Here is a 57,202-nt window from a genome sequence, read left to right on the forward strand (position 1 = left end):
CCAAGGAAAGTCAAAGGCAAGGTCAATGAAGGGTAATGGCGCAGGTGGGGCCGGGCTGTGAAGAGTTTTTGAACTGGGGGTGTTTCCGACTGAAAACAGCTAGAAGTCGGCGGAAAACCGCCCCGGGGCCAAAGGGGCGCCAGGCGTCGGCGGAGTGCGCGGCGGCCGGGGTGGGGCATGGTGTCGCCCGGGCTCACCGCCGTGCCGCGGTCCCCGAGCCCGGTACGCGCCGCACGGCGGGGTTCGGACGGACCGGGGCGGCCCGGTACGGAGGGTCACAGCCGGCCGAACACGGCTCCGACGAGGGCCGGGGCGACGGTGGTCGCGGCCGCCTTCCAGGCGACGCCGGGGCTCACCCCGCAGATGCCGGACCTCCGTCCGGCGCGAAGGGCAGGTCCATGACGGCCACCGCCGGACCGAGGGTCCCGGCGGCGCGGCAGGCCAGGTCCTCCGCCCGCGGGCACCGCTCGGGGCAGGCCGTGGAGGTCCCACCCCGGGGAGGCCGGCCCGCCGCCGTCGGCAGGGGCGGTGCGCACCTGGGACCAGACGACGCGGCCGTCACCGGAGCCGCACCGGGGGCCGTCGCGGCCAGGCACCCGTGGCGCGGGGCACCGCCGCAGTCACCAGGCGCGTCTTCGTGGCTGCGCCGATCTGCGCCACGTCCGGCCGCCGGTCGCGGCTGATCCACCGCGTCCACCTCGGCCGCGGCCCCGCCGAAGGACGGCGCAAAGGCTTCACCGGGCCCGGCCGGACCCGCCTGCTCGACGCCGCACACCAGCCCGGCGGACCGGCCGCCCTGGTCCAGGACAATCCGGACACGGACGTCAGCCGCACCATGCGGTGGCTGCTCGACGCCCGGTCAAGGAAGCGCGAGCTGTCGGGGCAGGATCATCAGCGGCCGATGTAGCAGCGGATGGCCGTACCTTCGGGGCCGGTGTGGATGCGTACGAGGTCGGCCAGACAGTGGACCAGCAGCAGGCCCCGGCCGCCCTCCTGGGCTCGCGCGGCCGGGCGGCGTCCGGCGAGCGGATCGCTCAGGTGCCCGTGGTCGCGGACCTCGAACACCACTTGGCCGTCCTCGGTCCATACCCGTATGGTGCCCGACCCCCCGCCGTGCACGACGCTGTTGGTGGTCAACTCCGCCACGATCAGAGCCACGTCCTCCAGGCGGATCCCGGACAGGCCGAACCGTGCGGCCCGCTCGACCGCGAAGTGCCGGGCGCCCGGCAGCCCTTCGGCGTCATAGACGAGCTCCTCCGTCACCGCTGGATGCGCCAGGGGCCGGTTGTAGTCCGTGACCACCTGCTCGGGTGCGTAGGCGGTACTGAGCCGCTCTTCGCCCCCGGAGATGACGACGGGGTGGGTCGCATACGCGTCGGTGAGTACCTGCTCGTCGAGGCGTTCGGCATCGTAGGGGCAGAGAATGGTGACTTCCCGGCCTTCGAACGCCGGATTGATCAGCGCCTCGTGCTGAACGCACGCGGGATACTCCACGCTGCTGCGGCCGGCCCAGATCGGCTCACCGATGATCCGCACGCGCGTCTCCCGATGGGCGTCCGCGAAAGCGCGCAGCACCCTCGGGATGATCCGTCCGGGGTTGCGCCCCACCTCGGTCATGTCGAGGAACCGTACATCCGAGGCATCCGCGCCCAGGGCCGCCCTGAGGATCGCCAGATTGGGCCCGGGCACGGCAACCGCCACCGGTTCCCCGGCCTTCAGCCCGTCGCGGATGAAGGGCACCGTGCCGTGCAGGTACTCCGTCTCGCCTCGGTAGAACAAGGCGGGATGAACGAAGGGTTCGGTGGTCTGGACAGTCATCACACCATCACCTCGACGGCGGGCAGATCCGGCCAGAACATGTCCATGACCCGCCGCAACGCGGCAGGCGGCCCTTCCAGCACGATGCGTCGTCCCTCCGGAAGGGTCTGGGCGGCCACCGCCAGAGCGGAGACACCAGCGACGTCGACGAAGGTGATCGCGGAAAGCTCCAAGTGGCACGCCTCTTCGTCGCTCAGGGCAAGCTGGTGCAGCGTCTGCTCCCAGGTGGGGCGCGTGGTCAGACTGATCTCACCGACGGCTTGCCAGCCCGGCCGGTCCGGCAACGGGCGCACGCTCAAAGCGCCCGTAGGCTGGGCCGGCGATGCTGTCGACGCGCCCGCCTCCCCTGAACTGTCCACGCCGCCACCCCTGGGTTGCCTGCTGTTTGATTTCCCAGTATCCCCTACCGGTGAAGTGGACGCGTCACAGGGCTGAGGCGGCCTCTGCGGGCCGCTCCGGCATCAGCGTCGGACCGCCGCGGGCCGCGTCCGGAGGCAGCTGTGGGACAGTGCAGGCAGTTCACAGCGGAGGATGCTTCCAGGGCGTACGGGTTCCCGCGGACCCAGGGCTACGTCCTGATCCGTCACGCAGGCCCGTGCCGGGCGCTGCGCGTCGGCCGCGGCACACGCGTTGTCACCGCGCCCTCGCTGCGCGTGCCCGAAACCGGTGAACCGGAACGCGGCAGCGCCCCCGCGCCGGCCACTGCACGCCGTCGCACAAGCCCGACCACGCCCCCCACCACGAGGCCGGCGCCGACGTCGGTGTGCCCCTCACGGCGCAAGGAGGTGGTCCTGTGCGTCGCGACCCGGGTCTCCCCCGGCGCCCCGCACGCCGAGGTCGTCCTGCCCGGCCGGGTCGCTGCCCCCTCCCCGTACGACGGCCTCGTCCCGCCCCTCGCCGCCCTGGAGACCGTCGCCGCCGGGGTCGTCGACGCTCCGGGGTCGTCGACGCTCCGGGGGCGTCGCGCGCCGCTACCTCCCCGTCCGCTGCGGCACTCGCCACGGGTTGGCCGTCCGCAGCGGCGCCGGCAACAATGCCTCGGGCATGTTCTGGTACGCGACCGGGCGCAGCCAGCGGGCGACGGCCGTGCTTCCCACACTGGTGTGGAGCGGACTGGTCGTGGCGGGCCAGGGACCGCCGTGGTGCATGGCGCGGGTGACCGCGACGCCTGTGGGCCAGTCGTTCCAGATCAGCCGGCCCGCGCGGAGGCTGGACCAGATCCGGCGGGACAGCTCACCGTCCCCCTCCTGGCCGTGCACGGAGGCCGTGAGGCTGCCCGGCAGCTCCCGGAGGGTGGCGAGCAGGTCTTCGGTGGAGATGTAGGTGACAACGACGGAGGCCGGCCCGAAGCACTCCCGTAGGAGTTCGGGGTGGGTGCGCAGGTCGTGGGCCGTGACGGTGAGGAGTGTCGCCGAGGGGCTGTCGGCCGGCGTCGCGGCGCGGCCGGTGTCGGCCGGTGCCGGTGCCAGCCGGTGGACGGTGGGGTGCGCGGCCAGTTCGTCGAGAGTCGCGCGGTAGGTGTCGCCGATCCACGGTCCCAGCAGGGGCGCGGGAACGGCCGCCCCGACGGCCAGGCCGAGGAGTTCGCCGAGGCCGTGGCCGTCGGGCAGGAAGAGCAGGCCCGGCTTGGTGCAGAGCTGCCCCTGGCTGCGGGTGACAGACGCGACGTACTCGTTCACCAGGGCCGGCCCGCGGGCCGCGAGGGCGGCTGGGGTGACCACCACGGGGTTCAGGGATCCGAGTTCTCCGTAGAAGGGAATCGGGTCCGGTCGCCCGCAGGCGAGATCGAACAGAGCACGGCCGCCGGTGGTGGAGCCGGTGAAACCGACGGCCTGCACGGCGGGGTCGGTGACCAGGGCACGGCCCGCGTCACGTCCGTGGACCACGCGGAGGGCACCCGGAGGCAGCACTTCGGCGGCGAGCGCGGCGGTCAGGTCGGTGAGGCGGGGGTGGCCCTCGTGGGCCTTCACCACGACAGGGCAGCCTGCGGCGAGCGCGCTGGCGGTGTCACCGCCCAGGACGGAGAAGGCGAAGGGGAAGTTGGAAGCGGTGAAGACGGCGACTGGGCCCAGGGGGACGAGCATGCGTCGTACGTCCGGGCGCGGGGCGGGCACGGCCGCGGCGTCCGCGCGGTCGATCATCACGTCGAAGTGGGCGCCCTCTTCGGCGATCTCGGCGAACATCTCCAACTGCGCACGGGTACGCAGCACTTCGCCGCGCAGCCTGGGGTCGCCGAGATGGGTCTCCTCGTCCGCGAGGGCGACCAGGTCGTCGGTGTTCTCGCGTAGGACATCGGAAAGGGCGCGAAGGAGTGTGCCGCGTTCGGCCGGGGTGAGTGCGGCGAGGCCGGGAGCCGCGGAGCGGGCGGCGTCAGTGGCCCTGGTGACGAGCGGGGTGTGGGAAGGCATGTCTTCTCTCGGTGTCGCGGCGGAGGCTGAGGTGGTGCGTCGTGCGGGGAGGGGCGGTTCGTCCCTCAGGCGGCCGGAGGGACGTTCCGCTCGGCCATCAGCAGGAGCTCGGCGAGGTGAACAGCTCTGACGGGTGAGCGCTTGCGGCGCAGACCGGTGCGGAGCTGGCGCAGGCAGCCGGGGTTGACCGCCACGACGATGTCGACGCCCGCCGCTTCGATCTCGTCGAGCTTCGCCGCGAGGATGCGGCGTGACTCGCGCGGCCGCAGCAGGGAATAGGTTCCGGCCGCACCGCAGCACGTGCCGGCGGAGGGCAGTTCGACGTGGTCGGCGATCCGGCCGATCAGCTCGCGAGGCGGTGCCGACACACCGAGACCGTTGCGCAGGTGGCAGGAGTCCTGGAGGGCGACCCGAGCCCTGCGTCCGTCGATCCGCAGCTCGCCGGGGGTGCCGTCCGGGTGTTTCCGGGCGGCGAGGTGGTCCGACAGCTCGCGGACACGATCCGGACCGAGTACGGAGGCGAGGTGGGCGGCGCACCCTCCCGAGGTGGTGACAATCGTGCCGGGAAGATCCTCGCCCAGGCGGAGGGCGAGCTGTTCGCCCTTGGCCGTGCCCCCGTTGTGGGCGTGCAGTGCACCGCAACAGCCCTGGTCGGCGGTGAGACGGAGTTCGGGGACGAGGGCGGCGGCGGCCCGGCTGACACGCGGGAAGAGCACCCGCTCGAAGCAGCCGAGCATGAGCGAGCCGGTGGCATCCGGCGGTACGGCGGGAGCGGCCCCCGAGGGGCGGCTCCCGCTCGCCGCCCCCCTCAGTCCGCCCAGGAGGACGAAGAGGGGGCGCAGGCCGGCGAGCCACATGAGCGCGCGGGCCACCGTGGGCATGTGGCGTCCACGCCACTGGTGGTCGCGCCACTGTTCGAGGAGTTGTCCGTACTCGACGCCGGCCGGGCAGACGGGTTCGCAGGCGCGGCAGCCCAGGCATTGGGAGGCCTGCTCCTGGAGGGTGGGATCGTCGGGCTGGAGATCACCCTCCTGAAGGGCCCGCATGAGGTTGATCCGGCCGCGCGGCGAGGACGCCTCGTCGCCGGTCTCGGCGTAGGTGGGGCACGCGGGCAGACAGAATCCGCAGGAGATGCAGCGCGAGAGCTGGTCCGGGTCGAAGACGGGGCCGGGGACCGGTCGGCGACCGGAGCGGTCGGTCATGAGCCGAGCTTTCCGGGGTTGAGGATGCCGGCCGGGTCGAAGGCCGTCTTGAGGCGGCGCAGCAGGGCGAGTTGGTCCTCCCCGAGCTGGGCGGAGAGGTGGGAGAGTTTCGCCGCGCCGACGCCGTGCTCACCGGTGATGGTCCCGCCCAGTTCGATCGCGGCGGCGAAGATGTCGGCGAAGGCCCTCTCCGCGCGGGCGATGCCGTCGTGGTCGTCGCGGGACTTCACCACACAGGTGGGATGGAGATTGCCGTCACCGGCGTGCCCGAAGGTGGCGATCTCCACCCCGTGCCGAACGGCGATCGCGCCGATGCGGTCGACCATCTCCGCGATGCGGGGGCGGGGCACGGTGGCGTCCTCCAGAATGGTCAGGTCGCCCAGTCGCGACAGCGCGGGCAGGGCGCAGCGGCGGGCGGCGAGCAGGGCTTCGGCCTGGGCGATGTGGGCGGCGGTGGTGACGTCGAGGGCGTGGTGGGCGGTGCAGATCTCGCCCATGCGGGTCAAGGCGCGGGCGACTGCGCCGGGTTCGCCGTCGTCCCCGAAGAGGAGGAGTGCTCCGGCGTCGGTGCGCAGTCCGAGGCGGGCGAAGTCCTCCACGGCCCGGACGCAGGAGCGGTCCAGGAATTCCAGGGTGGCGGGCAGGATGCCCGCGGCGATGATCGCGGTGACGGCTCGTCCGGCGGCGGCGAGGTCGGGGAAGTAGGCGACCCCGGTCCCGGCGCTCGCGGGAGCGGGCCGCAGCGCGAGGGTGGCCTCGGTGATGACGGCCAGCGTGCCCTCGGAGCCGGTCAGCAGGCGGGAGAGGTCGTATCCGGCGACGTCCTTGTTCAGGCGGCCGCCGGTGCGGATCACCTCGCCGGTGGGCAGGACCGCTTCGAGTCCCAGCACGTAGTCGCGGGTGACGCCGTATTTCAGGCCGCGCAGTCCGCCCGCGTTGGTGGCGATCGTACCGCCGATGGTGGCGACCGTACGGCTGCCCGGATCGGGCGCCCACAACAGGTTCTCGTGGGAGGCGGCGGTGGCCAGCGCGGCGCTGGTGAGACCCGGCTGGACACGGGCCAGGAGTTCCTCTGGGGCGATTTCGATGAGCCGGTTCAGACGGGTGAGGACCAGGATGACGCCGCCTTGGGAGGCAACGGTGGCCGCGCAGAGGTTGGAGCCGGCGCCCCGGGGGACGACGGGGACGGCGTGGCGGGTGGCGAGTTCCAGGACGGCGGCGACCTCGGATGTGTCCGCGGGAAAGACCACGGCGTCGGGTCTGGCGCTGAAGAGCGGGGTGGCGTCCCTGCTGTAGGGGACGAGTTCGCCGTCCGTCTCCCGGTAGTGGCCGGGGCCGACGATCGACCGCAGGGCCGCTCGTACGGTGGCGTGCATGGGGTTCTCCTCGGGTGGGCCCCGCCCCGGGAGGGGCGGGGCCACCGGATGCTAGAGCCTGATGGCCGAACGGTCGGCGATGAGGACGGGCGAGTCGTAGACCGGGACGTTGCGGAAGGTGTGGGTGCCACCCGACACCGACCAGTCGGCGGCGGGGATGTCGAAGACCGCGCCGGTGCGGACATCGACGTAGACGGGGTCGGCGAAGTTTCCCGAGGGGAGCGTGAGCCGGACGGGAGTGCGGGTCGTGCTGTCACCGGGGGTGGTGGTGCCGTTCCAGACGCCGACGATCTGGCGGCCGGTGTCTCGCTTGGCGAAGCCCTGCACGGTCAGGGGGGTGGTGGAGTCGGTGGTGAAGGAGTGGCCGGGCAGTGCCTTGACCGTGCCGTCGATGACGGAGGCGAGTGTCTGGACGCCGTAGTAGGAGGGCTTGGCGTAGCGGATGCTCTTGTCGGTGTTGGTCTGCAGCAGCCCCTTGCTGTTGATCTTCGAGGGGTAGTGCAGGTCGGAGATACTGAAGGCGGTGGTGCTGATGCCCTGGCCGAGGTCGTGCGTCAGGCGGCGCAGGAACCACTTGGCCTGGCTGAGTTCGGTCCAGTCCAGGTCGCCGAGGGCGCCGAAGCTGCCGGGTCGGCTGGGGGCGCCGTTCTCACCCTGCCGCAGGGTCGCGCCGGGTGCGTACCGGTCGATCAGCGCGCGGATCTTGTCGACCTGCTGGTAGGTCCACACGTCGTCGGGGTTGGGGTTGTAGGGGTGGTAGCTGATGCCGTCGAGGAGATGGGCCTTGCCCTGACCGGAGAGCCGGACGAGGAAGTCCTGGGTGTAGGGGACGTCGATGCCCGCCTCGCCGGGACCGTAGATGACCGAGCCGGGCTGCTCGGCGCGCACGCGGGCCGCGGTGCGGGCGAAGAAGTCCGCGTAGGTGGCGGCGGGGACGCCGGCGAGATTGGGCTCGTTCCAGATCTCCCATTCGGTGATCCGGTCCCCGTAGCGGCGGACCATGGCGGTCACCCAGGCGTCCCAGGCCGCCAGGGCCTCCGCGGAGGTGGGGATCTGTCCGCCCAGACCGGAGCCCCCACCGCCGGCGTAGACGCCGTTGCCGTAGGACAGCTGCATCCAGGGTTCGACGCCGCGGCTGGTGGCGTCGTTCACGATCCGGTCGAGCCAGGTCCAGTCGTAGACGCCCTTGGTCTTCTCGGTCTTGGCCCAGCCGCCCTGCAGGCGCACGCCGGTGGCTCCGAGGCGGCCCAGGTAGGGAGCGTAGGCGGAGTGGTCGGTGTAGTCCCGGTCGAGGGTCTCCGCTCCCACGAGGAGGTTCGAGGTACCGATCTGCGCCGCGGTGCGCGGGGCGACCGTGCCGAGCTGCGGCCAGCCGGCCGGGGTGGTCTCGACGGTGGTGCGGACGTCGTCGAGGTAGGCGGTGCCGGTGTCGGCGACCGCCACGCCGGCCTGCAGGCGGCCGAGGGCGGTGGCGGAGGTACGGAAGCCGAGGCGGGCCGCCCGGCGTTCCCCGTCGATGTGGACGTCCGCCGTGGCGGTGCCGGGGCGGGCGACGACGCGGATGTCGTACCAGCGGTGGGGGCTGTAGGCGCCGAGATCGACGCGGGTGGCGCCGTCGTAGGAGTAGAGGCGCCCGGCGGCGCTCATGGCGACGGTGACGCTGTGGCCGCTCGCGCCGTCGAGATGGACGCCGACGGTCGCGGTGGTCTGGGAGGCGCGCAGCCGGAACCCGGCGACGACAGTCGAGGAAGTGGTGCCGAAGGAGGCGGTCGCGGTGACGGGAGCGGTGGTGGAGGTGTCGCGCAGACGCAGGCTGCGGTCCGCGGTCCCGGCGATGTCCTGCACGGTGGCGTCGCCGGCGGCGGTCCATCCCGGGGCGGGGAAGCCGGGGGTGACGGCGTCGAAAGTGGTGGAGAGGTCGGCCGCGACGGCCGGACCGGCTGTCGCCACGGAGAGCAGCGCGCCGATCAGGCCGCCGGAGAGGACCAGCGGCAGGGTCCGTGCGGTGCGTCGGGTACGCCCGGAAGCGGGTAGTAGTGAAAGGTGCATGACAGATACGGACATGATTCCTGCCTTCTGCGGGGGAGGGCGGATCCATCGGTGGGTGTGCGGTGCGTCCGGAGCGCCGGGAACCCCCGGCGCTCCGGGGAACGGGGCCGGCCGGTGGTCAGTCGGCGAGCGGGAGCGCGGCGCGCGTCTCGTCGTAGGCGCGCCGGGTCCGCTCGTCGGGCGGGTAGGTGCCGCGCAGTGGCGCGCCGTCGGCGATCCGCGCGGTGATGAACGCCTCCTGGCGTTCCTGCTCGCGGGCGGCGGCGGCGATGACAGATACGAGGTGGCGGGGCACGCAGACCACGCCGTCGCCGTCGCCGACCATGACGTCACCGGGATAGACGGCGACGCCGGCACAGCCGATGGGGACCTGGACGTCGACCGCGTGGTGCTGGGCGAGGTTGGTCATGGCGGCGGCCCCGGTGGCGTAGACCGGCAGGGGCAGCCGGCTGATCTCCTCGATGTCGCGCAGGGTGCCGTCGGTGACCAGGCCGGCGGCGCCGTTGACCGCCATGCGGGTGAGCAGGATGTTGCCGGCAGAGGCGGCGCGGCCCTGGCCGCGGCAGTCCACGACCAGGACCTTCCCTGGGCCGGCCTGCTCGACCGCCAGGCGCTGCGGGTGGTCGTAGTCGTCGTAGACGTCGAGGGTGTCGATGTCCTCGCGGGCCGGGATGTAGCGCAGGGTGAACGCCTCGCCGACCATGCGCCGGGCGCCGGTGACGCCCGACAGACCCGCCAGGAAGGTGTTGCGCAGGCCGTGCTTGAAGAGCTGGGTGGTGATGGTGGCGGTACTGGCCTCGCCCAGGGCTGCCAGATCGTCGGGGTCGAGCGGCGGCCGGGAGGTCTCGGTCATCTCGTGCTTCCTTCGGTGTGCTGACGCGGTACGGAGTCTGAGAACGGCGGTGCGGTCAGGGGGCGGGGCGGCCGGGGACGGGGTTGTCGAGGGCGGGGTCGGTGCCCGGCGGCCGGAGCTGGGCGCTCAGGCCCCCGTCGACGGTCAGGATCTGTCCGGTGATGAAGGACGCGTCCGTCGAGGCGAGGAAAGCGACGGCGGCGGCGACATCGGAGCCGTCACCGACCCGGCCGAGCGGTACCGGCCGGGCGCGGGCGCGCTGCTGGGCGAGGTCGAGGAGGGCGAAGCGGTCGTTGACGACCGGACCGGGGGCGACGGCGTTGACGCGGATGCCCCGGGGGGCCAGCTCCAGGGCCATCGCGCGGGTCGCCGCGTCGACGGCCCCCTTGCTGGCGTCGTAGGCGACGGCGGACCGATGGGCGCGGACCGCCCCGACCGAGGAGATGTTCACGACCGAGGACCCGGGCGGCATCACCCGCGCGGCGGCCACCGTGCAGAGGAACATCCCGCGCGCGTTCACGGCGAAGCTGCGGTCCCAGTCGGCCACGTCGAGATCGAGCAGCGGTCCGCGTCCGAGCATGGGGGCGGCCGCGTTGTTGACCAGCAGGTCGAGTCCGCCGAGGACGTCGACCGTACGGGCCACGCAGGCGTCCACTTGCCGTGAGTCGGAGACGTCGCCGGGGCAGGCGACGGCGTGGAAGCCCTTCTCCCGCAATGCGGCCGCCGCCGCCTCGGCCTCGGTGGGATCGGGCCCGTTGAGGGCCACCGCCGCACCTTCCTGCGCCAGCCGGAGCGCGATGGCGAGACCGATGTTGCGGGCTCCGCCGGTGACGAGAGCGGCCTGCCCGGCGAACCGGCCGTCGGCGGGTGAGCTTTCCCCGGGTTCCGGCACGTCCCTCACGATGCGGCCGCCTGACGGTCGATCACGGCCGCCGCGCTGGTGGCGGCCCAGGTCAGCGGACCGGCCGAAGCCGCCACCAGCCGCGGGTCGAGAGACATGCCCAGGCCGGGTCCCTGCGGCACGGTCAGCAGGCCGTCGGTGTAGCGGACGGGGTCGGTGACGACGTCGCGGGTGTAGAGGAGGGGCCCGACGGGGTCGCTGGGCACGGTGACGGCGGACATCGCCATAGCCACATGGGCGGCGGCGGCCGTACCGATGGACAGCTCTTGCGTGGTGCCGACCAGACACGCCTTCCCGGCGGCGTCGGCTATCGCGAAGATCCGCCGTGCCGGAGTGATCCCGCCGATCGCGATGACACTGACGTTGAACACGTCCACCGCGTCGGCGGCGACGAGGTCCAGGGCCCACCGGAAGCCGTAGACGTGCTCGCTGACCGGGACGGCGAGCCGGTCGCGTGCCTGGACCAGGCCGCGGATGTCGTGGTGCGGGGCGGGCGACTCGATCAGCTCGTAGCCGACGTCGGCCACCCGCTCGGCGAACGCGCAAGCCGCTTTGGCGTCCAGCAGGTTGGAGAAGTCGAGGGACTTGATGGTGATGCGGTCGCCGAACCGTTCGCGCGCGGTGCGCAGGAACAGCTCGTCGAGGTCGAGACGGCGGCCCACGTACACCCGGAAGAAGGTGAAGCCCTCGGCGAGCCGGCGCTCGACCATGGCGAGGTTGCGCTCGACGTCCTGCTCGTGCTGCTGGCGGAAGACCGGGTAGGCGATGGGGACGGACTCGCGGACCGCGCCGCCGAGCAGGTCGCAGACCCGCACCCCGAGCTGTTTGGCGGCCAGGTCCCAGAACGCGATGTCGACGCCGCACTTGATGGCGCGGCTCTTGTCGTAGATGTATCCGGCCTGCGGGAAGTTGGCCTCCAGGCGGCGTTCCATCTCGGTTGTCTGGAGGGCGTCGAGGCCGACGAGGATCTCGTTGAGCGTGGCTTCGAGTTCCGGCACGTCGAGGTGGTAGCGCGGGAGGTGCTGGAGGTCGGACATCTCGCCGACTCCGGTCAGCGCCTCGTCGTCGGTGAGGAGTTCGACCAGGATGTGCCCACAGGTGATGCTGTTGTGCCGGGGGGTGTTGATCGAGGTCAGGCGGACCTGCGTCACCTTGGCCATGTGATGCTCCGTTCCTTGTCGGTGCGGGGGGGTGGTGCCGGCGGCGCTGTCGACGCGCCGCGGCGCCGGTGAGGTGCGCCCGGGAGCCATCGACAGCAACTCGCGGGTGTACGGGTGGGACGGGGCCTCGTAGATGCGGTCCGCCGGGCCTTCCTCGACGATCCGGCCTTTTCGCATGACCGCGATGTGGTGGGCGACGGACCGGACCACGGCCAGGTCGTGGGTGATGAAGAGGTAGGCCATGCCGTGCTCGGCCTGGAGGTCGGCGAGCAGGTTGAGGATCTGCGCCTGGACGGAGACGTCCAGAGCGCTGACCGCCTCGTCGCACACGATCAGCCGTGGCCGCAACGACAGGGCCCGGGCGATCGCGATGCGCTGGCGCTGCCCGCCGGAGAAGGCCGAGGGGAAGCGGCCGAGGGCGTGGGCGTCGAGGCCGACGTCCTGGAGGAGTCGTACGAGTTCGGGTTCGCCGGCGTCGAGCTGGTGGACCCGCATCGGCTCCGCCAGGATGTCGCGGACCGTCATGCGCGGGTCGAGACTGGCGTAGGGGTTCTGGAAGACGACCTGGATCTCCCGCTGGAGGCGGCGCAGCTCCGCGGGTCCGGGCCGCAGGACGTCGATGCCGTCGTAGCGCACGGATCCCCCGGACGGGGTTTCCAGGCGCAGCAGCATCTTGGTCAGGCTGGTCTTGCCCGACCCCGACTCCCCCACCAGGGCGAGCGTGCGGCCCGGCGCGACCTTCAGGCTCACCTGGCGTACGGCCTCGACGTGCCCGGTGACCCGGCGCAGCGCCCCGGTGCGGACCGGATAGCGCAGGTCGGTGGCGGTGAACTCGACCAGCGGCGTGCCTTCCGCCTGTTCCCCCTCGCCGGACCTGGTGCGGGCGGCTTCCGGCGGCGGGGCCACGGGCAGTTCCCGTGGTGCGTCGGCGAACAGGCAGGCCGCCGCATGGCTTCCGCCGATGGTGAGGAGCGGGGGCACGACGCTCTCGCAGCCGTCCGCTCGGACGGGACAGCGCGGTGCGAAGGAGCACCCCGGGGGCCGGTCGCTCAGTCGCGGTGGCCGGCCGTCGATGGAGGCCAGTCGGGTACGGGCCGGGGCGTCCAGACGGGGAGTCGCGGCCAGCAGGGCTTGGGTGTACGGCATCCTCGGGTCGGCCAGGACCTGCGCGGTGGGGCCGCTCTCGACGATCCGGCCGGCGTACATGACCGCGACCCGGTCGGCTTGTTCGGCGACCACGCCGAGGTCATGGGTGATGAGGACCAGGCCCATGCCGAGGTCGTCGCAGAGCGACCGGAGCATGGTCATGATCTCGGCCTGGACGGCGGCGTCGAGGGCGGTGGTCGGTTCGTCGGCGATGAGGAGCTGCGGGCGTGCGGCGATCGCCAGGGCGATGGCCGCACGCTGGCGCATGCCGCCGGACAGTTCGTGGACGTACTGCCCCAGACGCTTTTCCGGCTCGGGCATCCGGGCCTGTGTCAGGGCTTCGACGGCGCGCCTGCGGGCCTGCTCCCGGCTCATGCGTTCGTGGGCGCGGACGGCGTCGGCGATCTGCGTTCCGATGGTCAGCAGGGGGTTGAGGGCGGTGCCGGGGTCCTGGAAGACCATGGCGACCCGGCTGCCGCGTACCTCGCGCCAGGAGCGCCGGTCCAGGCCGCGCAGGTCGGTGTCGCCCAGCAGGATCGTCCCGGTGGTCTCGCACAGGGGCGGGGGCGGGTTGAGGCCGAGGAGGCTCAGGGCGGTGACGGTTTTGCCGGAACCCGATTCGCCCACGACGGCGAGGGTCTCACCGGCGTCGAGGTGCAGGCTGACGTCGTCCACGGCACGCACGGGCGGCTCGCCGGAGGTGTGGTGGAAGGTGACGCCGAGACGGTTGATGTCGAGGAGGGGCATGGCGGCCGCCTTACGCGTCGAGGTGGGCGCGCTCGAGGCGCCACTGGCCGTCGACGTCGAGGCCGACGCCCTGGAGTGCGGTGCTGCGGATCAGCGGCGACTTGGCCTGGTGCAGGAAGACCCAGTAGTTGTTCTCCAGGATGCGGCGCTGGACGTCGGCGTACGCCTGCTTGCGCACGGCGCGGTCGTCCGTACTCAGGCCCTTGTCGAGCAGAGCGTCGAGGGCGGAGTCGTCCAGGCCCGACCAGTTGCTCGGCCCGTCACTGGCGAAGTACGGGCCGAACGAGAGCGACGGGTCCAGGCGGGGGATGTCGACGACCAGGACCGCCGCGTCGAAGTCGTGCTTCTGCATGCGTTCGAGCTGGGTCTGGAACTCCAGCACCTCGACCTCGGGTGCGAACCCCGCAGCCGTGAGCTGGCTCTGGAGCAGCTCGGCGACGGTGGGGTCGGGGGCGCGGCGGCGGGCGAGGAGGGTGATGGGCACCTTCCCGCGCAGCCCGGCTCTGTCCAGGGTGGCGCGGGCCTTCTCGGGATCGTACGGCAGCGGGGCGAGCGAGTCGTCGTAGAACCAGTCGCGGGAGGTGGCGAACGAGGGGGCGATGTCGAAGTCGCCGCCGGCGGCCGCCTTGCCGACCGCCCCGCGCTCGACGGCCATCGCGAAGGCGGCGCGCACCTTCGGGTCGCGGAAGGGGCCCCTGGTGACGTTGAGCGAGGCGTAGTAGTTGCGTCGTACGCCCTCGTCCTTGATGTCGATGCGGGAGTCGCCGGCCAGCTGCTTGTACTCCTCCGGGGGCAGGGCACGCACCAACTGGACTCCTCCGGTGGACAGTTCGGCGCGCAGCACCTTCGCCTCGGTGACGAAGCGCAGGACCACCTTGCCCAGGAGCGGAAGGGCCTCGCCGTCCTTGGTCTCGGCCCAGTAGGCCGGGTTGCGCTCGGCGGTCAGCTGCACCTTGGAACGCCACTGGCGGAAGGTGAAGGGGCCGGTGCCGACCGGCCTGCGGCCGAACTCCTCGGCGCCCTTGGCCAGGGCTGCGGGCGAGGCGATCATCCCGGGCTCGTGGGCGAGCTGGGTGAGCAGCAGCGGGTCCGCGGCCTTGAGGGTGAGGGTGACGGTCTGCGCGTCGACGGCCACCACGCCGGTGACGGAGGCCAGGGCCGCGGTTTTGGTGGATCGGGTGGCGGGGTCGGAGATCCGCTTCAGGTTGAGGACGACGGCGTCCGCGTCGAAGGGGGTGCCGTCGTGGAACTTCACGCCCTTGCGGAGCTCGAAGGTGATCTCGGTGTCCTTGACCGTCCACCTGGTCGCGAGCGCCGGCTCGAAGGTCCCGTCGCGGCGCTGGCGCAGCAGGGAGTCGAAGAACAGGTTGAGAACGTTGCGGTCGGAGGAGATCGCGGAACTGAGCGCCGGATCGAGGGTGACGGGCTCGTTGTCGAAGCCGGCGGTGAGAGTGCCCCCGGACGCGCCCCCGGAGGACTTCTCGGAGGAGCCGCATCCGGAGAGGGCGACGGCGGCCGCCGTGGCGGCGGTACCGGCCAGGACGGTGCGGCGTGGTACGAGGCGGGCGGAGATGGGCATGGCGGAGCACTTCCTCTGTACGGGAGGTCGGCGGAAGAGGCGAAGGGCGGAGGAAGGAAGGGGAGGAGGGGGAAAGTCTCAGCGCGGGGGCGCGAGGTCCGGGCGGTGCGCGTCCAGCGCGTCGCGCAGCGCGTCGGCGAGCAGGTTGAACGCGGCGACGGTGAGGAGGATCGCGAGACCGGGGAAGACGCTGAGCGACCAGCTCGCGTCCAGGTGGTCGGTGCCGCTGGCAACGATCGCGCCCCAGCTGGGCTGCGGGGGTTGCACGCTGAGCCCCAGGAAGCTGAGGGCGGCCTCGGCCATGATCGCGGTGGAGACCTGGAGCGCGGCGAAGACGAGCAGGGTGCCCGCGAGGTGCGGCAGCAGGTGGCGGCGCATGATCGTGGTCCGCGTGACGCCCACGATACGGGCGGCCGACACCCATTCGCGGGTGCGCAGCGAGAGCACCTCCCCCCGTACGACGCGGGCGAAGCGCGGGGTGGTGACCACGGCGATCGCGATGAGGGCGTTGCGCAGCCCCGGACCGAGGGCCGCGACCACGGTGAGCGCGAGGACGAGCAGCGGGAAGGCGAGCAGGCCGTCGGAGATCCGCATGACCAGGGCGTCCACCCAGCCGCCGCGGTACCCGGCGACAAGGCCGAGCACCGTACCGAGGACCAGGGCGGCGCCCACGGTGATCGTGGCCACTTCGACGGTGACGAGCGCGCCGGCGACGATCCGGGCCAGGACGTCCCGGCCGATCTCGTCGGTACCGAGCAGGTGTGCGGAGCTGGGGCCGGCCAGGAGCCGGTCGGTGTCGGCGGCGCCGACCGTGCCGGACAGGAACGGTGCGGTGGCTGCGGCCAGGAACAGGAGGGACAGCAGGGGTACGGCGATGTGTGCGCGGCGGTCGCGGCGCAGCCGGTCCAGGACCGGTCTGCGGGAGACCTTCGGCGCGAGGTCGGTGGCCATCGGCGCTCCAGAGAGTGCGTGCGGGGTGCGCGCGGGGTGGGGGTGCGGGGTGTGCGGGACGTGCCGCTCGGCACGGTGCACGCGGACGGGTGAGTACGCCGGCGTACCGGCGAGGTCAGTACGTGATGCGCGGGTCGAGCCACGCGTAGACCAGGTCGGCGAGGAGGTTCACCAGGAGGACGAAGACCACGACCATCAGCACCGCGCCCTGGACGACGGGCAGGTCGCGGCTGAAGATGCCGTTGACGATCAGGGTCCCCATGCCGGGGACGGTGAAGACGGTCTCGGTGACGACGGTGGCGCTCATCAGCGCCCCGATCTGGAGCGCCACGACCGTCACCACGGGCACGATCGCGTTGCGCAGGGCGTAGACCCCCACGATCCGGCGGCGTGTGAGGCCCGATGCCTCGGCCGTACGGATGTAGTCCTCGTTGAACGCGGCCAGGAGGGCCGCGCGGGTCTGGCGCATGGTGACCGCGGCGATGGTGGAGCCGATGGTGACGGCCGGCAGGACCATGTGCCGCAGGTTTTCGAGGGGGTCCTCGGTGAAGGGGACGTATCCCGAGGGCGGGAGGATCCTCAGCCACAGGGCGAAGACCAGGATGAGCAGCGCGGCGAGGTAGAAGTGCGGGGTGGAGAGGGCCAGCAGACCGCCGGAATTGAGCACGGTGTCGGTGCGGGTGCGGGCGCGGACCGCGGCGAGGATGCCGGCGGGGATGCCGATGAGGACGGCGAACAGCAGCGCGATGAGGCCGAGTTCGACGGTGGCGGCGAGCCGGTCGGAGATGACCGCGTCCACGTGTTCGTCGGTCAGCCACGAGCGGCCCAGATCACCGCGGACGAGGCCGGCGAGCCACTGGGTGAACTGCTGCCAGAGCGGGACGTCGAGGCCGAGGTCCGCGCGGAGCACCGCCCGGTCCTCTTCGGTGGCCTCCTGGCCGAGGATGGAGAGGGTCGGGTCGCCGGGCATCAGCCGCAGCAGCAGGAAGAGCACCAGGGAGACGACCAGGACGACCGGGACCAGTTGGGCGAGTCTGCGTACGAGGTATCCGGTCATTTCACCGGCTCCGGTATCGGGACGACGGGTGCGGGTACGGCGGTGCCGTGGGGGACGGGGCGGTGGGCGAGGCCGCGCAGCCAGGCCAGGCGCGGTGCGGGGGCCAGGTCGTACGCGTACAGGACGAGTGAGCGGGCACCGGCCGCGCGGGCGTCCCGGGACACGTCCGCGAGGTGTTGTTCGCCGGTGGTGCGGTCCGCGGCCAGGCTCCAGCCGGCCGACACGCGGGCGCCGGTCCGTGCCGCCGCGGCGAGGTCGCGGCGAAGGGCCTCGGGGTTCCCCGACAGATCGGTGACGGTGAGGGCGCCCGACACGGTCGCGAGGGCGTCCAGGTCCGCGGCGGACTTGCCGTCGCAGGCGTACGGGTCGCCGGTGGTGCGGACGGAGACGGGCAGTCCCCCGGCCGCTGCGACGGCGTCCCGCACGAGTTCGACGGTGATCTGTGAGCGGACGGCGAGGAGGGTGTCGTGCAGGGCGGAGCCCAGGGCGGTGCGGGCGTCGGTGGCCGGGTCGCCGGCCTCGCGCGGATCCGCGAGCTGGGCCCGCAGTACCGCACGGACCGTTTCGGTCAGGCCGGGAACGTCGATGCCCGCCTCGGCGAAGCGGTCGGTGCAGGCGGAGCAGAAGCAGAGGGAGAGCAGCCAGCGGTCGACCGGGCGCAGGGCGGCGCCGAGCTTGTCGTGGGCGCTCTGGTGCTGCCAGCCGAGGTAACCGAAGGCTTCGAGTTCGATGCCGGTGACACCGGGGCGGCGGGCGCTGCGGGCGACCAGGTCGGCGGCGTAGGCGCGGACTTCGGCCCTGGCCGGGCACAGGGCGTGCAGGTAGTGGTGCCCGAAGACGTTGCGCAGTGCGGAGCCGGGTTGCCGGGTGGCCGGGGCGGACTGGTGGAGCCCGACGAGCCAGGCGGTGACGCCGAGGCCGGCGCGCAGCAGGGCGGTCGTGGCCGCTGTCGCCTCGTCGCCGAGGACCGGTAGCGCGAGTTCCCTGCCGTCGGTGGGGGCCGGTTCGTCGCGGAACCACTGTCCGGCCCGGAAGTCGGCCACGGCGCACGGGTCGCTGGTCGTCAGCAGCCACCGGCCGCTGTGATACGCGAAAGCCAGGCGTACACCGTCGACGCCGTGGGCGGCCAGCCGGTCCGCCTGGGCCTGCGGCTGCTCACGGAAGGAAAGAGGGTGGGCGAAGACCTCGACGTTCACCGGCCGGCTCCGGGAGCGTCACCGAGTGCGCGCGAGATGGTCTGCTTGGCCTTCTCGATGTGCTCGCGGGTCAGCCGTTCGGCGAGCGGGCCGTCGCCCTGTTCCATGGCCGTGAGGATCGCCGCGTGCTCGGCGGCCTCTTCCTCCCAGGTGGCGCGCAGCCGCCAGCCGAGGCCGGCCACGAAGGCCGTGAGGTCTTGGAGCTGGTCCAGGAATCCGCAGAGGAAGCCGTTGTCGCAGGCGGTGTAGAGCGCGCGGTGGAAGCGCCGGTTCGCCACGCCCAGGCCCCGGGTCTCGCCCGAGCCGATCAGCGCGGTCGCCTCCTGCAACGCCTGGCGGGCGGCGGCATGGGGCGTGGCTCCCAGGCGGACGGCGGCCAGGCGTACGGCTTCGGGTTCGGCAGCGCAACGGGCCGTGTAGAGCTCCTGCACCAGCCGGTTGTCGGGGCGGCGGACGCTGACGCCTTGATAGGCGTTGGGTTCCACCAGGCCGGTGGACTGGAGTTGCTTCAGCGCCTCGCGCACCGGCGTCTTGGAGACCCCGTACATCTCTGCGAGTTCCCGCTCGACCAGCGCCTTGCCGGGCGGGAGGGCGCCTTCGAGGATCGCCTGCCGCAACGCGTCCCGCACCCGGTCGGTGCGGGACGCCGGCTGTCGCAATGGCGGCAGCGTGGCGGCGGGCGGGACTTCCGCGCTGTTCGCTTGATAGTCGGTTTGTGGCATGGCGGCATGCTGGTATACCAGCATGCCAACCCGCAACCCCTGTGCGGAAATTCTTTGGAACGCCCTTCCCGGGACCGCCGGAACCACTCTTCAGAACTGATGCATCGTCAGAACGTTTACACCGCATCCGGGGTTGCATTCGTTTTTCGGGTCTGCAACTGTCACTCACGCAACTCGCCCCCCACACAAGGGATTCCGGGGGCACCATCGCGGCCGCGGCGCCCCGGCCCAGCGCCCCGACCCGGCGCTGCACCGGCGCGATGCCGCTGCCGTGCCCGTCCCGCGCGCCGCAGTCCGCGCCTTCTCCCTGCGCGCAGTGCTCATCCGCCGCCGCGGGACACCGACCGCTTCCGCCAGGACAACCTCGGAGACCAGGCAACAATGAAACGCACGCGCAGCTTCGCCGTGACCGCGGCACTGCTCACGTCATCCGTCCCGCTCGGCCTCCTCACCGTGGGAGCGGGTACGGCACAAGCCGCGGCCCGCACCTACTTCGTGAGCCCCGGCGGCAACGACGGCAATCCGGGAACCTCGGCCCGATCCCCCTTCCGTACCCTCCAGAAGGCCGCGGACAGTGCGGCCCCCGGCGATACCGTCTCGATCATGAACGGCACGTACTCCGAGCGCTCGGCGGGCTCGAACGTGCTGACCGTGAAACGCTCGGGCCGCCCCGGAGCGCCCATCACCTTCACCGCGCACCCCGGCCACCGCCCGGTGATCCACCCGGTGAAGGCGTGGAACGGCATCAGCGTTCTCGGCGCGTCCCACATCGTCATCAAGGGCCTGGAGATCAAGGGCAACAACAGCGCCCTGAACCTGGTCGGGGCCGAACGCGCCGCGAAGAAGGGCGACCCCACCTACAACACCAACTGCGTCTCCATCGAGCGGAACAGATCCACGGGAGACCTGTCACACCACGTCGAGGTGGTGGGGAACAAGGTGCACGACTGCGCCGGCGGCGGCATATCCGCGATCGACGCCGACCACGTGACGATCTCCGGCAACCACGTGTACTCCACCTCCTGGTACACGGTCTACGCGACGAGCGGGATCTCCGTCCTCACCCCACGCGACGTCGGCGGCGGCGATGCGAAGACGTACAAGATCCGCATCACGGGCAACCGCGTCCACGACAACGAAACCAAGATCAAGTGGGAGCGGTGCCGCTGCTACTCCGACGGCAACGGCATCATCATCGATACCCTCAAGGGCGACGGCGACCACCCCGCCTACCGCGGCCGCGTACTGGTCTCCGACAACATCTCGTACGACAACGGCGGCTCGGGCATCCACTCCTTCAAGAGCCAGCACGTCGACATCGTGCACAACACGGCGTACCTGAACGGCCGCAGCACCCGCATGAAGAGCTACGCCAACATCTTCGCGCACGACAGCACCGACGTGCGGCTGCTCAACAACGTCGCGTACGGCCGCCCCGGCCAGGCGACCAACAGCAGGTCCCGCAACGTCGACGTCACATACGACTACAACGTCTACTTCGGCGGCAAGGCTCCCGAGGTCAAGGGCGCGCACGACGTCGTCGCCGACCCGAAGTTCGCGAACGCCGGAACCGGGGCGAACGCGGACTTCCGACTGGAGAAGGGCTCTCCCGCCATCGGCACGGGCACCCCGTTCGCCGCGGTGACCAGGGACATCACCGGTGCCGGCCGGTCCGGCGGTGCGCCCGACCGCGGCGCGTACGCCTTCGCACCGGACACAGGTGAGGGTGCGCAGGGCGGATCCGGCGACGCAACGGCTTCCCCCGCCCAGGAAGGCACCGCACCCACCACGGGCGAGCAGTCCGGCGCCCCGGACTCCGCCCCCACGACCGGCACGGAACCCCCGGCCGGAACGGAGAACGGCACCGGCTCCGACTCCGGCCTGAGCGCGGACGGCGGGAGCGGTCCCCTCGCCGAAACCGGCGGCTCCGATCCCGTACTGCCCCTCGGCATCGGCGCAGTGGTTCTCGCCCTCGGCGCGGGTCTTCTCCTCCTCGTCCGGCGTAAGCGTTCCTGACGCCCCGGCCCCCTGCCGGGCCACCCCGTGACGTGGTGCCGGCCCCGCCCCCGTGCCTGCGGGACCGGCACCACCCGCCCCAACACCCCGGACCGCGCCCGGACGCCGGTCCCCGGCGCTTCCCGAGCACCGGGCCCCTGACAGACTTGCCGCCATGGCGGCACAGCGGAGCAGAACGGAGTCCCCCACCGGTGATCCGGTACCAGACCCTCCACGTGTCGCCTGGCGCAAGCGGATGAGGGTGCGCGTTCTGGACGCCGCCCGCGACCTGACGTGCGACGCGGGCTGGGACCAGGTCAGCCTCTCCGCCGTCGCCACCCGTGCCGGAGTCTCCCGCCCGTCCGTGTACAAGGAGTTCGGGAGCCGCGCCGGCCTGGGACGCGCCCTGGTGATCCGCGAGACACAGGAATTCTTCGCCGGTCTCGGTGACATCCTGCACCCCGGCCTTCCCGACACACACGCCTCCCTCGAAGCCGCCATTTTCTACGTCCTCACGCAGGCAGACGAGCGCCCCTTCGTGCGAGCGGTCGTCGCGGCCGCCCGCGAAGGCTCGGACAGCCTGCTTCCCTACCTCACCGCCCGGGCGGACCCCGTCTTCGACACGGGACAGGCTCTGCTGCGGGACTGGCTGGGCGAGCGGCATCCCGCGCGGGGAGAACAGACCGTCGAGGACGCGGCAGACATTGCGGTTCGCATGACCATCAGTCATCTGATCCTGCCGGATCGAGCGCCGCGCCCCACCGCTCGCCGGCTGGCCGCAGCGGTGCTGAAACTGCTGGAAGACAGCCCCTGAACCGCTCCCGCCGGGCGCCGGCGACCAGGCAGGACACCGCCTCGCACCGGCGGAGCCCGCCGGGAGCCTCCGGCGGGCTCCGCCGTCTCGCGCGCTCTCGCACAGGTCTCACGTATCCCTTGCGGATCTTCCGGCCGACCTACCATTGTGGAACGCCTGCACTCGTCTCCGTTGTATGAATGGATCAGCATGCCGCAGCAGACATCGGACGGCCACGGGCCCACGTTGGTGTACGCGAACTTCGTTTCCGATCTGGCCCTCGGCCTCGAGGCATCCGAGGTGCTGGACCGATGGGCCGAGCAGGCACCGCGCAAGATGTGGCTGCTCGGCCCGGGCGACGTACTGCTGACCCCTGTGCCGCTCAGCGCCGCTTTTCATCGGTACGCGGCACAGCTGCTGGCGGTGTGCCCGGAGGAGATGACCGCCGTTGTGGTGCCGCCGCGGCCGGGTGCCTCGATGGCAGACGCCGTGAGGGGCGCCGGCTTGATGGACAGGATCCGGGAGCTGGCTCAGGAGCGACCGGGCATCGCGCTGTTGCCGACAGCGCTGGACAGTTCCTCCGTCGGCTTTGCCCGGGAGGTGGGCGTACCGGTCGCTCCGTACGGGACGAGCGGGCCGACCACGCAGGCGTTGCGTGTCGTCTCCTCGCTCAATACGAAGTCGGGGTTCCGGGACATCGCTTCGACGCTCGGCATGAGGGTGCCGCAGGGCGTCGTCTGCCGGCACGCGGATCTTCGCACGCACGTCGAGGAAATGGTGGAGAAGTACGGTGAGGTGGTGCTCAAGCCGGACCGGTCGGCCGGAGGGCACGGTATGAGCTTCCTTTCGGCGACGCAGTCGCAGCTGCCCGTCGCCGGCCCCGGTCTGGACGGCCTGTGGGTCGTCGAAGAACGGCTGGAGGTGGCCCACTCCGTCAGCATCCAGTTCAGCACTGGACCGCGGGGCAGCGTCATGGCGTACAGCGGTGAAATGCGGACCAAGGAGGGTTCCTTCATCGGGTACGAAGCTCCGCTGCGGGGGCTCGCGGCGACCGCGGCGGATGAACTCGAACAGTGGGGCACGAAGCTCGGCGACCACCTCGCGCACCACGGCTATGCCGGCCCGTTCAGCCTGGACGCGGTGGTCACGCACGACGGCACCTTGTTCGCCAACGAGAGCAACGTACGCCGGACGGCCACCACCACACCGCACGCCATGGTCACCAGGCTCGCCCGCGCGGCAGGCCTGGAGCGGCCCGCCTGGCTCCTGGGCCGTGGCCGGTCCGCGAAGACGTACACCTTCATGGAGGCGGTGCGGTTGCTCGAGGACAGCGAACTGGCGTGGAGCCGCGAGCGGCGTGAGGGCGTCGTCTTCTACATGGACGAGCCGGTGGACGGCCACACCTGGCGGTACGCCGTCATCAGCGGGCCCGAGGACGGCCGACCGGCCGCCCTCGAGGCACGCCTGGCCCAGGCCATGGCCTTCGAGGACTGAGTGCGCGCGAACACACGAGACCGCGGGCCCGGTGACGCTGCGAACGGCGGGCCCCGCGTCCCTCCTCAGGCCGCGCGGCCCCCAGGACCTCGGGCCATCGCTGCCGGCAGGGCGGCCAGCCAATGGGCCAGGGTCTCGGCGCCCTGGACAAGAGCCCGCACCTCGACCCGTTCGTCACCGCTGTGCCAGCGGTCCTCCAGCAGGCCGGTGCCGTAGAAGAGCACGGGTGCAGCGACGGCCCGGGCAAGCTGGGCGGCAGGAGCCGCGCCGCCGTTGCGCATGTGGGCGGCCGACGCCCCGAGGGTGCGGCTGATCGCACGCTCCAGCGCCGTGAAGGCAGGGTGATCCGTGGGTGTCGTGTACGGGTCCGACCGGCTGGCAGGAAGATCGAGGTCGAAGGTGAAACCGGACGGGACCCGCTGCTCGACCCACTCCCGCACCCGCTGTGCGATGTCGTCCGCCTGCTGGCAGGGCACCAGACGAAACACCAGGCCTGCCGTGGCGGTGGCGGGGACGACCCCCAGCCCCGGAAGGTCCGGGTGACCGCCGAGGATGCTCGTCACCTCCGCGGCCGGCCGCAGCCATACGCGCTCCAGGATCCCGAACCCCGCCTCCCCCCGTGCACCGAAGGTGCCGGTCCGGGCCAGCCATTCCGGCTCGTCAGGTGCGATGGCGGCGAGCTGCGCCCGCTCACGCGCCGACGGGTCTTCCACCTGATCGTAGAACCCGGGGACGGTGACACGTCCGCTCTCGTCATGAAGAGAGCCGAGCAGCCGGGAAAGCTCTGTGAGCGGATTGCCGGCCGCTCCCGACACGGCCCCGTTGTGGATGTCGTACCGTGCCGCGCTCACAGTGAGCGCGGCGCTGACCGAGCCGCGCACGCCGGTGCACACCGCCGGCTTGTCCGTCGACCACAGCATCGTGTCGGAGACCATCACCACGTCGGCCCGCAGCTCTTGGTGGTGCCGGGCCAGCAGGCTGTCGAGATGGACGGAGCCGATCTCCTCCTCCCCCTCGATCAGGAACTTCACCGTGACCGCCGGGGCGCGACGGCCCGTCGCCGCGAGGTGGGCCCGCAGCGCCCACACGTGGCACATCACCTGGCCTTTCGCATCCGACGCGCCGCGTCCGTGCAGCCGGCCTTCCCGCAGCACGCCCGCGAAGGGCTCCGTCTCGTGCCACTCCTCGTCGATGACGGCGTTGACGTCATGGTGACTGTAGACAAGCACCGTCGGGGCGTCGGGACTGTGAGCGGGCCAGCACGCGTAGACAGCGGGAAGCCCGTCCGTCGGCCACTCCTCGACCACGGGAAACCCCGAGTCCCGTAGGAACGCGGCCAGCCAGCGGGCCGATCGGGTCACGTCCACCGCGTGGCCGGTGTCGCTGGAGACGGAAGGGATACGGACCCATTGCGCCAACCGCTCCATCATGACGTCCGTCCGTTGCGCCACGGCATCACGCACCGGAGCCCTGTCGGTCAACCGTCGCTCCCTTCCGCCCTGACACAGGCATACGGCCGAACGCCGTCACCCGCCGGTACACGTACCCCGTCCTGCGCACGGGGCGAAGGCGGCCTCCCCCACGCGTCGCCCGGCCCCAGGTGATGGAGACCCTGCTGATCACGGCAGCGCCAGGCATGGCCGGTCCCACAATCAGGCCAGCCTATGGGCACACCGTGTCGCGCCACTCCGAAGGCCGTCGGCGTTGCGTCAAGTGAGGTGCCCATACACCTGACTGGACGCACACGGCAACGAAGGCCGACAGACGCGGGGACCGTCGGCGGTCGCGGGCGAAGCTCCTGGACCGCACGGGCACCGGGCGCCGAACCGGGCGGCCGTGTCACGGGAGCGGCATTGTTGCGCCACGCCGTCGGCAAGCTCGGCCCCTGACGCGGCACGGCCCGTACCGCCTGCACCGCCTGCACCGCCCAACCGTCGGCACCGCCCAACCGTCGGCACCGACGACGCGACCCGGCTGCGACCACATGCTTGACTCGTCTACCGGGCACTGCCATGCACCGGACCGCCGTGGCCGGCGACACCGGCAGAGGATTCGTTCTTCCGGGCACGGGCACCCGCGACGGTACGCGCATCGCCGAGAGGAGCGGATCTCGTTGACCCAGGACACGTCGACTGCCGGGAAGCATACGAAAACGCCCACGGGCACCGGGCTCGTCGCACGGGCCGCGCGGAGCATCGCGCACTGGCGCCACGCACCGGCGCTGCACCCGTTCGGGGTCAGCTGCGACGGGGTGCTCGCCGTGCAGCCGTCCGGTCCTGCCTGGGGCGAACCGTGGCTCGACACTCCGGGGGACTACCAGGTGCGGATGAGGTGGTCGCGCGCCGTCGGGCTGCCCGGACGGCTGCCGGACGCCCTGGGACTCGCGCTGCGCGTGCACGGCGCAGGAGGCCCCGGGCGCTCCTTGGACCTACTGCTGACCAGCAGCGGCGCCGGGCGGCGGACCAGACATCTGCCCCTGCCACGCCTTGACGCCCTGGCCGGACCGTACTCCACACTCCTCTCCTACCGGATCGGCGAGCACGAGGCTCTGCTGGCCGCCCACCCGGACATGACCTCGCCCCTCGTACCGAACGGCCTCGCGACCCTGCGCACGACGCTCCAGGCCGGGCCACTGACGTTTCGCCTGGGCGCGGCGCCGCCCGGACAGGGGTGGCGCGCTCTGGGCACGCTCACCACCGGCCCGCCCCACGACCTCCCCGCCGAGGACACCGTCTCGTACGACCCGTACCTGAACCACCTGCCGCGCCTGCACCCGACGGCCCGGTTCAGCGGGCTGCGGGAAGCCGCGTACGCGGCTTCCCGGGCCGGACGTCGAGCGGCCGGCCGCGCCGGTTCGTGAGCTCTCCCCGCGGCCACGGAGCCCGCGACAAGGTGCAGCCGCCCTGCGGCGTCCATGACCACCGCACGCGGCCGTCGCCCGGTGAAGAGCCAGCCCTTCCCCGGGCCGGTGAGGTGCGGCCGCGGCGGACGGATGTGTGCGGTGCGGGCCCGTCATGAGCAGTCCGGCAGACGAGTGGTGAGCGGAACCGAGAAGCAGCCGGGACGAGTGAGGGCTCGGGGCGGGTGGTCCTCATCGGACACGGCCCGCGCCCGCCCCCCGCGCCACATCGCGATCCGCCCGCGCCGCGCTGTCGACCGGGCCGTGCAGGGAGGGCTTCCAGTTGACGTCGCCGGTCAGGTCGCGTTCACTGCCGGAGTTGTAGGCGTTGTGGATCGCCAACAGGTCGACCGGGAAGCCGTTGAAGGAAGTCCCGCTCTGGTGCAGGGCGGTACCGTTCCAGCTCTTCACCAGATCCGCCGCCTCGACGTGGCCCGGCGTGGTGAAGGAGTTGTTCTCCGCGTAGACCGCCGACTCGGTGGAGACCCCGATCGAGTACCGGTAGTCGTGGGCATCGGCCGGAACGACGTACCGGTTGTTGTACAGGTGCACTTGGCCGTAGCGGACGCGCGGGGCGCGCTGTACGACGCCGTGGAACTCGTTGTGATGCAGGGTGACGCGCAGTCTGCCGCGGTCACCGGCCGCGGAGTCGCTGTTGCCGATCAGCATGGCCTTGTCGTGGTCGGCGAACCGGCTCCAGGAGACGGTCACCAGGTCCGATCCCTGGGTGATGTCCAACAGGCCGTCGTGACGCAGGTAGTTGCGCCCGAAGTAGGTCGGCTCGTCCTCGTCGGGGTGGCCCTTGTCGCTGGCGGTGACGTGGTCGATCCACACATGCGAGGCGCCGCGCAGCCAGATGGTGTCGTACGCGGCCTTCCAGTCGCCGAGGCCCCCGGTGTTGGGCTGCCAGACGGGGAAGCAGTCGAAGGCGTCACGCAGTTCGAGGTTGCGCACGATGACGTTGTCCGCGTTCTCGATCTGCAGACTGGCTCCCTTGAGTACGGCACCGGAACCGAGCCCGACGATCGTGGTGTTGGAGCCGACCGGGAGCTCCACCCGCTCGGCCTGGCGCGCGGCCGACGCCTTCCTGGCCTCCTCCTGCGGACCGGCCGGCTTGACGGAGCCCCAGGTGCGCGGGTCGTAGGCGGCCAGATACTCCTTCAGGCGGTAGCCGCCGGTGACGTAGTCGGCGCAGTCCAGGCGGCGGCCCTCGTCGTCGGTGTTCGCGTCGACCACCCCGGCGACTTTGATGATCTTCGGGGTGTCGCTGCCGCCGTCCAGGGCACGGGCCAGCTCCGTCCGATTGCGTACGGTGAACACATGGTCCTCGTCGGCCGCGGCGCCCCCGCTGGTGCCGCCCTGCGCAGCCGCCCAGCCGTCGTCGGGCGCGAGCGTCTCGCGGCTGATGTCGCGGATCTCGGCGGAGGCGAAGGCGGAGGCTGAGGCGCCGGCCAACAAGGCTCCCACCGCGGTGAGACGGAGCGCTGCGCGAAGGACGGGCACGGGCGTCATATACGTCTCCCGGATCGTGTATCGCGTCTCATGTATGACGCATGAAGTACGACGCCACGAAGCTAGGGAGGCACCAAGTATTTGGTCAACTGTCCTGACAAATTAATTTCAGTGAATTCCGTTTCAGGCCCGGGGCGGACTTCGCCACCACTTCGGCACACCGAAGCAAGCTGACCGAGGAGGGGACAGGGCCCGGTACCGCAACGGCGCTCGAGCCGACCGGTCCGGCTCGCCGCCCAGCCCCCTTCCGACAGGCCCGGCAGCGCCCGGTTGAGCGAGGGGCGCCCGGGCCGACCCGTCATTCGACGGTCGAATGCCTATCGCACATCGACGCGTCGGTGTACGGTCCGGGCCGATGGGTTCTGGGAGCGCTCCCATCCCACTGTTTCCGCTTCGTACGAGGAGGAAAGCTTTGAAACGCTTACTGGCCTTACTGGCGACCTGCGCGATGGTCCTCGGCCTCACGGCACTGTCCGGCCCTCAGGCCGTGGCCGCCACCGGCTGCAAGGTCGACTACACGATCACCAACCAGTGGCAGGGCGGCTTCCAGGCCGGAGTGAAGATCACCAACCTGGGTGCCCCCGTCACCGGATGGACGCTCAAGTTCACCCTGCCGGACGCCGGGCAGAAGGTCGTCCAGGGATGGAACGCCACCTGGTCGCAGTCCGGCTCCACGGTCACCGCCGCCGGCGTCGACTGGAACCGCACCCTGGCCACCGGCGCGGCCACCGACCTGGGATTCACGGGCTCCTCCACGGGCGCCAACCCCAAGCCCACGGCGTTCACGCTCAACGGCGTCACCTGTACGGGCTCCGTCGACGAGGAGCCCCCGCCGCCCGGCCCGGATCCCAACCCGGGCACCGGCACTCCCGTCGGTGTCAACGGACAGCTCCATGTCTGCGGCGTGAACCTGTGCAACCAGTACAACCGCCCCATCCAGCTGCGGGGCATGAGCACGCACGGCATCCAGTGGTTCAACAAGTGCTACAATGCCGCCTCCCTGGACGCGCTGGCGGCGAACTGGAAGTCGGACCTGCTGCGCATCGCCATGTATGTGCAGGAGAGCGGTTACGAGACCGACCCGGCGGGCTTCACCAGCCGCGTGAACAATCTCGTCGACATGGCCGAGGCGCGTGGCATGTACGCCATGATCGACTTCCACACCCTGACGCCGGGCGACCCGAACTACAACCTCGACCGCGCGAAGACGTTCTTCGCGTCCGTCGCCGCCCGCAACGCCGCCAAGAAGAACGTGATCTACGAGATCGCCAATGAGCCCAACGGCGTGAGCTGGGCGGGCATCAAGAGCTACGCCGAGCAGATCATCCCGGTGATCCGGGCCGCCGACCCGGACGCCGTCGTCATCGTCGGCACCCGCGGCTGGTCCTCGCTGGGAGTCTCGGACGGCTCCAACGAGAGCGAGGTCGTCAACAATCCGGTCAACGCCACCAACATCATGTACGCGTTCCACTTCTACGCGGCGAGCCACAGGGACAGCTACCGTGCCGCGGTGAGCCGGGCGGCATCGCAGCTGCCGCTGTTCGTCACCGAGTTCGGCACGGTGAGCTACACCGGCGGTGGAGCGGTGGACCGGGCGAGCACCACGGCCTGGCTGGACCTGCTCGATCAGCTGAAGATCGGCTACGCGAACTGGACCTACTCGGATGCCAATGAGGGCAGCGCCGCGTTCAAGCCCGGCACCTGCAACGGCAGCGACTACAGCAGCAGCGGTGTGCTGACCGAGTCCGGGGCGCTGCTCAAAAACCGGATGAGTACCCCCGACAACTTCCCTACCAGCTGACCTTCGACGGGGCTCCGGCTGGACCGGAGCCCCGTCCCGTCCCGCCCGTCGGGACCGCTCCCTTGCCCTTTCGCACCCCCGGCTCGAAGGCACACGCACGCCTCCCTCTCCCGCGATTACCGCGGCGCCGCCCTCTGGACCGGCGGTCCTCACAGCCGTCGTGCCCCGGTGGGCGCGGTCCGGGCCTGCGTGGCCGGCCTCCCCCGCCAGGGTCCGGTCGTTCTCGCGCCGCAGCGGAGCGATCAGGCCCCGCATGGAGGCCGGCGCCGGCTCCCGCGGTTCCGGCCGGCTGAACCGGTGCGCGAACCGCTCGCGTACCACGACCAGTTCACCCGCCCGCGTCCTGACATCAGCAAGGTCCCCCGCACCCAGCCCCGCCAAAGACACATCTGTCCAGCAGTCAGGGCAAGCACCGTTGCGGTACTGGGCCGTGCGGGAGAAGTCGCCGGTGTGCTGGGCCGGTCGTCCGGGGAAGTCGTGGGCGGCCATCCACTGCGTCGTCACAGCTGTTCGCGCCCATCGCCTGCGAGCGCGTCGGCCGTAAGGGCCGTAATGGTGATGATCCACCGTGCAGGCGAGTGCGCGGATCCTCTCCGTCGGGCGGCCCCGCGCAGGCCGTATCCGCAGCGGGCCGCCGCCCGGCGATCGTGTCATTTCGCGCCACCCGCGGCGTGAAAGTGGCGCAAACAAACGTTGCCGCTCCGTTTCACGGCGAGCAACCTGGAGTTACGGGAGCGCTCCCACACCGTCGACATCCCCACAGCAAACCGGACTTTCCCCACAGGAAGAAGAAGGTCATGGATTGTCATATGCATGCCCATGGAGGGCGGCGTCGTCTGACGTTCGTCCTGAGCACCCTCGTCGCGGTGCTGCTCAGCCTGGTCCCCTGGAGCGGCACCGCCGTGGCCCATGGATCGGTCGTCGACCCGGCATCGCGCAGCTACGGCTGCTGGCAGCGCTGGGGCAGCGACTTCCAGAACCCGGCCATGGCGCAGCAGGACCCCATGTGCTGGCAGGCGTGGCAGGCCAACCCCAACGCCATGTGGAACTGGAACGGCCTGTACCGCAACGGCTCCGGCGGCAACTTCCAGGCAGTCGTCCCGGACGGGCAGCTGTGCAGCGGCGGCCGGACCGAGGGCGGTCGCTACAACTCGATGGACACCGTGGGCCCGTGGAAGACCACGGACGTCGGCGCCAACTTCACCGTCAAGCTGTACGACCAGGCCAGCCACGGCGCGGACTACTTCCTGGTCTACGTCACCCGGCAGGGCTTCGACCCCGCCACCCAGCCGCTGCGCTGGAGCGATCTTCAACTGGTGGCCCGCACCGGCAAGTACGCGCCCAGCCAGAACTACTCGATCCCCGTGAGTACGTCCGGCTACAGCGGTCGTCACGTCGTCTACACGGTCTGGCAGGCCTCGCACATGGACCAGACGTATTTCCTCTGCAGTGACGTGAACTTCCGCTGACCTCGCCGGTCGTCCGGCAGGCCGCGTCCGTACCCTGACGCACCGCCCCGAGGGCAGGCCACCACCGCGTCACCCGGTGGTGGCCTGCCACTGGTCGGATCCGGCGGCATCCGCCGTGACGAGTGCGTCCGTACGGGACGAGCGGGAGCCCGCCGGAACACCCCGCCCGACCGGGGGCCGTCCGTCGCCTGCGGCGCATGCGGACCGGCCCGCCGGGCCTCGGAGCCGGCGGGCCGCAGCCCGGTCGCGTTTGCCGCCCGGGGAGACGCCACCGCATGCGGGCAACCACGTGTGCAAGCACCACCGCCGTGCAAGCGCCACCCCTGTGCAAGCGCCCTCGCCTCTGGAGCCGACATGTCACGACGCCGCTGGACCGGGCCCCTTCTGCTGGCCCTCCTGCTGACCACCCTCACCTTGTCACCCGCCGCGCCCCAGTCCTTCGCGGCGACTCCCCCCGCAACGTCGAACACCACGGCGACCCGGACGGGAACGGCGCAGGACACCGCGCCGGTGCCCCTGCCGTCGCTCAGTGCGACCACCACCCAGGTCGCCTCCGGGCTGAGACGGCCCACCGCTCTCGTCGCCCCCGACGACGGCACGGGCCGGCTGTTCATCACCGAGAAGCCCGGCACCGTCCGCGTCTACCACCCGGACACCGGTCTGGCCCGGACCCCGCTCATCGACATCACCTCGGCCGTGGACGAATCGGGCAACGAGCGCGGTCTGCTCGGCATCGCCCTCCCCCCCGACTTCGCCGACAGCCAGGACCTGTACCTGGCGTACACGGCACTGCCCGACGGCGCGGTCACTCTCGCCCGCTTCCGGCTCGACGAGTCCCGCCTGGAGGTCCTGCTCTCCCAGGAGCACGCCGAACACAGCAACCACAACGGCGGCCAGCTCGCGTTCGGCCCCGACGGCAACCTGTACTGGAGCATCGGCGACGGCGGCGGCTCCGCGGACCCCCTGCGCGCCGGCCAGCGGTTGGACACCCTGCTGGGCAAGATCCTGCGCATCGACGTGAGCCGCGGCTGCGGCCCGCTCGCTTACTGCGTCCCCGGCGACAACCCCTTCGTGGACACCCCCGGCGCCCGTGAGGAGATCTGGCTGTACGGGCTGCGCAACCCGTGGCGGTTCTCCTTCGACAGGGCCGACGGCTCGATGTGGATCGGCGACGTCGGCCAGGGCCGGTGGGAGGAGGTCGACCACCTCGCTCCCGGACAGGGAGGGCTGAACCTCGGCTGGTCCTGCTACGAGGGGCTGGAGAGGTTCGACGGCGGCCACTGCGTGCCCGGCGAGAAGTACACCGAGCCGGTCTTCACGTATTCCCCCTACACCGGCGGCTGTTCGGTCATCGGCGGCCACGTCTACCGGGGCCGGAAGTACGCCGGCCTGGTCGGCGGCACGTACATCGCCACCGACTACTGCTCGTCCACGGTCTGGGCACTGCGCCCCGACGGCAGGGGCGGCTACGAGCAGGCCGAGATCGGGGAGATGCCCACACAGGTGACATCGATCGGCACGACCGCCGACGGGGAGTTCTACGTGGTCAACGACCTGCCCGGCGGCCTGCACCGCGTGTCGTTCGCGCGGGAGGAACCGACCTGTCGTGTGGACCGCACCGTGAGGACCTGGGGCAGCGGCACGACAGTCGACCTCACCGTCACCAACACCGGCAGCACCCCGGTGAACGGCTGGACGCTTGAGTTCCCGCTGGCCCTCGGACAGGCCGTCATCTCCGACTGGAACACCGACCTGACCCAGGGAAGCAACACGATCGCGGCAGCCGACGCCTCGTACAACGCCACGATTGCTCCGGGCGCGAGCATCACCCTCGGCTATCTCGCCAACCACACCGGGGACTCGTCGCCGCCGCCGCGGTTCACACTCAACGGGGACGCCTGCGCCATCGGCCGCTGAGCCGCCGGCCCGCCGGTCCGTGAGCCGGAAACCCGCACCTTCCGGGAGCACTCCCCTCAGTCGGGTGGCGACGGGTGAGCGCGCCGTGGACAGGCGGGAGAGGCAGCCACGACGGTGCGTGTCCGGTCAGCGGCGGATCTACTGATCAAGGAGAGGCGCCAAGTGAGCGGGATGACGATCGGGCACGAGTCCGCCGGGGAACCGGCCGGCGGTGAGATGCCGTCGGCCGCGTACGACGGAAAGCGCCCGGCTGAGAAATCTCAGCCGGGCGCTTGTCCGGGTCCCGCACTCCACTGACCGGTCGTCAGCGGTCGGTCGTCACGAGGTGGGATGTCGTGACCGGTGCTTCCTGTCCTGGCGCAGCGACCCGCTCACCGGAGGTGGTCAACAGGGGAGGGTGGTCTTGCCGGCAGCACCGGTGGTGCCGGTGGTGCCGTCCGCGAACACCGTGGCGGCGGTGCCGTTGCCGCCGGGCTTGCCCGGGCACACCGGGCTGGCCGCGCCGCCGGCACCGCCCGTGCCGCCCGTGTGGCCGCCCCCGGCCTTGGAGGCACCGCCGTTGCCGCCCTTGCCACCGGCGATACCGGCACCGGCATCGCCGACGCCGCCCACTCCGCCCTTGCCGCCGGTTCCGCCGAGCGTGGCGTCACCACCGGCGCCGCCACTGCCGCCGTTGCCGTTGGCACCGCCGGCGCCGCCCGTCCCCCCGGCCCCGCCGACGCTCGCGCTGCCGGTGGCGTTGCCACCGGCGCCTCCGTTGCCTCCGTTGCCGTTGGCACCCGCGGCGCCACCGGTGCCGCCGAGGCCGCCGATACCGCCGAGGATCCCGGCACCGTTGGTGCCGTTGCTGCCGGGGGCCCCGGCGCCGTTGTGAGTCCGGGCGCTGCCCGTACCGGGCTGGGCGGAGGCGAGGACGGGAGTGAGGGTGAGACCGGCTACGGCGATCGCGGCGATCAGGAAGGTCCGGGTAGTGGCCGTGGTGCGCATGGAGCGCATGAGGTACTTCCTTCGGTTTGTGCGGGCGGAGAGATTCTCTGCCCGACAGCCCCCAACGTAGGCAAGTGCGAAGCCCTGCGCACTCCGATGAATGATCAAATGTCTTTAAATAGCCTGAATCATCAAATTTTGGCCGTAAATCCCTAATTCCGGATCCGTCATCAAGGATGGCTGGTGCGCTCAGGGCATCAGCACCCGTACCGTCCTGCTCCAAGCTCTCCTGGAGCGTTCCCCCACGCGGCTCGGCAAGGACGACGCACTCCCCCACCGGCACCACGCACCTGACAGCTCGTCAGAAGGAACGTCATCTGAGCGTCAAAATATCGCCCGTAACACCCACACCACACATCACACGCGCACACACCACAGGCCCGACACCCTTGGCGATCGGTTCGGAATCGCCACACACTCCATGTGGAGCGTCAGCGGGTCCTGCCCGGTGACGGGGCCGGGCGCACACCGGTGGCCTGGGGGCAGGCCCTGAACCAGCCGAGGCCAGGGCGCCGGTCGTCCGTCGGCACAGGGGCTCTTCATCTCGCGACGTCGCGACAGCTTCACGCCCCCACGCATGCCGCGCAGGCGAGCAGCCCGCCATGCCGGCCGAAGATACGGCAGTCCCGGTGTTGCGCAGAGTTTCGATCGCCGCCCCATGAAGAATGCCCGTATGGGGCATCTCGGGTACTTCATCCTCGTCATGACAGCCTCGGCACTCGCACCGCTTCTCGCGTTCGCCGGCCGCCGCTGGTTCCGTGTGCCGGTTGTGATCTTCGAGATCGGCCTGGGCATCCTGCTGGGGCCCGACGTCCTGGGATGGGTGCGCACGGACGCTCTGCTGGACACGCTGTCGGAGCTCGGCCTGGCGATGCTCATCTTCCTGGCCGGCTACGAGCTCGATTTCGCCGCCCTGGGGCGCGGCACGCTCCGGCGCGCGGTCGGGTCCTGGCTGATCGCCCTTGTGGTCGGAATCGGAGCGGCGACAGCGCTGGCCGAAGGGGACATCGATCACGGCCTCGTCATCGGAACAGCGCTGACGAGTACCGCTCTCGGTACGGTGCTGCCCATCCTGCGCGACAGCGGGCGGCTCGGGGGCCGGTTCGGTACGGTCATGCTCGCCTTCGGCGCGGTGGGCGAGTTCGGACCGGTCGTCGCCATGGCCCTGCTCCTGAGTGGGCGCCGGCCGCTGGCCTCCGCCCTGGTGCTGGCGCTCTTCGCCGTGATCACGGTGGCGGCGGTGTGGTGGGCGTCCAGGCAGAGAGCTCCCTGGTTCTCGCAGGTCGTCGAGACGACCGTGCACAGCAGCGGCCAGTTCGCGGTCCGTTCGGTCATGCTGCTCCTCGCCGCGATGCTCGCGCTCTCGGCGGTTCTCGGACTTGACGTCCTTCTCGGCGCGTTCGCCGCCGGGGTCATCACCAAGCTCGTCCTGGCCGGCTCGTCCCCGGCCACCGGCCACGAGGTCATGGGAAAAGTGGAAGCCATGGGCTTCGGATTTCTCGTACCGCTGTTCTTCGTGGTCACCGGCGTCGAGTTCGATCTGCGCGCTCTCCTGGAGGGCGGCCGGGCCCTGCTGCTCGTCCCGGTCTTCCTCGCTCTCTTCCTCGTGGTGCGAGGTCTTCCCGTCTACGCACTGGCTCCGAAGGATCTCGCTCCCCGCGACCGGGAGGCGTTGTCCCTGTACTCGGCCACCTGTCTGCCCCTGGTGGTCGCGATCACCACGATCGGCCTGGACGAAGACACCATCGGCACGGACGAGGCCGCGGCGCTCGTCGGCGCCGCCATGATCTCGGTGCTCGTCTTTCCGCTGTTCGCGCTCCGCCTCGGTGGACGTTCCGCCGGCAGTGCGCGGCAGCGACGCCCGAACCGCTCGGATTCGTGAAGGCGGCGAGGCTGTCGGAGCAGCCCTTGCCCACCACCCGGCCCTCGTCCACCGCCCGGCCCTCGTCCCAGGGCCTTCGTCCCGACGGAGCAACCCTGCTGGCAACGGGGTGACACCCCGGCGAGAGTGGCAGAGGGCTCGCCGTCGGGCTGCCGCAGCTGGCCGTGAAGGAGAACGAGATGACCGAGATGATCCAGTCCAAGCCGGCGGAAGCTGCGATCAGGCAGGCCAACGAGAGCGTTCGGAACCGGTTCCCCTTCGGCGACACCCAGGACATGGACGACGCCCGCCGCGGCTTCATGGGCACCGCGCAGGACGGCCGCATCAGCAGCGCCGACGGCCGTGTCGTGTGGGACCTCGACGCCTACGGCTTCCTGACGCAGGACTGCCCGTCCACGGCCAACCCGAGCCTGTGGCGGCAGAGCCGCCTGGTCGCCGACCACGGCCTGTTCGAAGTGGTGGAGGGCATCTACCAGATCCGTGGTTTCGACCTGTCGAACATGACGGTCGTCGAGGGCCGGCGGGGGGTCCTCGTGATCGATCCCCTCATCTCCGCCGAGACCGCCGCCGCAGCCCTCGCTCTGTACCGCAGCCACCGCGGGGACCGGCCCGTGGCGGGCGTCCTGTACACGCACAGTCATGTCGACCACTTCGGCGGCGTGCGGGGTGTGGTGAGCGAGGAGGAGGTCGCGGCCGGGCTGCCGGTGATCGCGCCGGAGGGCTTCCTCGAACACGCGGTCAGCGAGAACGTCTACGCGGGGACGGCGATGGCCCGCCGCGCCGCTTACATGTACGGGGCCGCCCTGCCGAAGGGTGAGCGCGGGCAGATCGGCGCGGGGCTCGGTCAGACGACGTCGACGGGCGCGGTCGGCCTGATCCCGCCGACGCTCGACGTCACGCGCACCGGGCAGACGGAGACGGTCGACGGTGTCCGGATGGTCTTCCAGCTCACCCCGGGGACGGAGGCACCGTCCGAGCTGAACATCCACTTCCCCGGCCACGCGGCGCTGTGCCTGGCGGAGAACGCCACCCACAACCTGCACAACCTGCTCACCCTGCGCGGCGCCGAGGTCCGTGACCCACGGATCTGGGCCCGCTACCTGACGCAGGCGATCGAGCTGTTCGGGGAGTCCACCGATGTCGCGTTCGCTTCCCACCACTGGCCGGTGTGGGGCCGGGAACGGGCCCTGGCCTTCCTGTCCGAGCAACGCGACCTGTACGCCTACCTCCACGACCAGACGCTGCGGATGCTCAACCGGGGCATGACCCCGCTGGAGATCGCCGAGGAGATCCGGATGCCCCCCGCCCTGGAGCGGGCCTGGCACACCCATGGCTACTACGGCTCCGTCAGCCACAACACCAAGGCCGTCTACCAGCGGTACATGGGCTGGTTCGACGGCAACCCCGCGCACCTGTGGGAGCATCCGCCCGTCGAGGCCGCGACACGGTACGTCGAATTCATGGGCGGCGCCGAGGAGATCCTGCGCCGGGCCCGGGAGTCCTTCGCCGAGGGCGACTTCCGCTGGGTCGTCCAGGTCGTCGACCACGTGCTGTTCGCGGCCCCGGACAATGTCGAGGCCGCGGCCCTGCAGGCGGACGCTCTGGAGCAGCTCGGATACGGGAGCGAGAACGGCACCTGGCGCAACTTCTACCTCACCGGCGCCCTGGAACTGCGCCAGGGGCCGGTCGGCTCCCCCACCGTCACCATGTCCCCCGACTTCCTGCGCGCCCTCACCCTCGACCAGCTCTTCGACGCTCTGGCCATCCGTGTCGACGGCCCCCGCTGCTGGGAGGCCGACATCACCGTGCGCTGGAACCTGAACGAGGGGCAGCCGGTCACGCTGCGGCTGCGCAACGGCGTCCTCACCCACGTCACCGGCACCGGCCCGGCAGCGGCCGATCCGGACGTCGAGGTCGCGCTCGACGAGGCCGACCTGCGCGCTGTCCTGCTGGGCAGCGTCTCCCCCACCGAACTTGTGGTCCAGGGACGCGCCCGAACCTCCGGTGACGCGGACAAGCTCACCGAACTGCTCGGGTACCTCAGCGAGCCGGACCCGGACTTCGCGATCGTCACTCCCTGATCCGGCACGGCACCGACGCGTCCGCTCTCCTCAGCTCCGTCCTGACCAGGCCGGTATCCCATGGGGCAGAGATCATCGAAAGGGGCTGGTCATGGCAGGTGTCGACGCGGCAGCCGCGCAACGCATGGCGGACACCCTCTTCGTCGAGCCCCCGTGGCGCAGTCCCAGTTCGACGCGCTTCTGGGCTCTGCTCGCCCTCGCTGCCGTGATCGCCGGGGCGGGCGTCGTCGGTGACTCCTCCGCCACTGTCATCGGCGCGATGATCGTCGCTCCCCTGATGACGCCGATCCTGGGAAGCGCGCTGGCTCTTGTCCTGGCCGACCGGCACCATGTGGTGCGCAGTGTGCTGCTCGTCCTGGGCGGGGCGGTGGCGGTGGTCGTGATCGGCATGCTGCTGGGCTGGATCGTCTCTCCGCCTGACGGCTTCGCCTCCAACAGCCAGGTCTCCTCCCGCATCAGTCCCCGCCTGATCGATCTGGTCGCGGCTCTGGCCACCGGGACGGTGGGTGCCTTCGCACTCGTTCGCGCCGACATCTCGGATGCTCTGCCCGGCGTCGCGATCGCCATCTCCCTCGTTCCGCCACTGAGCGTCACGGGCCTGCTGATCACCGCACACCGGTATCATGACGCCGGTCAGGCGGCGCTGCTGTTCACCACCAACGTGACCGCGATCGTCGCGACAGGGACCGTGGTCTTCCTGTGCTACGGCGTGCGGGCCGGAGCCGCCGCCGCTCAGCTGCGTGTGGGCGAGTTCCGCGGGCGGACCCTGGCCGCCGTGATCGTCGTACTGCTCCTCGTCGCCGTCCCACTCACCGTCGGCTCCTTGACGGTCGGCCGCGACCGCTTGCTGGCCGCCGATGCGCAGCCCATCGCCGAGCGGTGGGCCGCCGACAGCACATGGCAGATCGCCTCGGTCGAGGCCCGTAACGGCATCATCGTCATCGGCGTCCTCGGGCTGCCCCCGCAGCCCGCCCCGGCGGCGCTGCGAGAGGCACTGGACACGGGCGGCCTCGGTGACGCCGATCTCGAACTGCACCTCGTCGGCGGGCGGACGCACTGGTGTCCGGCCGGGACGGACAACTGCACCGTGCGGGAAGGCGGCCGCATCGGTCGCACCGGAGCCGCGCGCGGCACGGCGGCGTCCTTCGCGCGACCTCGCACGATGCGTCCATGAGTGCGCAGCGTCTGCGGTCGCGGGCACCTCGCCGGGGCCCGAGCACGGCCCGTGACCGGCGGGCGCGAAGCCAGGCGACCGCCTTGTTTCTGGTCGCGGCAGGCGCAGTGCTCGGCTGGGGGCTGCCGATGTGGGAGAAGCACCTGCCCGCGGCGGGGCTGAGATTCGACGCGTCGACGGCTCAGGCGACCCTGGCCGCCATCGCAGGGAGCATGATTACGCTGGCCGGCTTCGTCGTCACGGCCATCACCCTGGTCGTCCAGACCATTCTGAACATGTCACCGCGGCTCGTAGGAGCACTCGGGCACTTCCCGCGCTACCTCATCGTCTTCGGTCTGCTCGTGGGAACCGCCGTCTACGCGCTCGTGGGCCTCAGCCATGTCACGGGCGACGAGGTGCCGCGGCTGAGCGTGACACTCGCCATCGTGCTGGTCGTCTTCGACGCGATCGCCGTCCTCTACCTACTCGCCTCCCTCCGGCACGCCGTGACCGGCGGCGGCCTCTCCCGCTCGGTGGGCGGTGAGCTGCGCACGGTCATCGACCGGATGTTTCCGCCGCACGAGGCGTCACCGGTCATCACGGCTCCCTCGGGCCCGCGGCCCGGCACCCGCGTCCCGGTGGTGCACCGGGGCCCGCCAGGTGTCGTGTCGGCGCTCGCCGAGAGACGTCTCGTCCGCCTCGCCGCCCGCCACGACTTGCGGATCCAGGTGGTGTGCAGCGTGGGTGACTTCGTGCGGTCCGGTACGGCGGTCGCCTTTCTCCTGACCACCGGACCGTTCCCCCGCCGGCTGCCCGGCCGTATCGCCTCCTGCATCCACTACGCCCCCAGCCGCACCGTGGAACACGACGCCGCGTACGGGCTCCGGCTCCTCGCCGACATCGCCGTCAGAGGACTCTCCCCGGCCATGAACGATCCCACTACGGCCGTCCAGGCGCTGGACCAGATCGAGGACGTACTGCTGAGGCTGTCGGACCGCCCGGTCGGCCCCGCGTGGCTCGTCGACGGCGAAGGAGAGGCCCGCGTTTCTTACCCGGCGCCGCAGTGGCCGGACTTCGTGGCCGTGGCCCTGGACGAGACGCTCGCCTACGGGGCGTCGAACCTTCAGACCGTACGCCGCCTTCGCGCCCTTCTCGACGGGCTGGTCGACGCCGCACCCGCGGACCGGAAGGCTGCCGTGGTGGAGCGCCGGCAGGCACTCGGGAGGCTCGCCGAAACGGCCCTGGCGGATCCGTTCCTGCGCGAAGCGGCCTCCCATCCGGATCCGCAGGGCTTGGGGGGCCCGAACCCACGCGGTACACCATCAGGAAACGATTGACCGAAATGCAACTTTCGATCCATTCGCGTTTACTGAACGGCACGACCTGAACGCACTCATGGCTACGGAGGCGGATGTGGCGACCCTGACCGTTTGGAAGTTCGACTCCCCCGAAGGGGCCGAAGCGGTGGAGAGCAGTCTGCTCCAGTTGCAGAAGCAGGAGCTGATCAAGGTCGTGGACGCGGCCACGGTCAGCTGGCCCGAGGAGGCGAAGAAGCCGAGGACGAAGCAGCTGCACGACCTCGCGGGCGCCGGCGCCCTGTCCGGGTCCTTCTGGGGAATGCTCTTCGGCCTGATCTTCCTCATGCCGCTGTTCGGAGCGGCGATCGGGGCCGCCGCCGGCGCTCTCGGCGGCAAGCTCGCCGACGTCGGCATCGACGACGACTTCATCGACTCCGTCAAGACCGAAGTCGGACCGGGAACTTCGGCGCTGTTCCTGCTGTCCCAGGACGCGGTGGTGGACCGTGTGAGGGAGGCGTTGCCCCATGGTCACGCCCAGCTGATCCACTCCAACCTGGACGGCGTCAAGGAAGCGAGACTCCGGGAAGTGTTCGCGGACTGAGTCCCGTCCCCAACCCGGCTCCGCGACTCGGAGGATCGACATGGGCGACGCCGTCGGGCAGATGCTGGCGTCCGCGGTCGGCATCGCCCTCAGCCCCCTTCCGCTCATCGCGGTGGTGCTGATGCTCGCCACCCCACAGGGACGAGCGAACGGTGGCTCGTTCGCCTTGGGCTGGATCACCGCTCTCGCCGCCGTGGTGACGGTCGCCGTCCTCGCCGGCGCGGGTGCCGGCGCCTCAGGCAGCGGCGGGCCCGCGGTCTGGACGCTGTGGACGAAGCTGGTTCTCGGTGTGCTGTTCCTTCTGATGGCCGTGAAGCAGTGGAAGAGCCGGCCACGGCAAAGCCGGGGCGCCGAGGAGACCCCGCGATGGATGCGGGCGATCGACACCTTCACGCCCGCCCGAGCGGCCGGGTTGGCGGCGGCGCTGGCCGTCGCCAACCCGAAGAACCTCGTCCTGGCCGCCGGCGGTGCGCTGTCGATCGCGGGCAGCAGCGCCGCGGCCGGCGGCAGAGCCACCGCGGCCGTGCTCATGGTGCTGATCGCCTCGCTGCCGGCCCTCCTGCCGCTGGGGGTCCATCTGCTGGGCGGAAGCGCCTCGACACGGATCCTGAGCGAGTGGAAGTCCTGGATGGGTGAACACAACGCGGCGATCATGGTGACCTTGCTCGTCGTCCTCGGTGCCAAGTACACCGGGGACGCGGTCAGCGGACTGACAGGTTGACGAGCGGGGGGCGCGTCGGCCGCAATTGTCGCCCTCGTAGGTGCGGAGCGAACAGATCACGAGCACGTCGATCGCGATCGGGGTGACTGCCCACAGCGGCACGTGCGGCAGCCGGACGAAATTCGCCACCAGACTCGGTGCGGCGGGGGCCACGCCCAACGGGCACCCCGAGTCGCCCCGTCGAGGATCGCCCCGCCCACTCCGGTGAGGAGTGGACCGCCCGAGTCACCGACGGGAGAAGCACCAGCCCTCACCTGTGCCAGAACGGATACCCGCGCTGGTCAGCCCGTCCGGGCTGGATGCACAGCTGTCACTTCCCCCTGCTGCGCAGCAGGAGCGCACCGCAGAGCCCTCCGATCACGAACATGAGGAGGAGAGCCAGGTACAGCGGCATGGTGACGACGGGCACCAGCAACCGGATCTCGATGTCCCGGGTGTTCTCGGCGATCAGGACGATCGCGAGGGCGGCCAGCACGGCCGCGGTGATGCGATTCGGTGTCAGGGCGATGCGCCGGCCCGTGCGCCCGCGGTCGGCGGCCCGGCCCGACGGGGTCTTCGCTTCTTCTTGGCTCATGCCATCAGCTTCCGCGTACCCCGGCGGACCTGGCCCGGTGGACTGCGCCGTACGGGTGATCCCCGCCCGGCCGCTCCCCCTCCGGTGACCCGGCCGCTCCGATCACACCGTTGGGCGGTCCGTCACGAGAGCCCAGATCACGAAGACGCCGATCGCGATGGCGATGATCGCCCAGACCGGCTGGTAGGGCAGCCACAGGAAGTTGGCGACGATGCTCAGCGCAGCCATAGCGACGCCCAGGCCGCGGGCCGCCGCGCCGCCCTTGAGAATTCCGAGACCTGTGAGGATCAGCACGACGCCGATGACGAGGTGGATCCAGCCCCACGTGGTGAGGTCGAACTTGTAGACGTAGTCCCCGATCCGCTCGTAGATGTTGTCCTCGGCGATGCCCGCGATGCCGTTGAGTACGGCGAGGACTCCGTCCACGAGCAGCAGGACACCTGCGAACACGGTTCCGCCGCGTGCCCACGCGCCGGAGCCGCCACGGGCCTCGCCCCCCTGCCGCATGCGTGTGGTGCCGGTTGCGTCGGGAGAGTTCGGGTTATCGGCCACGGTTGCCTCCTCGGTTCACTCAGGCAGCATCACCCGGACGGCCGGAGCCTGCGAGACGGACGGGGCCGTTCGGGTGAGCCGTTCCGCCGGGGATCCTCAACCACGCGGTGCGGAGACGAGGAGGCCGGGCAGGCCGCTCGCCCTGGGTGCGGTGGTGCGGCCCGTCAGGTGCCCAACCGCTGCGCGACCCGGGCGGCCTCTGGGGGTTCGCCGGAGCCCGCACGCTCGGGGTGGCGCGGGCCCCGCCCTCCCAGCGGCGGTGCCCGGCGCGGCGTTCGCAGTCCCGGACCCCACGTACGAGGCGGACCTGAGTCATGGCGCCCGGAAACGGGCCAGTGGGGTGGAACACCAGAGGTCAGCTCGTCTTCGAGCCGCTGCGGAAGAAGGGGTCTTCGAGCGCGTCCGCTGAGCACTTTCGCCGCCATCGGCTCCTCGCGCGGCTGGAGGATGCCCGGTGAGCGTTTCCGGGATCGCGAGCTCATGTGCTTGTAACGGTCGGACTGGGGTACCCGAGCGGATTGGCGTCCAGACGAAGGAGAGACATGGACGACGTCGCCGTTCCCGGCACGGGAGATATCCCGGTGTCCGGGTACCAGGCGCTGCTGTCCGGCGGACTGCTGGACGAAGCTCTGGGAAACTTGGTGGCGTCCGCCATCGTGGTCGACGACGACGGCTTCATCGTCGCGGCCAATGGCGCGGCCCAGAGCTTGCTGGGCAGAGATGCCAAGGAACTCATCGGCCAGGACTTCCACGACCTGCTCCACCGGGACAAGCATGGACATGCCATGCCGCGCACCCGCTGCCGGATAAGGAAGGCGCTCCTCACAAGGAGCACCAGACATGGCGACGCCGAGTGGTTCGCCCGCGGGGACGGCACTCTCGTCCAGTTGTCCTGGCTGGTCACACCCTGTACGCCGGGTCCGGGCCTGACGGGCGCGCTGGCGCTGTTGTACGAGTTGCACCGGGAGGACGTGCAGCAGAGCGAGGGCGGGCACCCCGGACCGCTGACGGAACTGGATCGCCTGGCTCTGCTGGCGGAGACGACCACGCAGCTCACGTCCACCCTGGACGTGAACGAGGCCCTGCACCGACTGGCGGCCCTGACCGTGCCCCGGCTGGCGGACTGGGCGGTGGTCGACCTCCTCACCGAACGCGACGAAGTGCGACGTGTCCTGGTGATGCAGCACAAGGACGGCATTCTGGTCGAGCGGGACGACCTGCAAGGCCCGATGCCCCCAGTGCCGGAAGACTCCCCGATGCCGCTGTCACGGGCTCTGCGCGGCGCCGCCTCCACTCTTGCCGGTCCCGCCACTTACCAGGGCCCACCCGATTCCGGCATCGCGGTCGAGCAACAGCGCCTGTTCACCGAGACGGGCATGCACTCCGCTGCCATCGCACCCATTCGAGGTCTGCGCGACGTACTCGGCGCCCTGACCCTGGGCCGCGCCCAGCGTCAGGGCGCCTTCACCCCCGCCGACCTGCCGCTGCTGGAGGACCTCACCCGCCGGGCGGGCCTGGCGCTGGACAATGCGCGCCTGTACCAGCGCCAGCGCAAAGTCGCCGAAACCATGCAACGCCACCTGCTGCCCCAGCTGCCCATGCTGCCGGGGCTTGAGATGACCGCGCGATACGTGCCCGCCCCGGACGCCTCCTCCGTGGGAGGTGACTGGTACGACGCCTTCGCTCTGGCCCCCCATGCCCACGCCCACGCACTGGCCATCGGCGATGTCGTGGGACACGATCTCGACGCAGCGGCCGGTATGGCGCAAGTCCGCAACATGCTGCGTGCCTTCGCCTGGTCCCATCCGGAGGCCGCCCCCAGCGCCGTCGTCACACGGCTCGACGAGGCCGTGATGCACATAGCCGAGGTACCCATGGCGACCATGATCCTCGCCATGCTCACAGTCGGTGACGACACGCTGTGGCGCCTGCGCTGGACGAACGCCGGCCACCCCCCGCCCCTGCTCGTCACCCACGACGGTCAGGCCCACTACCTCGACGAAGCTCACGGCATACTGCTCGGGGCCGGAGTGACCAGACCTCGCCCCGACGCCGTCACCGTCCTACCGCCCCGGGCCACGCTCCTGCTCTACACCGACGGACTGGTCGAGTCCCCGCAGCACTCCATCGACCATGGACTGAACCGGCTGCGCCGGCACGCCGCCTCCCTCGCCCACCGTCCCCTGGACTCCTTCTGCGACTCCCTGTTGGACCAGGTCCGCCCCCACGACAACGACGACGATGTCGCCATGATCGCGCTACGCACACCCGCCCCCGCACAGGAGCAATGACGCGAAACGCCTCGCGCAGGTGTCGCGGACGAAGGGTGAGCCGCCGACGGGCGTGCCGGTCCACCGTCCGGCGCGGCGGTACCGGGGTGCCCGGGCGGAGGCCGGGCACCCCGGCCGTGTCATGGCGAGGGGCCGGCCGATGAGGGATGCTTCGTGCGGACGGCGTACGTTCGTCGGGCGACTGCCAGGGCTGACCCGGAAACACAGCCGACGGACGGAGCGCCCGCGCTCGACGCTGGCGGCGGCCGGTCTCGCCCTCGCCGGCCGGGCTGGCGCTCGAACGGCGCGGGGCTTCGGGGTCTCCGTCGGCCGAGGACCCGTGGTGCGGCTGCTCGACGCGTTACCGGAACGGGAGGCACCAGATCCGCGGGGGGCCGGTGCCCGATGAGTACGCCATACGCAAGGGCCGCCACTGCGGCACCCTCCTGGTGGACGTGGAAACCCCGTCGGCCGCACGGGTCGGCACGCGCTCCCCGACCGGGGAGCGCGTCTCCTGCTCCTCGCACGCGACCGCTCCGGGGAACCGGCCCGGACCGTGTCCGTCATATGCCGGGCGCAGGCGTTTCCCCGGGGCGCGGCAAGGAATACCCTTAATAAGGCATAACGGGCATCAGTGAGGGGGTTGGCCCAATGACGACAGGGACCCTCCTAGCGATCATCATTCCTGTAGTGGTGGTGCTTGCCGCGCTCGCCGTGGTGGCGTTTCTCGGCTTCCGGCGTAAGCGCCTGCGTGAGCGTTTCGGCCCCGAGTACGAACGGACCGTCGAAGGTGCCGGTAGCCGCCTCGAGGCCGAACGTGATCTCAGCGCGCGCGAGAAGCGCCATGACTCGCTGGACATCAAACCACTGCCCGGTGATGTCCGGGAGCGCTACAGCCAGGACTGGACGGGTGTGCAGGGAGAATTCGTGGACCGGCCGGAGGACGCCGTGCGGGACGCGGACTCCCTGGTCACCTCGTTGATGCGAGAGCGGGGTTATCCGACCGAGGGTCTGACCCAGCGGATCAGGGATCTCTCGGTCGAGCACGGCCGCACGATCGAGCACTACCGCGCAGCACACGAGGTCAACGAGTTGAGCATGAAGCACCAGGCGACGACCGAGCAACTGCGGGGAGCCATGGTGCACTACCGCGCCTTGTTCGACGAGCTTCTGTCCGACGGGGGCCCGGGGCGTCACGCCCGGGCCTGACCGGCTCGCCCCGCCCCGCCCCGGCGAGTGCCGGGGGGCCCTTCGTCCGGTCGTATGCGACGCCGGACGAAGCGGGGTGAGACCCGGCGGAGGTGGGCGGATACGGATGCAGGAGAACGGAGGAGAGATGGAACGCGAGAACATTCCCGACCCCACCGAGAGCGGCCTGTCGACCGAGGATCTCGCCGGGCCCCGCGGCCTGGGCGATGCGGGTGAGGAGCCGGAGGGCGGGCCTCCCGCCTTCCCTGGAGAAAGCACCGCACCGGCAGCTGATGTCGGCGCGTCCACGGCCCCGGGGCCGGAACCGGTCACCGCGCAGGAGGAGGACGTGCCGGAACTCCTGACGACCGAGGACGAGGAGAGCTTCCGTACGCGTTGGCAGGACGTACAGAATCAGTTCGTCGACGACCCCCGTGAGGCCGTACACAAGGCCGACGCCCTCGTCGCAGACGTCATGCAGACGCTGGCGGCGACCTTCGCCGACTACAAGAAGGACCTGGAGGGGCAGTGGAAGCAGGGTGAGGAGGTGGACACCGAGGACCTGCGCAAGGCGCTGCGGCATTACCGGTCGTTCTTCAACCGCCTGCTCACCACCTGAACTGGACCGACCCGCTCGAGCGGGCGGCGGTGACCCGCCCGGGCGGTCCCCCTCCCCGCAGCGGCGGAGCCGCCGTGTGCGACTGCCCCGCACACGGGTTTCCCTCGAGCGCGCGGCTTGCGCGATCAGTATTCCCAGCACCGCCTGGAGGACGTGCCGCCCGGTGCCGCTGCTCGCGGCGCGGCATTTGCACGGCTCAGGCGCCATACGCAGGTGGCAGGTGCCGGACACGCGGATGTTCATGCTGAGCGGCGGCAAGGGTGAGGGTGTAGTCAGTCACGGATTTCGGTTCTGGCGAGGATCTCGCGACGGGCATGGCCTGGCCAGTGCCCCTGGATACCGCAGCTCGGCGGAGTGGTCCAGCCGAAGTTCCCTGCCGATCGCGCCCGGAGACGTGCCCTCGGACAGCCGTTCCTGCACCGCCGCGTAGCGTTCCGACCGCCTCGGCCGCACGCGGCGCCGGGCCGCCCCGCACTCAAGTGCCCACAGCCTGCGCGTCTGCCGGTCGGCCCATTGCCCGCCCGGCCGCCGGTGGGGCCGATGCCGCGGGTGCGGGCCCCATGCCACCGACCGCTCTGCCGCTCGGCCCGGAGGACGGGCCTGCGGCTGATCACGAAGGAGTCGGCGCCGGAGTCCTGCTGGACAGGGCCGATGTCCCGGACAATGGCCGGCCTCCCGGACATGGCCGGCGTACGCGCGTCGAAGCCGTGACAGCCGATGCCGAAACCGTCTCCGTCGGTGGTCCCGACGCCTATCCGAGAGTGCGGGCTCTGGTCGATCCGGGAGGGGGCGGGCCTGGACAGAATGCCACCGAGCAGGACGGGTGTTCCGGAGCAGACAGGCCGTCGGCACATCGGAACACTCCTCCCGCTCGGCGCCTGCGGCAGCGGCATGCCCCTACGGACGCCCCGCCTCACCCGGGCGAAACAGCCGGCAGAAGCGGCCGCCGCGTCACCATGACCGGAAGAAGCGTTCCACCACCGTGCGTGAGGCGGCTCAGGTGCCGGGCTTGCGGCCGTAGACGAAGACGTCGTCGCCCTTGCGGAGCATGCTCCAGTACTTCGAAGCGTCGGCTTTGGTCATGTTGACGCACCCGTGCGAGCCGGGCGGGGCCCAGACACTGATGCCGACCGAGTGGAACGCCTGGCCGCCGTCGAAGAACTGGCTGTACGGCATCGGCACGTGGTACAGGCTGGAGACGTGGTCGATGTTGCGCCAGTAGACCTTCTTCAGGCCGGTGCGGGTCTCGTACCCGTCGCGTCCGGTGCGCACCGGGACCGGTCCGTACGCCAGCTCCTTGCCGTCCTGGATCCAGCTGAGCTGGAGCGTCAGGTCGACGCAGGCGATACGGCCCTTGTTCGTCGGGCACTTTCCCGCCCTGTTCGGGTTCTTCCCCACAGCCTTCTGACGGTTCATCAGATCCATGGTGCCCCAGGTGATGGGACCCGCCAGTCCGGCGTTGGGGCTTATGGAGTGTTTCGTCTGGAATGCCTGGATCGCCTTGCAGTCGGCGACCGACTGCCTTCCGTCCACCGGGCGGCCGAGGAACTTCTCGACCTGCTTCTGATAGGCCCCCGTCTGCGTGGTGCATGACGCGGCCTGAGCCGGCGTACTTCCCATGGCTACAGTGAGCGGGGCCACCAGCGCGGTAATTCCGGCTGCGACAACTCCTCGTCGGGTGATGTTCCTCACCGCTATCCCTTCCTCGTGCGCACGTGATTCACGTTTTGCTTGATAGACGGCGGACGGGATGCGGCAGTTGCACGGAGAAAGGCGACAGTTGCGTAACTACGCGCGGCTCCGCGCCCGGCCGGGCGCGGAGCCGGCCGCCTTCAATGCCTGACGCTCCGCCCCGGTGAACCGAGTCCAGGACGGCCAGTTCGCCCCTGGACGGCCGACACGTGCGGCCCTGGTGCAGCGTCCACGCCGGTCTGACCTGCGCCGCGTTCACCCCGTGGGCACGCGTGACCGTGAGCCCACGCGTCCACACGGATTCGCCGGCGGTGTCCCGGTGAGTCCTTGTGGACACCGGGCCGGACTGCCCGGGCGGCGGGGCAAGACCGCTCACGGTCTGCTGGACGGCCTGGCGGTCCGGTGCTTCGCCGAGGGCGGCCGTGCGTCGCGCGGCTATCGCTTCGACGCCCCGGCGGTGGCTCCGGGACTCCAGCAGGGCCCGGCGGAGGCAGTCGCCCGCCGGACCGCTCCCGGGGCAGGTCCGGGGGCGCTGGATCCGGTGGCCCATACCCACCGGACGGCGATGATCTCCAGCCGCTGTCTGGCCACGCCGGCCCGAAGCGCTTACTGAAGCACGCCGGGGGCCTCGGCGAAACGGTGATCGCGAAGCTGAACGAGAGCCGCCCCAGGCGACAGCGGACGGAAGAGCCGAAGGAGATCCACAGCCGGCAGGAACTCAACCGCATCGCCGACGCCGCTCACGCCGGCCTTCGCGCCGCGGTTGCCCGGATCCGGAAGAACCGCGGGATCCCGTACCGCTTCCGGCCGGGCGGGCTGCCGCCCGTCCGGGGCCGCCGCCTGGAACTGCTGGACTGAGCCGACCGGTTCGAAGATGTGCCCCTGATGTGCCGTTCCTGGCTCATGTCTCCCCCGAAGCTCCGCGGGTCACCTGGCGATAACGATCTTCCACTCCGTACAACCAGGGGCACCCCTCGCCGATCTCCCGTACGACACGTTTCGCCGTTCAGAGCAGGGGAGCCCCCATGCAGCACATCCCGTCCCGCAGATACGCCGTGCCCGGCATCCTGTTCGGTGCCCTCACGCTCAGCACGCTCTGCGCGCCGGGGGCCGCGGCCGCACCGGTGCGGTCGGGGATCGAGGCCGACTACAACGGCGACGGCTACCTGGACCTGGCCGTCGGGGCGCCGAACGCGAAGGCCGGGTCGCGGGAGTACGCCGGAGCGGTGGTCGTGCTCTACGGATCGGCGTCCGGAATGTCCGCCGGACGGCGCACGGTCGTGCACCAGGACACTGCCGGGGTGCCGGGGGCCGCGGAGACGAACGACAGATTCGGCCGGTCGATGGCCTCGGCCGACCTGGACGGCGACGGGTACAGCGACCTGATCGTCGGCTCGCCGGGCGAGGATGTGGGCTCTGTGCCCGGCCGGGGCGCCGTCACCGTGCTGTGGGGCGGCCGCCAGGGCATCGCGGGCGGCGCGAACCTGCCGCTCCCCTCCTACCTGGACGAGCAGAGCGTGATGGGGTCGGGTGTCGCTGCCGGTGACTTCGACGGCGACGGCCGCAACGATGTGACGGTCACCGGCCGTACGGAGACCCGGACGTACTTCGGCGCGTTCACCCGCACCGGCGTCCCCGCCCGCCAGCAGACGGAAAACCTGGGCAGCACCACCGGGACGGTCGCGGGCGACCTCAACGGCGACGGCGCGGCCGAGCGCCTGTACCCGCGAGGGACCACCGACGACCCCGCCGGTGTGATCTCCTACGTCAGGTGGACCGGTGGCAGCACGTACGCGACCACGGAGCTGACCGGCGCGGACGGGGCCGCCGCCGCCATCGGCGACATCAACGGCGACGGCTACGGCGACCTCGCCGTCGGCGACCACCAGGATCCGGGCGCAGACAGGACCGGCGGCCACCAGGGCGGCCGGCTCACCGTCTGGTACGGCGGCCCCACCGGCCCCGAGCCGGCCCAGCGGCCCACCGTCGTCCACCAGGACACCGCCGGGGTCCCCGGCAGTGGTGAGAGCGCTGACGGCTTCGGTGTGAGCGTGGCCGTCGGTGACATCGACAAGGACGGATACGCGGACGTCGCCGTCGGAGCCCCCTACGAGGACCTGGCCGGCAGCACAGACGCGGGGGCCGTCACTGTGCTGTACGGCTCGAAGGCCGGCCTGACCACCGCGCGGGCCCGCATGATCACGCAGGACACCGCGGGTGTGACCGGGGCCCCGGAGCGCCATGACTACTTCGGGCACGCACTCACCCTCCGTGACCTGACCGGCGACGGCCGATCCGACCTGGTCGTCGGGGTGCCGGAGGAGAACAGCTACGGCATGGTGAGCGTGCTGCGCGGCGCCGCCGCGGGGCTCTCCACCAGCGGCGTGGTATCGATCACCGGCACAGCGGCCGGGCTGTCCGGCGCATCCCAGGAATGGTTCGGCATGGTCCTGCCCGACGCCGCCCGCTGACGGCCCGTCACCTTCCACCGAGACGGCACGAGCCTGCCAGAACATCTGCGGGTGCACGCAGTACGCGCTGCCTCGCTGTTGCGGGCTTCAGTCCCTTTCCACCCCTGTTCTGACGAGTGTCCTGGCCCTGAGCTGCTGCTTCCGTTTCGCGGTGGACGAGGGGTGCGCGCAGTACGACGACTGCGCGCACCCACTCCCTTCGTCAAGGCGGGCAAGGCGGTCCAGCCGGTCGAACACACCGTCCCGCTCGACGACTTCTGCGAGCGCTCCGCAGAGCCCGGCCTCAGTCAGACGCGCAAGGAACCGGACCTCGGAGCGTGGCGCCGGCCGTGCTGACGGGCACCGGCGTCCGCCCCGGACTGAAGGCCGTGGCTACGCGCCGGGGTCGTGCAGGACACGCAGCCGTGTGCGGAGCGACTCCTGGCCGGCCGTGCCCGCCTGGACGTCCTGGGCCCGGTCCATGACAGACCAGCCGCTGCCGCCTTCCGCGTTCACCTGCTCACGCACGTCCGTCAACGCGTAACAGGCGAACAGCTTCTCCTCGTCGGCCACGGAGAGCGTCTCCCCGCCTCCGCGCACGACACGGGCCGCGGCCTCGATCACAGCCGCGGAGAACGGGACCTCCAGCCGGCCGTCACCACTGACGGCGTCCCGCAGCGGAACGAAGACATCACCTGACGCCGAGCCGCCACGAACGCGCACCCACTCCGGCCTGCCGGTGGTGTCGTCCAGCAGGACATGGACCACGTCCCCGGCCTTGTGCCCGTCAACGGCGAAGACCGGCTGACCGGCCAAGCTCGCGAGCTGCTCCTGGGAAATCACCGCTGCTCCTCAACCGTCCTGCCGCGACCTGTCCAGGAGCCCCTTGCCCGCACCGGCGCGTCCAAACGGTCGGCGGCCAGGTTTTCATCGGCTTCCGCGGCATTTCGCCCACTGAGGCGACCGCCGGCCGAAGCCACTCGCCCTCACCGGCCGATCGTCCGCGAAGGGCTGGCCGGCCAGGAATCAAAGTATGCGGAATGCCCCGACGCGAGCGGGCGGTCCGTGCCGTCGTACGCCAGGTGGATCCGGCCGGCCGGACCACCCCGGTGCGGAACTTCCGCACGATCCCGTTGAGGACCGTCCGGCAGTCCAGTCGCGGCCGCCCCGGCACGACCCGGGCGGCGGTGACCGTATGAGTTCCTCCTTGGCGTCGGGCAGTTCATGGTGGCGTGCCACCTCACCATGACCCACCACCCAAGATCACTTCGACGACAGACCTGGCGCGCCTTCGGGCGGCCCGCCTCAGGTACCGACGATGGCGCGCAGGGCGGCGAGGTGGGCGTGGTAGGCGTCCCGGCCGGGGCGGGTGAGACGGAGCCAGACGCGTTGGCGGGTGTCCCGTACGGCTTTGCGCTGCTCGGCGTAGCCCGCGTCCACAAGCACGGTGACGTGCTTGCTCAGTACGGAGGCGGAGACGTCGAGCTGCCGCTGCACCGTGGCGAACTCCGCCTCTCCGGCTGCGTCGAGGAGGGCGCAGATGCGCAGACGGTTGGGGGCGTGGATGGTGGTGTCGAAGCCGTCCATGGGATCGGGCGTGGAACTGCTCATGAGGCCTTCCGGTGCAGTCGGACGAAGACGAGGTGGAAGCCGATCGACACCCCGGCGCCGAGAGCGGACGCGGCGAGCAGCCACAACGGCTCGCGGGTGGCGCGGAAGACGAAGGCCGAGCCCAGCAGCAGGGCGGGCAGCCCCGTCACCAGAGGCAGGGTGACGCGCTTGGGCAGCAGGTCGAAGCGGAGTGCCACGCCGGTCTTCTTCCGCCAGTTGGAGGCCGCTGCCGCGTACAGCGCCATGTACGCGGCTGTCAGCACTACGAGGACGACACTCCAGGCCGCCTGGGGCATCAGCCAGTCGGGACTGGCCAGCGTGCCCCCGTGGACCGGGGGTATCGCGGTGACGTACAGCGTGAGCGCGGTGGTGAACCAGCGCGGCCAGGGCGTGGCGGACGCGGCTGCGGTGGTCCCGCGGACCCGCTCGGCGTCGGTCAGGGCGGCGAGGGCCTGCTGTGCGTTCGGTCGGATGACGTCCCCGTTGGTTTCCATGATGGAAACCGTAGAGGTGAGTTTCCATTGTGGCAAGTGGTGGATTTCCGAAGTGGAAAGTCTGGCCGCCCGCTAGAGTCGCCGCATGGGGGATTTCGCCATTCAGGGCAGGACCGTGCTGTGCAAGTCATGTCACCGGCCACTCCGCCAGGACCGCCGTTGGTTCCCGCGGCAGTACTGCAACCGCTGGCACAAGGTGAGGCACCGGGTGGCCGAGCTCGTCCGGAGCGTGCTGGACAACGTGTAGGCCCGCCTGGTGGAGAGGGCTTCAAGCGAACCGACACAGGGACGGCAGCGGCGCGCGCCCGGCGCCCGGACCAGGCAGTCGGGGCCCGCCTCCCGCGGACGGGTGAAGCAGGACGGCGCGAGGGCCGGTTCGAACTCGGCAAGCAGGGACGGCACCACATGCTCCACACCGGACTGCCCGTCCAGCGCCGGCCCGTACACGTACGGCCGGCCGAGCAGCACCGCGCGAGCCCCCAGGGCCAGGGCCTGGAGCACGTCGTCACCGGTGCGGATACGACGGCCGGACAGCACGTCGACATGGTCACCGACCGCCCCGGCAACCGCGGGGAGCACCTCGGCCGAGCCCACCGCGCCATTGACCTGCCGCCCGCCGTGGTGGGACACGGCGACACCGTCCGTACCGGCGTCCACGGCCCTCCGCGCGTCGTCGGGCTGCCGGGTTCCCTTCAGGACGATCGGGCCGGCCGCCCCAGTGTTCCCGCAGGAATCCCAGGTCCTTCCAGGTCTTTCCCGGATCGCCCGGCCTCCGCGTGAAGTGCGACGCCGCGGCTCGCGGACCGTCCTCGGCCGGCTTGGCGAGCCCCGCCAGGAACCGCCGGGCCGGTGAAGCAGTTCGCCGTTCCCACGCCGTGGAGGAACGGCATGCGCTCCCGCGCTCTACCGGGCCGCCGACATCGACGCGCTGCCCACCACCCGGAACGGGCCGGGGCGCGGTTCGAGGACCGGCGGGCGCGGAAGTGCGTGGCATCCGCAGGATTCCCAGGAATTCAGGGGGAACGACGCCATCGGCATGCGCGCACTATCGTCCTGTTCCCGCGCCGTACCTCCGGCACACCGCGGAAGACTCCACGGCCTGAACCGGAGAGCGCCGCTCCCCCGCCGCGGACCGTGTCCGGCGACATCCCGGGTCAATGACGCCGTCCTCGGCGGAAGCGGGTGGTGAAGCCTGTTCCGTACCCTGGCGGCATGCGCATACGCCCCACTCTGAGCTGGACCCCCACCGAGGACCTGCCGCCGGGCACCACGGATCTGGAGCCGGTCGCCGAGGCGCTGGGCACCGGCGGCGTGCTGGTGCTCAGCGGGGCGGGCATCTCCACGGAGTCGGGCATCCCCGACTACCGGGGCGAGGGCGGCAGCCTGAGCCGGCACACCCCGATGACCTACCAGGAATTCACCGCCGATGCCCAGGCCCGGCGCCGGTACTGGGCGCGCAGCCACCTCGGATGGCGCACCTTCGGCCGGGCCCGGCCCAACGCCGGGCACCGCGCTGTGGCCGCGTTCGGGCGGCACGGCTTGCTCTTGGGTGTGATCACCCAGAACGTCGACGGCCTGCACCAAGCTGCCGGCAGTGAGGGCGTCGTAGAACTCCACGGAAGCCTGGACCGGGTCGTCTGCCTTTCCTGCGGTGCCTTCAGCCCGCGCCGCGACCTGGCCCGGCGGCTGGAGGAGGCCAATGCGGGTTTCGAGCCGGTGGCCGCCGGAATCAATCCGGACGGTGACGCCGACCTCACCGACGAACAGGTCGGGGACTTCCGCGTGGTGCCCTGCACGCTCTGCGGCGGCGTCCTCAAACCGGACGTGGTGTTCTTCGGCGAGAACGTTCCGCCGCGGCGGGTCGAGCACTGCCGCGCACTGGTCCGTGAGGCGGCCGCGCTGCTGGTCCTGGGTTCCTCACTGACGGTGATGTCCGGACTCCGGTTCGTCCGCCAGGCGGCCCAGGCCGGAAAGCCGGTGCTGATCATCAACCGGGATCCGACACGGGGCGACCGGCACGCCCTCACCCGCGTCGCGTTCCCCCTGGGCACCGCCCTCACTACCGTGGCCGAACAACTGGACATCCTCATCGACGGCCAGGCGACGGCCTGAGCGAGTCGCAACCGTGGAGTGACAGCGGTCCGCACCGGACATGAGTGGCTGTGGCGGCGCCGGCTCGTGCGCTCGGTGACCGGCCTTGGGGCACAGCGGTACAGCGGTACAGCGGTACAGCGGTACAGCGGTACAGCGGTACAGCGGTACAGCGGTTAACGCTAAGCCGGTGATCATGGGAACGGGGCAGGTCGTGGGCGGGACTGCCGCAGCTCGGCGTTCGGGTGGGGCTGGGCCCGGAGCCGTTCACGGAGGTCGCTCTCCTCGGGAGTGGGGGTGCCGGTAAGAGCCCTGTCACCGACCGCAAACGGCGGTGATCTCGCGAAGGCATCCCTCGTGCGGGTGAGCCCCAGGCCGTACGGCTGCGGTGCGGGAGGCCACGCAAGGACGATCTATGAACGTGGCCCGTACCCCGTTGGACCTGGATGAGCTGGTGGAGCACTGGACGCTGCTGAAGGACGAGCAGAGGCTTGTGTCCGGCAAGCGTGGTGCGACACGGCTGGGCTTTGCCGTGCTGCTGAAGTTCTTCACGCAGTACGGCCGATTTCCCCGAGGCCGTGCAGAGCTGCCGGGCGAGGCCGTGGAGTTCGTGGCTCGGCAAGTACAGGTTCCCGCGTCTGAGCTGGGCTTCTACGAGTGGACGGGCCGTACGGTCGAGTACCACCGCGCGCAGATCCGGAGGCATCTCGGATTCCGTGAGTGCAGCGTCGCGGATGCGGAGAAGCTGACGGCTCATCTGGCCGAGCACGTTGCGCACAAGGAACGCAGGCCCGAGCAGATGCGGGTGGAGTTGCTGGCGCGTTGCCGCGTCGAGAGCATCGAGCCGCCTGCACCGGGGCGCTGCGACCGGATCGCCGCAGCTGCCCTGCGGGCAGCCGAGGAGGCGTCGACCGTACGGATCTCCTCGCGGCTGTCCTCGGAGAGCGTTGAGCGGATTGCGGCTCTGGTGGCCGGCGGCGCCGACCAGGACGACGAGGCAGCGCCTGACGGAGGTACCGACGGCGAGGACGGGGCGCCTGTACTGAGGAAGATCAAGGAAGCCCCGGGCGACGTGAGCCTGGAGACGATGCTCACCGAGATCGACAAGTTCCTGGCGGTGCGGGCAGTCCGCCTGCCGCCGGATCTGTTCATCGACGTGGCACCGAAGGTGCTGGCCGGCGGGCGCGAGCCGCGGTGGAGTCGCCTTCCCATCTGCGGACGCACCCGGTGCCGCTGCGGGTGACGCTGCTGGCCGCGTTCCCGCACGAACGGGAGCGGGAGATCACCGACACGCTGGTGGAGCTGCTGATCTCCACGGTGCACCGGATCGGGGCGCGGGCGGAGAAGAAGGTCACCGAGCAGCTGGTCAACGCGTTCAAGTAGGTGTCGGGCAAGGGGAACACCCTCTTCAAGCTCGCTGAGGCCTCGCTCGGCGCCCCGGAAGGGACAAGTGCGGCAGGTCGTGTTCCCGGCGGTGTCCGGGGGTGAGGCGACGCCGCGGGAGCTGGTGCACGAGTTCAAGACCCGCGGGCCGGTCTACCGGTGGACGGTGCGGACCACGTCGAAGTCGTACACCAACCACTACCGGCGTGGGCTGATCAAGCTGCTGGACGTGCTGGAGTTCCGCTCCAGCGATCACGCCCACCGGCCCGTGATCGAGGCCCTGGCACTGGTGGCCCGGTACGCGAGTGCCGGAAACACGACGTACTACCCGTTGGGCGAGACGGTGCCGGTCCACAAGGCGATGGGCGGGGAGTGGACGGAGGTCGTGCACCGCACCGACCAGCGGGGCCGGCGCCGGGTGGTGCGCATGGTCTATGCGCCACCTGTCGGCGCCGACCACCCAGATCTCCTTGCACTTGAGCTGATCGCGCAGAGCCGTTCCCACGCAGA

General features: G+C 71.0%; 46 protein-coding genes and 4 pseudogenes. 24 read left to right on the plus strand and 26 right to left on the minus strand.

What is annotated here, in order from left to right; translation table 11 throughout:
• Positions 1–562: 562 nt before the first annotated feature.
• A pseudogene (locus tag ABD374_RS13865) lies at positions 563–859 on the plus strand (IS630 family transposase); the annotation flags it as partial.
• A gap of 32 nt (positions 860–891) precedes the next feature.
• Here ABD374_RS13865 and ABD374_RS13870 read toward each other — a convergent pair.
• The 14 genes from ABD374_RS13870 to ABD374_RS13935 all read right to left on the minus strand — a co-directional run bounded on the left by ABD374_RS13870 (position 892) and on the right by ABD374_RS13935 (position 19,165).
• Positions 892–1,818 carry an anti-sigma factor RsbA family regulatory protein gene (locus tag ABD374_RS13870; RefSeq protein ID WP_344494946.1) on the minus strand — a complete coding sequence of 309 codons (927 nt, stop codon included), beginning with the start codon at positions 1,816–1,818 and terminating at the stop codon, positions 892–894.
• A complete protein-coding gene (locus ABD374_RS13875) occupies positions 1,818–2,177 on the minus strand; it encodes an STAS domain-containing protein (protein ID WP_344494947.1) in 360 nt (119 codons plus the stop codon). The genes ABD374_RS13870 and ABD374_RS13875 overlap by 1 nt, the downstream gene beginning before the upstream one ends.
• A 612-nt stretch (positions 2,178–2,789) precedes the next feature.
• Complete coding sequence (locus ABD374_RS13880; protein WP_344494948.1) at positions 2,790–4,226, minus strand: aldehyde dehydrogenase (NADP(+)); 1,437 nt, start codon at positions 4,224–4,226, stop codon at positions 2,790–2,792.
• Between the two features lie 65 nt (positions 4,227–4,291).
• Entirely contained in the window at positions 4,292–5,428 is a 1,137-nt protein-coding gene (locus ABD374_RS13885; protein ID WP_344494949.1) for a (Fe-S)-binding protein, read from the minus strand.
• Positions 5,425–6,804, minus strand: a complete 1,380-nt coding sequence (locus tag ABD374_RS13890; protein ID WP_344494950.1) for an FAD-binding oxidoreductase — start codon at positions 6,802–6,804, stop codon at positions 5,425–5,427. The genes ABD374_RS13885 and ABD374_RS13890 overlap by 4 nt, the downstream gene beginning before the upstream one ends.
• Positions 6,805–6,855: 51 nt before the next feature.
• A complete protein-coding gene (locus ABD374_RS13895) occupies positions 6,856–8,868 on the minus strand; it encodes a GH39 family glycosyl hydrolase (RefSeq protein WP_344494952.1) in 2,013 nt (670 codons plus the stop codon).
• Positions 8,869–8,971: 103 nt separating this feature from the next.
• Complete coding sequence (locus ABD374_RS13900) at positions 8,972–9,706, minus strand: ribonuclease activity regulator RraA (protein WP_344494954.1); 735 nt, start codon at positions 9,704–9,706, stop codon at positions 8,972–8,974.
• A gap of 55 nt (positions 9,707–9,761) precedes the next feature.
• Complete coding sequence (locus ABD374_RS13905) at positions 9,762–10,598, minus strand: SDR family NAD(P)-dependent oxidoreductase (RefSeq protein ID WP_344494956.1); 837 nt, start codon at positions 10,596–10,598, stop codon at positions 9,762–9,764.
• A gap of 5 nt (positions 10,599–10,603) precedes the next feature.
• Positions 10,604–13,660, minus strand: coding sequence for a dipeptide ABC transporter ATP-binding protein (locus tag ABD374_RS13910; protein ID WP_344494958.1), 3,057 nt, complete (start codon positions 13,658–13,660; stop codon positions 10,604–10,606).
• A gap of 10 nt (positions 13,661–13,670) precedes the next feature.
• Positions 13,671–15,239 carry an ABC transporter substrate-binding protein gene (locus ABD374_RS13915; RefSeq protein WP_344494960.1) on the minus strand — a complete coding sequence of 523 codons (1,569 nt, stop codon included), beginning with the start codon at positions 15,237–15,239 and terminating at the stop codon, positions 13,671–13,673.
• 78 nt (positions 15,240–15,317) lie between these two features.
• Positions 15,318–16,190 (minus strand): ABC transporter permease, encoded by an 873-nt coding sequence (locus tag ABD374_RS13920; protein ID WP_344494962.1) that lies wholly within the window; start codon positions 16,188–16,190, stop codon positions 15,318–15,320.
• Positions 16,191–16,305: 115 nt separating this feature from the next.
• The gene (locus tag ABD374_RS13925) at positions 16,306–17,247 is read right to left on the minus strand and encodes an ABC transporter permease (RefSeq protein WP_344494964.1); all 942 of its coding nucleotides are present in this window, start codon (positions 17,245–17,247) and stop codon (positions 16,306–16,308) included.
• On the minus strand, positions 17,244–18,443 hold the full coding sequence (locus ABD374_RS13930) for a hypothetical protein (protein WP_344494966.1): 1,200 nt from the start codon (positions 18,441–18,443) through the stop codon (positions 17,244–17,246). The genes ABD374_RS13925 and ABD374_RS13930 overlap by 4 nt, the downstream gene beginning before the upstream one ends.
• Positions 18,440–19,165 (minus strand): GntR family transcriptional regulator, encoded by a 726-nt coding sequence (locus ABD374_RS13935; RefSeq protein ID WP_344494968.1) that lies wholly within the window; start codon positions 19,163–19,165, stop codon positions 18,440–18,442. The genes ABD374_RS13930 and ABD374_RS13935 overlap by 4 nt, the downstream gene beginning before the upstream one ends.
• Positions 19,166–19,546: 381 nt before the next feature.
• Here ABD374_RS13935 and ABD374_RS13940 point away from each other — a divergent pair, with 381 nt between their 5' ends.
• The 3 genes from ABD374_RS13940 to ABD374_RS13950 all read left to right on the plus strand — a co-directional run bounded on the left by ABD374_RS13940 (position 19,547) and on the right by ABD374_RS13950 (position 23,447).
• Positions 19,547–21,181: a right-handed parallel beta-helix repeat-containing protein gene (locus ABD374_RS13940; RefSeq protein ID WP_344494970.1), complete on the plus strand. Its 1,635-nt coding sequence runs from the start codon at positions 19,547–19,549 to the stop codon at positions 21,179–21,181.
• Between the two features lie 235 nt (positions 21,182–21,416).
• Positions 21,417–21,974, plus strand: a complete 558-nt coding sequence (locus ABD374_RS13945; protein ID WP_344494972.1) for a TetR/AcrR family transcriptional regulator — start codon at positions 21,417–21,419, stop codon at positions 21,972–21,974.
• A 189-nt stretch (positions 21,975–22,163) separates the two neighbouring features.
• Positions 22,164–23,447 carry a preATP grasp domain-containing protein gene (locus ABD374_RS13950; RefSeq protein ID WP_344494974.1) on the plus strand — a complete coding sequence of 428 codons (1,284 nt, stop codon included), beginning with the start codon at positions 22,164–22,166 and terminating at the stop codon, positions 23,445–23,447.
• A 65-nt stretch (positions 23,448–23,512) separates the two neighbouring features.
• Here ABD374_RS13950 and ABD374_RS13955 read toward each other — a convergent pair whose 3' ends face one another.
• Entirely contained in the window at positions 23,513–24,928 is a 1,416-nt protein-coding gene (locus tag ABD374_RS13955) for a M20/M25/M40 family metallo-hydrolase (RefSeq protein WP_344494976.1), read from the minus strand.
• Positions 24,929–25,560: 632 nt separating this feature from the next.
• Here ABD374_RS13955 and ABD374_RS13960 point away from each other — a divergent pair.
• A complete protein-coding gene (locus ABD374_RS13960) occupies positions 25,561–26,307 on the plus strand; it encodes a phosphodiesterase (protein WP_344494978.1) in 747 nt (248 codons plus the stop codon).
• Positions 26,308–26,538: 231 nt separating this feature from the next.
• Here ABD374_RS13960 and ABD374_RS13965 read toward each other — a convergent pair whose 3' ends face one another.
• Complete coding sequence (locus ABD374_RS13965; RefSeq protein ID WP_344494980.1) at positions 26,539–27,858, minus strand: pectate lyase family protein; 1,320 nt, start codon at positions 27,856–27,858, stop codon at positions 26,539–26,541.
• A gap of 412 nt (positions 27,859–28,270) precedes the next feature.
• On the opposite strand from ABD374_RS13965, the gene ABD374_RS13970 reads away from it, so the two are divergent.
• On the plus strand, positions 28,271–29,659 hold the full coding sequence (locus tag ABD374_RS13970) for a cellulase family glycosylhydrolase (protein WP_344494981.1): 1,389 nt from the start codon (positions 28,271–28,273) through the stop codon (positions 29,657–29,659).
• A gap of 165 nt (positions 29,660–29,824) precedes the next feature.
• Here ABD374_RS13970 and ABD374_RS13975 read toward each other — a convergent pair.
• A pseudogene (locus ABD374_RS13975) lies at positions 29,825–30,031 on the minus strand (IS701 family transposase); the annotation flags it as partial.
• 425 nt (positions 30,032–30,456) lie between these two features.
• Here ABD374_RS13975 and ABD374_RS13980 point away from each other — a divergent pair.
• Together ABD374_RS13980 and ABD374_RS13985 are read left to right on the plus strand one after the other, a co-directional pair.
• Positions 30,457–31,128 carry a lytic polysaccharide monooxygenase auxiliary activity family 9 protein gene (locus ABD374_RS13980; protein WP_425577234.1) on the plus strand — a complete coding sequence of 224 codons (672 nt, stop codon included), beginning with the start codon at positions 30,457–30,459 and terminating at the stop codon, positions 31,126–31,128.
• Positions 31,129–31,482: 354 nt separating this feature from the next.
• On the plus strand, positions 31,483–33,045 hold the full coding sequence (locus ABD374_RS13985; protein ID WP_344494983.1) for a PQQ-dependent sugar dehydrogenase: 1,563 nt from the start codon (positions 31,483–31,485) through the stop codon (positions 33,043–33,045).
• A 384-nt stretch (positions 33,046–33,429) separates the two neighbouring features.
• Here the strand turns inward: ABD374_RS13985 and ABD374_RS13990 are convergent, their stop codons facing one another.
• The gene (locus ABD374_RS13990; RefSeq protein ID WP_344494984.1) at positions 33,430–34,041 is read right to left on the minus strand and encodes a hypothetical protein; all 612 of its coding nucleotides are present in this window, start codon (positions 34,039–34,041) and stop codon (positions 33,430–33,432) included.
• A 664-nt stretch (positions 34,042–34,705) separates the two neighbouring features.
• Between ABD374_RS13990 and ABD374_RS13995 the strand changes: the two genes are divergently transcribed.
• The 6 genes from ABD374_RS13995 to ABD374_RS14020 all read left to right on the plus strand — a co-directional run bounded on the left by ABD374_RS13995 (position 34,706) and on the right by ABD374_RS14020 (position 41,768).
• Entirely contained in the window at positions 34,706–35,914 is a 1,209-nt protein-coding gene (locus tag ABD374_RS13995; protein WP_344495185.1) for a cation:proton antiporter, read from the plus strand.
• Positions 35,915–36,093: 179 nt separating this feature from the next.
• The gene (locus ABD374_RS14000; RefSeq protein WP_425577235.1) at positions 36,094–37,995 is read left to right on the plus strand and encodes an alkyl/aryl-sulfatase; all 1,902 of its coding nucleotides are present in this window, start codon (positions 36,094–36,096) and stop codon (positions 37,993–37,995) included.
• Between the two features lie 91 nt (positions 37,996–38,086).
• Positions 38,087–39,169: a DUF389 domain-containing protein gene (locus ABD374_RS14005; RefSeq protein ID WP_344494986.1), complete on the plus strand. Its 1,083-nt coding sequence runs from the start codon at positions 38,087–38,089 to the stop codon at positions 39,167–39,169.
• Positions 39,166–40,485 carry a DUF2254 domain-containing protein gene (locus ABD374_RS14010; protein WP_344494988.1) on the plus strand — a complete coding sequence of 440 codons (1,320 nt, stop codon included), beginning with the start codon at positions 39,166–39,168 and terminating at the stop codon, positions 40,483–40,485. Before ABD374_RS14005 ends, ABD374_RS14010 begins: the two co-directional genes overlap by 4 nt.
• Before the next feature lie 76 nt (positions 40,486–40,561).
• Positions 40,562–41,047 carry a DUF1269 domain-containing protein gene (locus ABD374_RS14015; RefSeq protein ID WP_344494990.1) on the plus strand — a complete coding sequence of 162 codons (486 nt, stop codon included), beginning with the start codon at positions 40,562–40,564 and terminating at the stop codon, positions 41,045–41,047.
• 40 nt (positions 41,048–41,087) lie between these two features.
• Entirely contained in the window at positions 41,088–41,768 is a 681-nt protein-coding gene (locus ABD374_RS14020; RefSeq protein WP_344494992.1) for a GAP family protein, read from the plus strand.
• 48 nt (positions 41,769–41,816) lie between these two features.
• On the opposite strand, the pseudogene ABD374_RS34605 reads toward ABD374_RS14020, so the two are convergent.
• From ABD374_RS34605 to ABD374_RS14030, 3 genes and pseudogenes are all read right to left on the minus strand, one after another.
• Positions 41,817–41,921 (minus strand): annotated as a pseudogene (locus tag ABD374_RS34605) (DUF7144 family membrane protein); the annotation flags it as partial.
• Between the two features lie 157 nt (positions 41,922–42,078).
• A complete protein-coding gene (locus tag ABD374_RS14025; RefSeq protein ID WP_344494994.1) occupies positions 42,079–42,342 on the minus strand; it encodes a LapA family protein in 264 nt (87 codons plus the stop codon).
• A 102-nt stretch (positions 42,343–42,444) separates the two neighbouring features.
• Positions 42,445–42,849: a DUF7144 family membrane protein gene (locus ABD374_RS14030; RefSeq protein ID WP_344495189.1), complete on the minus strand. Its 405-nt coding sequence runs from the start codon at positions 42,847–42,849 to the stop codon at positions 42,445–42,447.
• A gap of 587 nt (positions 42,850–43,436) precedes the next feature.
• On the opposite strand from ABD374_RS14030, the gene ABD374_RS14035 reads away from it, so the two are divergent.
• The 3 genes from ABD374_RS14035 to ABD374_RS14045 all read left to right on the plus strand — a co-directional run bounded on the left by ABD374_RS14035 (position 43,437) and on the right by ABD374_RS14045 (position 46,971).
• Positions 43,437–45,185: a SpoIIE family protein phosphatase gene (locus ABD374_RS14035; RefSeq protein WP_344494996.1), complete on the plus strand. Its 1,749-nt coding sequence runs from the start codon at positions 43,437–43,439 to the stop codon at positions 45,183–45,185.
• Between the two features lie 630 nt (positions 45,186–45,815).
• On the plus strand, positions 45,816–46,373 hold the full coding sequence (locus tag ABD374_RS14040; RefSeq protein WP_344494998.1) for a hypothetical protein: 558 nt from the start codon (positions 45,816–45,818) through the stop codon (positions 46,371–46,373).
• 127 nt (positions 46,374–46,500) lie between these two features.
• Positions 46,501–46,971, plus strand: a complete 471-nt coding sequence (locus ABD374_RS14045; RefSeq protein WP_344495000.1) for a hypothetical protein — start codon at positions 46,501–46,503, stop codon at positions 46,969–46,971.
• Positions 46,972–47,967: 996 nt separating this feature from the next.
• Here ABD374_RS14045 and ABD374_RS14050 read toward each other — a convergent pair.
• Positions 47,968–48,663: a L,D-transpeptidase gene (locus ABD374_RS14050; protein WP_344495002.1), complete on the minus strand. Its 696-nt coding sequence runs from the start codon at positions 48,661–48,663 to the stop codon at positions 47,968–47,970.
• Positions 48,664–49,302: 639 nt separating this feature from the next.
• On the opposite strand from ABD374_RS14050, the gene ABD374_RS14055 reads away from it, so the two are divergent.
• The 3 genes from ABD374_RS14055 (at position 49,303) to ABD374_RS14065 (ending at position 51,470) form a co-directional block, all read left to right on the plus strand.
• Positions 49,303–49,521, plus strand: a complete 219-nt coding sequence (locus ABD374_RS14055; protein WP_344495004.1) for a hypothetical protein — start codon at positions 49,303–49,305, stop codon at positions 49,519–49,521.
• A 167-nt stretch (positions 49,522–49,688) separates the two neighbouring features.
• Complete coding sequence (locus ABD374_RS14060) at positions 49,689–51,134, plus strand: FG-GAP-like repeat-containing protein (protein ID WP_344495006.1); 1,446 nt, start codon at positions 49,689–49,691, stop codon at positions 51,132–51,134.
• A 162-nt stretch (positions 51,135–51,296) separates the two neighbouring features.
• Positions 51,297–51,470 carry a hypothetical protein gene (locus ABD374_RS14065; RefSeq protein ID WP_344495008.1) on the plus strand — a complete coding sequence of 58 codons (174 nt, stop codon included), beginning with the start codon at positions 51,297–51,299 and terminating at the stop codon, positions 51,468–51,470.
• 36 nt (positions 51,471–51,506) lie between these two features.
• On the opposite strand, the gene ABD374_RS14070 is transcribed toward ABD374_RS14065, so the two are convergent.
• A complete protein-coding gene (locus ABD374_RS14070) occupies positions 51,507–51,956 on the minus strand; it encodes a PRC-barrel domain-containing protein (protein WP_344495010.1) in 450 nt (149 codons plus the stop codon).
• Positions 51,957–52,153: 197 nt separating this feature from the next.
• Here ABD374_RS14070 and ABD374_RS14075 point away from each other — a divergent pair, with 197 nt between their 5' ends.
• Positions 52,154–52,312: a hypothetical protein gene (locus ABD374_RS14075; protein WP_344495012.1), complete on the plus strand. Its 159-nt coding sequence runs from the start codon at positions 52,154–52,156 to the stop codon at positions 52,310–52,312.
• 106 nt (positions 52,313–52,418) lie between these two features.
• Here the strand turns inward: ABD374_RS14075 and ABD374_RS14080 are convergent, their stop codons facing one another.
• The 3 genes and pseudogenes from ABD374_RS14080 to ABD374_RS14090 all read right to left on the minus strand — a co-directional run.
• Positions 52,419–52,724, minus strand: a complete 306-nt coding sequence (locus ABD374_RS14080; RefSeq protein ID WP_344495014.1) for a transcriptional regulator — start codon at positions 52,722–52,724, stop codon at positions 52,419–52,421.
• Positions 52,721–53,218 (minus strand): hypothetical protein, encoded by a 498-nt coding sequence (locus ABD374_RS14085; RefSeq protein ID WP_344495016.1) that lies wholly within the window; start codon positions 53,216–53,218, stop codon positions 52,721–52,723. The genes ABD374_RS14080 and ABD374_RS14085 overlap by 4 nt, the downstream gene beginning before the upstream one ends.
• Before the next feature lie 309 nt (positions 53,219–53,527).
• Positions 53,528–54,108: pseudogene (locus tag ABD374_RS14090) on the minus strand (alpha-hydroxy-acid oxidizing protein); the annotation flags it as partial.
• A 322-nt stretch (positions 54,109–54,430) separates the two neighbouring features.
• Here ABD374_RS14090 and ABD374_RS14095 point away from each other — a divergent pair.
• From ABD374_RS14095 to ABD374_RS14105, 3 genes are all read left to right on the plus strand, one after another.
• Positions 54,431–55,330: an NAD-dependent protein deacetylase gene (locus ABD374_RS14095; protein WP_344495018.1), complete on the plus strand. Its 900-nt coding sequence runs from the start codon at positions 54,431–54,433 to the stop codon at positions 55,328–55,330.
• Between the two features lie 394 nt (positions 55,331–55,724).
• The gene (locus ABD374_RS14100) at positions 55,725–56,552 is read left to right on the plus strand and encodes a DUF4158 domain-containing protein (protein ID WP_344495020.1); all 828 of its coding nucleotides are present in this window, start codon (positions 55,725–55,727) and stop codon (positions 56,550–56,552) included.
• Entirely contained in the window at positions 56,537–56,692 is a 156-nt protein-coding gene (locus ABD374_RS14105) for a hypothetical protein (RefSeq protein ID WP_344495022.1), read from the plus strand. The genes ABD374_RS14100 and ABD374_RS14105 overlap by 16 nt, the downstream gene beginning before the upstream one ends.
• Positions 56,693–57,202 lie beyond the last annotated feature (510 nt).

Origin of the sequence: Streptomyces enissocaesilis (assembly GCF_039533765.1) — a bacterium.
Lineage (GTDB): Bacteria > Actinomycetota > Actinomycetes > Streptomycetales > Streptomycetaceae > Streptomyces > Streptomyces enissocaesilis.

Excerpts from the sequence above, each read along its gene's own strand:
- ABD374_RS13870 (WP_344494946.1), bottom strand. The coding sequence starts at position 1,818 with ATGACTGTCCAGACCACCGAACCCTTCGTTCATCCCGCCTTGTTCTAC.
- ABD374_RS13880 (WP_344494948.1), bottom strand. The coding sequence starts at position 4,226 with ATGCCTTCCCACACCCCGCTCGTCACCAGGGCCACTGACGCCGCCCGC.
- ABD374_RS13885 (WP_344494949.1), bottom strand. The coding sequence starts at position 5,428 with ATGACCGACCGCTCCGGTCGCCGACCGGTCCCCGGCCCCGTCTTCGAC.
- ABD374_RS13890 (WP_344494950.1), bottom strand. The coding sequence starts at position 6,804 with ATGCACGCCACCGTACGAGCGGCCCTGCGGTCGATCGTCGGCCCCGGC.
- ABD374_RS13895 (WP_344494952.1), bottom strand. The coding sequence starts at position 8,868 with ATGTCCGTATCTGTCATGCACCTTTCACTACTACCCGCTTCCGGGCGT.
- ABD374_RS13900 (WP_344494954.1), bottom strand. The coding sequence starts at position 9,706 with ATGACCGAGACCTCCCGGCCGCCGCTCGACCCCGACGATCTGGCAGCC.
- ABD374_RS13910 (WP_344494958.1), bottom strand. The coding sequence starts at position 13,660 with ATGCCCCTCCTCGACATCAACCGTCTCGGCGTCACCTTCCACCACACC.
- ABD374_RS13915 (WP_344494960.1), bottom strand. The coding sequence starts at position 15,239 with ATGCCCATCTCCGCCCGCCTCGTACCACGCCGCACCGTCCTGGCCGGT.
- ABD374_RS13920 (WP_344494962.1), bottom strand. The coding sequence starts at position 16,190 with ATGGCCACCGACCTCGCGCCGAAGGTCTCCCGCAGACCGGTCCTGGAC.
- ABD374_RS13925 (WP_344494964.1), bottom strand. The coding sequence starts at position 17,247 with ATGACCGGATACCTCGTACGCAGACTCGCCCAACTGGTCCCGGTCGTC.
- ABD374_RS13935 (WP_344494968.1), bottom strand. The coding sequence starts at position 19,165 with ATGCCACAAACCGACTATCAAGCGAACAGCGCGGAAGTCCCGCCCGCC.
- ABD374_RS13940 (WP_344494970.1), top strand. The coding sequence starts at position 19,547 with ATGAAACGCACGCGCAGCTTCGCCGTGACCGCGGCACTGCTCACGTCA.
- ABD374_RS13945 (WP_344494972.1), top strand. The coding sequence starts at position 21,417 with ATGAGGGTGCGCGTTCTGGACGCCGCCCGCGACCTGACGTGCGACGCG.
- ABD374_RS13950 (WP_344494974.1), top strand. The coding sequence starts at position 22,164 with ATGCCGCAGCAGACATCGGACGGCCACGGGCCCACGTTGGTGTACGCG.
- ABD374_RS13965 (WP_344494980.1), bottom strand. The coding sequence starts at position 27,858 with ATGACGCCCGTGCCCGTCCTTCGCGCAGCGCTCCGTCTCACCGCGGTG.
- ABD374_RS13980 (WP_425577234.1), top strand. The coding sequence starts at position 30,457 with ATGGATTGTCATATGCATGCCCATGGAGGGCGGCGTCGTCTGACGTTC.
- ABD374_RS13985 (WP_344494983.1), top strand. The coding sequence starts at position 31,483 with ATGTCACGACGCCGCTGGACCGGGCCCCTTCTGCTGGCCCTCCTGCTG.
- ABD374_RS13990 (WP_344494984.1), bottom strand. The coding sequence starts at position 34,041 with ATGCGCTCCATGCGCACCACGGCCACTACCCGGACCTTCCTGATCGCC.
- ABD374_RS13995 (WP_344495185.1), top strand. The coding sequence starts at position 34,706 with ATGGGGCATCTCGGGTACTTCATCCTCGTCATGACAGCCTCGGCACTC.
- ABD374_RS14000 (WP_425577235.1), top strand. The coding sequence starts at position 36,094 with ATGACCGAGATGATCCAGTCCAAGCCGGCGGAAGCTGCGATCAGGCAG.
- ABD374_RS14005 (WP_344494986.1), top strand. The coding sequence starts at position 38,087 with ATGGCAGGTGTCGACGCGGCAGCCGCGCAACGCATGGCGGACACCCTC.
- ABD374_RS14010 (WP_344494988.1), top strand. The coding sequence starts at position 39,166 with ATGAGTGCGCAGCGTCTGCGGTCGCGGGCACCTCGCCGGGGCCCGAGC.
- ABD374_RS14020 (WP_344494992.1), top strand. The coding sequence starts at position 41,088 with ATGGGCGACGCCGTCGGGCAGATGCTGGCGTCCGCGGTCGGCATCGCC.
- ABD374_RS14025 (WP_344494994.1), bottom strand. The coding sequence starts at position 42,342 with ATGAGCCAAGAAGAAGCGAAGACCCCGTCGGGCCGGGCCGCCGACCGC.
- ABD374_RS14030 (WP_344495189.1), bottom strand. The coding sequence starts at position 42,849 with ATGCGGCAGGGGGGCGAGGCCCGTGGCGGCTCCGGCGCGTGGGCACGC.
- ABD374_RS14035 (WP_344494996.1), top strand. The coding sequence starts at position 43,437 with ATGGACGACGTCGCCGTTCCCGGCACGGGAGATATCCCGGTGTCCGGG.
- ABD374_RS14040 (WP_344494998.1), top strand. The coding sequence starts at position 45,816 with ATGACGACAGGGACCCTCCTAGCGATCATCATTCCTGTAGTGGTGGTG.
- ABD374_RS14045 (WP_344495000.1), top strand. The coding sequence starts at position 46,501 with ATGGAACGCGAGAACATTCCCGACCCCACCGAGAGCGGCCTGTCGACC.
- ABD374_RS14060 (WP_344495006.1), top strand. The coding sequence starts at position 49,689 with ATGCAGCACATCCCGTCCCGCAGATACGCCGTGCCCGGCATCCTGTTC.
- ABD374_RS14075 (WP_344495012.1), top strand. The coding sequence starts at position 52,154 with ATGCCCCGACGCGAGCGGGCGGTCCGTGCCGTCGTACGCCAGGTGGAT.
- ABD374_RS14080 (WP_344495014.1), bottom strand. The coding sequence starts at position 52,724 with ATGAGCAGTTCCACGCCCGATCCCATGGACGGCTTCGACACCACCATC.
- ABD374_RS14085 (WP_344495016.1), bottom strand. The coding sequence starts at position 53,218 with ATGGAAACCAACGGGGACGTCATCCGACCGAACGCACAGCAGGCCCTC.
- ABD374_RS14095 (WP_344495018.1), top strand. The coding sequence starts at position 54,431 with ATGCGCATACGCCCCACTCTGAGCTGGACCCCCACCGAGGACCTGCCG.
- ABD374_RS14100 (WP_344495020.1), top strand. The coding sequence starts at position 55,725 with ATGAACGTGGCCCGTACCCCGTTGGACCTGGATGAGCTGGTGGAGCAC.